50 protein-coding genes, 1 tRNA gene and 4 pseudogenes (1 of these 55 running past the window's edge) are annotated in these 53,950 nt (G+C 52.8%); 21 read left to right on the top strand and 34 right to left on the bottom strand.

Features of this window, described 5'->3' with window-relative positions:
• Window positions 1-992 (bottom strand): methylornithine synthase PylB (pylB, locus tag FWG96_02875; GenBank protein ID MCL2032194.1); only part of this gene is annotated, 992 nt, incomplete at its 3' end.
• Window positions 993-1,003: 11 nt separating this feature from the next.
• Window positions 1,004-1,852 carry a pyrrolysine--tRNA(Pyl) ligase large subunit gene (pylSc, locus tag FWG96_02870; GenBank protein MCL2032193.1) on the bottom strand — a complete coding sequence of 283 codons (849 nt, stop codon included), beginning with the start codon at window positions 1,850-1,852 and terminating at the stop codon, window positions 1,004-1,006.
• A gap of 578 nt (window positions 1,853-2,430) precedes the next feature.
• Here pylSc and FWG96_02865 point away from each other — a divergent pair.
• Together FWG96_02865 and FWG96_02860 are read left to right on the top strand one after the other, a co-directional pair.
• The gene (locus FWG96_02865) at window positions 2,431-2,688 is read left to right on the top strand and encodes a multidrug efflux SMR transporter (protein MCL2032192.1); all 258 of its coding nucleotides are present in this window, start codon (window positions 2,431-2,433) and stop codon (window positions 2,686-2,688) included.
• A 1-nt stretch (window position 2,689) separates the two neighbouring features.
• Complete coding sequence (locus tag FWG96_02860) at window positions 2,690-3,070, top strand: SMR family transporter (protein MCL2032191.1); 381 nt, start codon at window positions 2,690-2,692, stop codon at window positions 3,068-3,070.
• Here FWG96_02860 and FWG96_02855 read toward each other — a convergent pair.
• From FWG96_02855 to FWG96_02785, 15 genes and pseudogenes are all read right to left on the bottom strand, one after another.
• Window positions 3,067-4,704, bottom strand: coding sequence for a methylamine methyltransferase corrinoid protein reductive activase (locus tag FWG96_02855; protein ID MCL2032190.1), 1,638 nt, complete (start codon window positions 4,702-4,704; stop codon window positions 3,067-3,069). The two genes, FWG96_02860 and FWG96_02855, sit on opposite strands and share 4 nt — an antisense overlap.
• An 8-nt stretch (window positions 4,705-4,712) precedes the next feature.
• Window positions 4,713-6,092 (bottom strand): annotated as a pseudogene (locus FWG96_02850) (monomethylamine:corrinoid methyltransferase).
• A 167-nt stretch (window positions 6,093-6,259) separates the two neighbouring features.
• A pseudogene (locus tag FWG96_02845) lies at window positions 6,260-7,645 on the bottom strand (monomethylamine:corrinoid methyltransferase).
• 5 nt (window positions 7,646-7,650) lie between these two features.
• Complete coding sequence (locus FWG96_02840) at window positions 7,651-8,286, bottom strand: cobalamin-dependent protein (protein ID MCL2032189.1); 636 nt, start codon at window positions 8,284-8,286, stop codon at window positions 7,651-7,653.
• A 246-nt stretch (window positions 8,287-8,532) separates the two neighbouring features.
• A complete protein-coding gene (locus tag FWG96_02835) occupies window positions 8,533-8,670 on the bottom strand; it encodes a hypothetical protein (GenBank protein ID MCL2032188.1) in 138 nt (45 codons plus the stop codon).
• 1 nt (window position 8,671) lies between these two features.
• Window positions 8,672-8,983, bottom strand: a complete 312-nt coding sequence (locus tag FWG96_02830) for a hypothetical protein (GenBank protein ID MCL2032187.1) — start codon at window positions 8,981-8,983, stop codon at window positions 8,672-8,674.
• Window positions 8,980-10,092, bottom strand: coding sequence for a hypothetical protein (locus FWG96_02825; protein ID MCL2032186.1), 1,113 nt, complete (start codon window positions 10,090-10,092; stop codon window positions 8,980-8,982). The genes FWG96_02830 and FWG96_02825 overlap by 4 nt, the downstream gene beginning before the upstream one ends.
• 25 nt (window positions 10,093-10,117) lie before the next feature.
• Window positions 10,118-10,771 carry a methyltransferase cognate corrinoid protein gene (locus FWG96_02820; GenBank protein MCL2032185.1) on the bottom strand — a complete coding sequence of 218 codons (654 nt, stop codon included), beginning with the start codon at window positions 10,769-10,771 and terminating at the stop codon, window positions 10,118-10,120.
• A 2-nt stretch (window positions 10,772-10,773) separates the two neighbouring features.
• Window positions 10,774-12,234: pseudogene (gene mttB, locus FWG96_02815) on the bottom strand ([trimethylamine--corrinoid protein] Co-methyltransferase).
• Between the two features lie 324 nt (window positions 12,235-12,558).
• On the bottom strand, window positions 12,559-14,055 hold the full coding sequence (locus FWG96_02810; protein MCL2032184.1) for an APC family permease: 1,497 nt from the start codon (window positions 14,053-14,055) through the stop codon (window positions 12,559-12,561).
• 71 nt (window positions 14,056-14,126) lie between these two features.
• Window positions 14,127-15,485, bottom strand: a pseudogene (gene mtbB, locus FWG96_02805) ([dimethylamine--corrinoid protein] Co-methyltransferase).
• Between the two features lie 55 nt (window positions 15,486-15,540).
• Complete coding sequence (locus tag FWG96_02800) at window positions 15,541-16,176, bottom strand: B12-binding domain-containing protein (GenBank protein ID MCL2032183.1); 636 nt, start codon at window positions 16,174-16,176, stop codon at window positions 15,541-15,543.
• Window positions 16,177-16,673: 497 nt separating this feature from the next.
• Entirely contained in the window at window positions 16,674-18,488 is a 1,815-nt protein-coding gene (locus tag FWG96_02795) for a sel1 repeat family protein (GenBank protein MCL2032182.1), read from the bottom strand.
• Between the two features lie 26 nt (window positions 18,489-18,514).
• Window positions 18,515-19,957, bottom strand: a complete 1,443-nt coding sequence (locus FWG96_02790; protein ID MCL2032181.1) for an MFS transporter — start codon at window positions 19,955-19,957, stop codon at window positions 18,515-18,517.
• A 313-nt stretch (window positions 19,958-20,270) separates the two neighbouring features.
• A complete protein-coding gene (locus FWG96_02785) occupies window positions 20,271-21,374 on the bottom strand; it encodes a DUF362 domain-containing protein (protein ID MCL2032180.1) in 1,104 nt (367 codons plus the stop codon).
• A 311-nt stretch (window positions 21,375-21,685) separates the two neighbouring features.
• Here FWG96_02785 and FWG96_02780 point away from each other — a divergent pair, with 311 nt between their 5' ends.
• The 6 genes from FWG96_02780 to FWG96_02755 all read left to right on the top strand — a co-directional run bounded on the left by FWG96_02780 (window position 21,686) and on the right by FWG96_02755 (window position 25,796).
• Window positions 21,686-22,954 carry a DUF4143 domain-containing protein gene (locus tag FWG96_02780; GenBank protein ID MCL2032179.1) on the top strand — a complete coding sequence of 423 codons (1,269 nt, stop codon included), beginning with the start codon at window positions 21,686-21,688 and terminating at the stop codon, window positions 22,952-22,954.
• A 483-nt stretch (window positions 22,955-23,437) separates the two neighbouring features.
• Window positions 23,438-23,830, top strand: coding sequence for an S-adenosylmethionine decarboxylase (locus tag FWG96_02775; protein MCL2032178.1), 393 nt, complete (start codon window positions 23,438-23,440; stop codon window positions 23,828-23,830).
• A gap of 90 nt (window positions 23,831-23,920) precedes the next feature.
• A complete protein-coding gene (locus FWG96_02770; GenBank protein MCL2032177.1) occupies window positions 23,921-24,487 on the top strand; it encodes a hypothetical protein in 567 nt (188 codons plus the stop codon).
• 70 nt (window positions 24,488-24,557) lie between these two features.
• Window positions 24,558-25,022, top strand: a complete 465-nt coding sequence (locus FWG96_02765; GenBank protein ID MCL2032176.1) for a hypothetical protein — start codon at window positions 24,558-24,560, stop codon at window positions 25,020-25,022.
• A 2-nt stretch (window positions 25,023-25,024) separates the two neighbouring features.
• Window positions 25,025-25,456, top strand: a complete 432-nt coding sequence (locus tag FWG96_02760) for a hypothetical protein (GenBank protein MCL2032175.1) — start codon at window positions 25,025-25,027, stop codon at window positions 25,454-25,456.
• Complete coding sequence (locus FWG96_02755; protein MCL2032174.1) at window positions 25,449-25,796, top strand: hypothetical protein; 348 nt, start codon at window positions 25,449-25,451, stop codon at window positions 25,794-25,796. The genes FWG96_02760 and FWG96_02755 overlap by 8 nt, the downstream gene beginning before the upstream one ends.
• Window positions 25,797-25,799: 3 nt before the next feature.
• On the opposite strand, the gene FWG96_02750 is transcribed toward FWG96_02755, so the two are convergent.
• A complete protein-coding gene (locus FWG96_02750) occupies window positions 25,800-27,008 on the bottom strand; it encodes a cysteine desulfurase (protein MCL2032173.1) in 1,209 nt (402 codons plus the stop codon).
• 58 nt (window positions 27,009-27,066) lie between these two features.
• Here FWG96_02750 and FWG96_02745 point away from each other — a divergent pair, with 58 nt between their 5' ends.
• From FWG96_02745 to FWG96_02735, 3 genes are read left to right on the top strand one after another with little or no spacing between them, the layout of a single operon-like run.
• Window positions 27,067-27,966 (top strand): dihydroorotate dehydrogenase, encoded by a 900-nt coding sequence (locus FWG96_02745; GenBank protein ID MCL2032172.1) that lies wholly within the window; start codon window positions 27,067-27,069, stop codon window positions 27,964-27,966.
• Entirely contained in the window at window positions 27,959-28,723 is a 765-nt protein-coding gene (locus FWG96_02740) for a dihydroorotate dehydrogenase electron transfer subunit (protein MCL2032171.1), read from the top strand. The genes FWG96_02745 and FWG96_02740 overlap by 8 nt, the downstream gene beginning before the upstream one ends.
• A gap of 31 nt (window positions 28,724-28,754) precedes the next feature.
• On the top strand, window positions 28,755-29,141 hold the full coding sequence (locus FWG96_02735; GenBank protein ID MCL2032170.1) for a tetratricopeptide repeat protein: 387 nt from the start codon (window positions 28,755-28,757) through the stop codon (window positions 29,139-29,141).
• Here the strand turns inward: FWG96_02735 and FWG96_02730 are convergent.
• On the bottom strand, window positions 29,133-29,930 hold the full coding sequence (locus FWG96_02730) for a hypothetical protein (protein MCL2032169.1): 798 nt from the start codon (window positions 29,928-29,930) through the stop codon (window positions 29,133-29,135). The two genes, FWG96_02735 and FWG96_02730, sit on opposite strands and share 9 nt — an antisense overlap.
• A 152-nt stretch (window positions 29,931-30,082) precedes the next feature.
• On the opposite strand from FWG96_02730, the gene FWG96_02725 reads away from it, so the two are divergent.
• From FWG96_02725 to FWG96_02715, 3 genes are all read left to right on the top strand, one after another.
• A tRNA-Cys gene (locus FWG96_02725) sits at window positions 30,083-30,156 on the top strand.
• 137 nt (window positions 30,157-30,293) lie between these two features.
• Complete coding sequence (locus tag FWG96_02720; GenBank protein ID MCL2032168.1) at window positions 30,294-30,842, top strand: TATA-box-binding protein; 549 nt, start codon at window positions 30,294-30,296, stop codon at window positions 30,840-30,842.
• Window positions 30,843-30,971: 129 nt separating this feature from the next.
• Window positions 30,972-32,249, top strand: a complete 1,278-nt coding sequence (locus FWG96_02715; protein MCL2032167.1) for a zinc ribbon domain-containing protein — start codon at window positions 30,972-30,974, stop codon at window positions 32,247-32,249.
• A 1-nt stretch (window position 32,250) separates the two neighbouring features.
• Here the strand turns inward: FWG96_02715 and FWG96_02710 are convergent, their stop codons facing one another.
• The 3 genes from FWG96_02710 to FWG96_02700 are packed head-to-tail and all read right to left on the bottom strand — an operon-like array spanning window position 32,251 to window position 36,581.
• The gene (locus FWG96_02710; protein ID MCL2032166.1) at window positions 32,251-32,907 is read right to left on the bottom strand and encodes a CehA/McbA family metallohydrolase; all 657 of its coding nucleotides are present in this window, start codon (window positions 32,905-32,907) and stop codon (window positions 32,251-32,253) included.
• On the bottom strand, window positions 32,904-35,150 hold the full coding sequence (metG, locus tag FWG96_02705) for a methionine--tRNA ligase (GenBank protein MCL2032165.1): 2,247 nt from the start codon (window positions 35,148-35,150) through the stop codon (window positions 32,904-32,906). Before metG ends, FWG96_02710 begins: the two co-directional genes overlap by 4 nt.
• Window positions 35,151-35,198: 48 nt before the next feature.
• Window positions 35,199-36,581, bottom strand: coding sequence for an MATE family efflux transporter (locus tag FWG96_02700; protein ID MCL2032164.1), 1,383 nt, complete (start codon window positions 36,579-36,581; stop codon window positions 35,199-35,201).
• Between the two features lie 126 nt (window positions 36,582-36,707).
• Between FWG96_02700 and FWG96_02695 the strand changes: the two genes are divergently transcribed.
• Window positions 36,708-38,474, top strand: a complete 1,767-nt coding sequence (locus FWG96_02695; protein ID MCL2032163.1) for a ribosome biogenesis/translation initiation ATPase RLI — start codon at window positions 36,708-36,710, stop codon at window positions 38,472-38,474.
• Between the two features lies 1 nt (window position 38,475).
• Here FWG96_02695 and FWG96_02690 read toward each other — a convergent pair whose 3' ends face one another.
• Window positions 38,476-39,423, bottom strand: coding sequence for a calcium/sodium antiporter (locus FWG96_02690; GenBank protein MCL2032162.1), 948 nt, complete (start codon window positions 39,421-39,423; stop codon window positions 38,476-38,478).
• 281 nt (window positions 39,424-39,704) lie between these two features.
• Here FWG96_02690 and FWG96_02685 point away from each other — a divergent pair, with 281 nt between their 5' ends.
• A complete protein-coding gene (locus FWG96_02685; protein MCL2032161.1) occupies window positions 39,705-40,967 on the top strand; it encodes a DUF4143 domain-containing protein in 1,263 nt (420 codons plus the stop codon).
• Between the two features lie 132 nt (window positions 40,968-41,099).
• Here FWG96_02685 and FWG96_02680 read toward each other — a convergent pair whose 3' ends face one another.
• Window positions 41,100-42,068: a calcium/sodium antiporter gene (locus tag FWG96_02680; protein MCL2032160.1), complete on the bottom strand. Its 969-nt coding sequence runs from the start codon at window positions 42,066-42,068 to the stop codon at window positions 41,100-41,102.
• 248 nt (window positions 42,069-42,316) lie between these two features.
• Here FWG96_02680 and FWG96_02675 point away from each other — a divergent pair, with 248 nt between their 5' ends.
• The gene (locus FWG96_02675; protein MCL2032159.1) at window positions 42,317-43,285 is read left to right on the top strand and encodes a PHP domain-containing protein; all 969 of its coding nucleotides are present in this window, start codon (window positions 42,317-42,319) and stop codon (window positions 43,283-43,285) included.
• A 4-nt stretch (window positions 43,286-43,289) separates the two neighbouring features.
• A complete protein-coding gene (locus FWG96_02670; GenBank protein MCL2032158.1) occupies window positions 43,290-43,631 on the top strand; it encodes a hypothetical protein in 342 nt (113 codons plus the stop codon).
• Here FWG96_02670 and FWG96_02665 read toward each other — a convergent pair.
• From FWG96_02665 to FWG96_02655, 3 genes are all read right to left on the bottom strand, one after another.
• Entirely contained in the window at window positions 43,618-44,211 is a 594-nt protein-coding gene (locus tag FWG96_02665) for a hypothetical protein (protein ID MCL2032157.1), read from the bottom strand. The two genes, FWG96_02670 and FWG96_02665, sit on opposite strands and share 14 nt — an antisense overlap.
• A gap of 33 nt (window positions 44,212-44,244) precedes the next feature.
• Window positions 44,245-45,273: a cation diffusion facilitator family transporter gene (locus FWG96_02660; GenBank protein ID MCL2032156.1), complete on the bottom strand. Its 1,029-nt coding sequence runs from the start codon at window positions 45,271-45,273 to the stop codon at window positions 44,245-44,247.
• A 76-nt stretch (window positions 45,274-45,349) separates the two neighbouring features.
• Window positions 45,350-46,753, bottom strand: a complete 1,404-nt coding sequence (locus tag FWG96_02655; protein ID MCL2032155.1) for an MFS transporter — start codon at window positions 46,751-46,753, stop codon at window positions 45,350-45,352.
• A gap of 72 nt (window positions 46,754-46,825) precedes the next feature.
• On the opposite strand from FWG96_02655, the gene cobO reads away from it, so the two are divergent.
• Window positions 46,826-47,371 (top strand): cob(I)yrinic acid a,c-diamide adenosyltransferase, encoded by a 546-nt coding sequence (gene cobO / locus FWG96_02650; protein ID MCL2032154.1) that lies wholly within the window; start codon window positions 46,826-46,828, stop codon window positions 47,369-47,371.
• Between the two features lie 88 nt (window positions 47,372-47,459).
• Complete coding sequence (gene metA, locus FWG96_02645) at window positions 47,460-48,407, top strand: homoserine O-succinyltransferase (protein ID MCL2032153.1); 948 nt, start codon at window positions 47,460-47,462, stop codon at window positions 48,405-48,407.
• 63 nt (window positions 48,408-48,470) lie between these two features.
• Here metA and FWG96_02640 read toward each other — a convergent pair whose 3' ends face one another.
• The 4 genes from FWG96_02640 to FWG96_02625 form a co-directional block, all read right to left on the bottom strand.
• The gene (locus tag FWG96_02640) at window positions 48,471-49,613 is read right to left on the bottom strand and encodes a radical SAM protein (protein MCL2032152.1); all 1,143 of its coding nucleotides are present in this window, start codon (window positions 49,611-49,613) and stop codon (window positions 48,471-48,473) included.
• Window positions 49,614-49,620: 7 nt separating this feature from the next.
• The gene (locus FWG96_02635; protein MCL2032151.1) at window positions 49,621-49,917 is read right to left on the bottom strand and encodes a hypothetical protein; all 297 of its coding nucleotides are present in this window, start codon (window positions 49,915-49,917) and stop codon (window positions 49,621-49,623) included.
• Between the two features lie 254 nt (window positions 49,918-50,171).
• Window positions 50,172-51,218 (bottom strand): PDDEXK nuclease domain-containing protein, encoded by a 1,047-nt coding sequence (locus tag FWG96_02630; GenBank protein ID MCL2032150.1) that lies wholly within the window; start codon window positions 51,216-51,218, stop codon window positions 50,172-50,174.
• Between the two features lie 39 nt (window positions 51,219-51,257).
• Window positions 51,258-51,560 (bottom strand): DUF1016 N-terminal domain-containing protein, encoded by a 303-nt coding sequence (locus FWG96_02625; protein ID MCL2032149.1) that lies wholly within the window; start codon window positions 51,558-51,560, stop codon window positions 51,258-51,260.
• 233 nt (window positions 51,561-51,793) lie between these two features.
• On the opposite strand from FWG96_02625, the gene FWG96_02620 reads away from it, so the two are divergent.
• Entirely contained in the window at window positions 51,794-52,708 is a 915-nt protein-coding gene (locus tag FWG96_02620; GenBank protein MCL2032148.1) for a DUF5685 family protein, read from the top strand.
• Here FWG96_02620 and FWG96_02615 read toward each other — a convergent pair.
• The 3 genes in view from FWG96_02615 to FWG96_02605 are tightly spaced (at most 5 nt apart) and all read right to left on the bottom strand, a layout consistent with a single transcriptional unit that may run on beyond the window.
• Window positions 52,700-52,954 carry a hypothetical protein gene (locus FWG96_02615; protein ID MCL2032147.1) on the bottom strand — a complete coding sequence of 85 codons (255 nt, stop codon included), beginning with the start codon at window positions 52,952-52,954 and terminating at the stop codon, window positions 52,700-52,702. The genes FWG96_02620 and FWG96_02615 overlap by 9 nt on opposite strands.
• Window positions 52,955-52,959: 5 nt before the next feature.
• Window positions 52,960-53,511, bottom strand: coding sequence for a GNAT family N-acetyltransferase (locus FWG96_02610; protein MCL2032146.1), 552 nt, complete (start codon window positions 53,509-53,511; stop codon window positions 52,960-52,962).
• A gap of 4 nt (window positions 53,512-53,515) precedes the next feature.
• A protein-coding gene (locus tag FWG96_02605) for a cysteine hydrolase (protein ID MCL2032145.1) crosses the window boundary here: on the bottom strand, window positions 53,516-53,950 show its 3' portion. 81 nt of this gene lie beyond the right edge of the window; the window shows 435 of its 516 coding nt (coding positions 82-516); the start codon falls outside the window, past its right edge; its stop codon occupies window positions 53,516-53,518.

The following is a 53,950-nucleotide window of genomic DNA, read 5'->3' as shown; positions in this document are numbered from 1 at the left end:
TTTCTTCCCATTTCATCAAGGAGACGGAGCACATGCGCAACGGACCTGTGGCCGTTCTCGATGTCCAGCTCATGCTGCGCAACCCCCGCCAGGTCCTCGTTGGGAGGAACGATCGATGTTATCACATTAGCGCCGGCGTCCAGTCTCGTCTTCAGCCCGGCTATGCCTTCCACGTCCAAGGAGGCGGGTATGAGCCTATCGGGGTACAAGAGCCGCATCACCGCGATCGAGACCAGCTCGTCAATCGGTTCGGTCGGCCTTACGTTCTCCATCGGCGTCCCCTTCTGCGGAACGAATGTCATTGCGCGCATCTGCTGGCACCCGATGGCGCCCATTTTGACTATGGAATCGGCCCTGTCCCTGAGCGTCTCTCCGAGGCCGACCATTATGCCGTCCTCGGCGAGCAGCCCCGCTTTCTTCGCCCATATCTTCTGGTTAAGCCTATGATCGAAATCCTGTTCAAGCCTTAGCTTGGAGAATAGCTCCTTGTTGTAAGTTTCCTGATAACATGCGAACCAGTCCGCTCCGGCGTCTTTGAATTTTGAGAATATGCGTTCGGGGACCGCTCCGGGCGACACCATTATCGAGATGTCCACTTCGTCCCTGACCCTTCTGACGATCCCCAGCAATTCGTTGTAATCGTCGGCGCACATGAGGGGATCTTCTCCCATGGTAAGGTCCACCAGATTTATCCCCGCGTCTTTTAGGCTTCCGGACAACGAAAGGACCTCGTCAGCAGTCTTCCTGTAACGGGGCAGACGGTTCATCCTTCTGTAATAACAGAATGCGCAGTTGTTCCTGCAATGAGTGGAAAAATAGACGAACCCGTATACGAACACCTTGTTTCCGAATACCCTGTCCCTTACGGAGCCTGCCGCCGAGAACAGCGCGGAGATCTCGTCCTCCTCTCTGACGGAAAGGAGTTCCGCTATCTCCTCCGGAGATATTTTCCCGTTCCTCTTTGTTTTATCTATTATGTCTGTGACGCTCAACTGTATCCCTGTCAGTTTATCTTCGCACCGTTCAGATAGCTTAGGCTTCTGCCTGTCTTTTTAACGCTGCCTTTGTTGTTCATGAGCATGAGCAGTCTCTCAAGACCGAATCCCACTCCCGACCACGGCTCGTGGACATCGTGGGCGGCGTCGAGCACATGCGGACCCACCGCCCCGGACGATACTTCAATGTCGCCGATCATCACATCAAGTGTTTCTTTGTAAACATCCGATTCCTCTACCGATAAAGTATATTCCAGCCCCGTTACGCCCATGATGTCGCCTATATACTCCTTCAGGGCCTCCGTGGCATCTTTCTCCGGTCCCATCTCCACCAGGTTCAGCATCGTGAACTCTTCGAGATGCGCGCCGCTGTGCGACTCTTTTCTGAAACATGAGCCTATCTCGAATATCCTTACCGGACCGTCGGTGTGGTCCCTGAGTTTTCTCATAACATAGTACAGATTCGGCGCCAGCATCGGGCGCAGACATCTTTTTTTATCTATGAAGAACACCTGCTTGTAAAGGGGGTGTTCGGGTGTGATCGTCATTTTCTCGAGCGATGCGGCCGAGATGATCGCAGGCGTCCTGACCTCCATGAAGCCTTTTGATATCAATATCTCCGATATGTCCGATTCAAGCTGTGCCAGATGGTGCCTTGACGGTGACCTTATCATCTCTGTCAGCGATCTTTCGTTCAAAGACACAAGATCGGACATGAGCTTTGAAAATGCTTTATCCCTTTCATCGGCGCTGCTAAAAGTGGAAGAATCCTTGGGATCGTCCCCATACTCCCGCAGCCTCTGTATTTGTGAGTCAGTGAAACCTACATTGATGTCATCACCACCGATTGCCGTCATGGCGAGAGACCGGGGAATCGAACCCCGCTGGTTGGGCTTTAGAGGCTTACCGGTCCCAGACCGTCCCCCGTTCCATCATTGATACACCTTGATACTGCCCGCACACATAAAGATTCTTGCGGCGTCTGGGTAATGAAACAGACGACCGTTCGGAACCGTATGTGTTACGGTAAGTTCCTGTCCGCCTCATCTATTTGTAAGGAGGAGGAGTAGAATGCCCGCAGGCGGACAGGTTCCCCGGATGAATGTCAAACGAGGGTGATCCTGTACGGGAAGGATCGTCTCTGCGGTACGCTGCCTACCTGTTACACTGGTACCGCATTATTTAATACGTTTTACTCGTATATAAACATGTCCATTATAATATTTCATTTGTAGATATAACTATTTAAAACTAACTATAATAATAAGATTTAAGATGAAATAATATTAATACTGATACACACTGCTGCATTTACAGCCGGCGTACGCTGCCGGCAAGCACATCGTTCAATTCCGGAGATATTGGAATGTTCAGTCTTATGGCTTATACATGGCTCATCATAGGGGGGCTTCTGGAGCCGGCATGGGTCCTTGCCATGAAGAAATACAATGTGCATAAAAATATAAAATGGGCAGTTATAACCGGAATTTTGATTTTGACAAGTCCGTTCTTTTTGTCTTTGGCCATGAGAGAGATACCGGTGGGGACGGCTTACGCCGTATGGACGGGGATAGGCACGATCGGCACGACCGTGCTGGGTGTCATTCTGTATAAGGAAATGATCGAAAGGAAACGGCTGTTCTTCATATTCCTGATATTGGTCGGCGTTGTCGGTCTGGGATTGGAGGTCTGAGATGAAACAATGGATATGGGCGATCGTGCTGATGGGCGGCGTTTTTGAAGCCGTGTGGGCTTTGTGTATGGATAAGTCCCACGGATTCACGAACATCTTATGGACCATTGCCACTATCGGGTTCATTTTCACAAGCGTAAGCCTCCTGAACATAGGCTTGAAAAGAGGGGTGCCCGTCGGCGGAGGTTACGCCGTGTGGGTCGGCGTCGGAACGATCTGCAGCATAGTCTTGGGCATCATCATCGCCAACGACCCGTTCCTTCTGTCAAGACTGCTGTTCGCGGCGATCATTATCGTCGGCATTGTCGGAGTGGAACTCTCATGCGGCAGTAATGAGGTCAAAGCTGCACCTGATCCCGATGCGGGGGACGGCTCCGATTAAGAACGGCCGATCATCGTGAAAGGCGTTATCTTAAGCACGCTTTCGGGACATGCCCTCTCGCATCTTCTGCATGCGGTGCCGGCGCAGCGGTCGGACAATATCCTCCCAAATATCTCTTCGCCCTCTTTGACGACCGTTATCGCGTCCTCCGGACATTCTTCGACACATGCTCCGCACATAGTGCAGCCTTCGATCGCGCCCGCCAGCACCGTGCCTGCGTTCTCCAGGATCTTGACTGTCCTTCCTTCCGTGTCGGGAAGATCCGTCGCCGACATTCTTTTCACTTCCGGATCCGGTACCGGATCGGGTATATGCGGCAGGTCGTAGACGTCCATCATGTTGTTATATTCTGACGCCGGCATTCCTTGGGACCAGAGAGAATACTCTATGGAATAGATATCCTTGAACGCTTTCGCGGTAGCGAACATGCAGTGCGTTGCTCTGAGGCGCTTTGCGAATTCTCTGAGGCTTTCGAGGCTTACCTTTCCCGTCGCCAGCCTTCTTGCCAGCTCTATCGAGGTGTTGCCGAATTGGACTATCCTTTCCGCTCCGGGCACCACCATGCCTATCCTTAGGGCCTTTCTCGCATCCACATATAACCCCGAAGCTCCGGACATGTATGCCAATTTGACGTCGCCGGTCCAGACGCCGGCCTCAAGCAGCAACGTAAGGAACCCTGCTCTGAGCGCCCCTATCGCTTTGCCGGCCTCGTCGATGTCCTTGGAACAGATGTTGATGCCGTCCTGGAGATGAAGCGCTCCGTCGGGGGTGTGTATGTTCGGCGGCGTTATCATTCCCGTTTCGATGCCGCAGTATATCGATGCGACCACCCCAGTCCCGGTTATTCCTTTCGCCTCGCCGTGCATCACTCCTTTTTCTGCGACCTTTCCCGTCAGAGGATCGACCACATCGCCGCGGCTGTCCTTCATCGAGCCGTCGAGGACCGTGCATTCCCACCCGTTCCCCTTGATATTGACGTCGGCCACCGCACCGGGGGATGCAAGCATCCCTCTCTCTATCTGCTGGCCCTCCAGCGCCGGCCCCGCCGCCGCGGATCCGGTGTAAACATTCCCGTCCACTATCAGGGCCATCTCCGCATTGGTACCGTAATCCACGACTATGCAGGGTTCCTTTGAATCGAGAACATTTGTTATCAGAAGCATAGCGATCGCGTCGGCCCCTATCTCGTGAGTGACGGCGGGAGGTATCATGACAACGGCTTCGGGCATCCCTTTTATTCCCAGGTCCGTCGCTTTGACAATGTCCCCGTCCCTCGGCGGGGAGACCACTCCCAATGACTCCAGCATGTTCTTTCCCGCGTACGCGAGGTCCCTGATCTCTATGTTCTGAAAAAGGGACAGCTGGAACGGATTGCCGCACACCGCGACCACTTTGACTTTCGACAGATCGACGCCGAAAGATGAGAATAAAGAGTTGACAGCCGTTATTATCAGTCCGTTCGCAACATCGCTGCCGGAGGTCATCGCATAATTTACATGGTCGATGACATTCATTCCGGGTATCGGATGGCGTGCGGTTATGGAAGTGGCCAGCGTTTTACCGCTCTCCATGTCCAACAGCTGCGACCTGAGTCCGCTTGTGCCGATATCCAGTGCGATGCAGTAGTCCGCCATTGCCTACCTCAGATCTGGATCCCGCATCTGTTGAGCGTCTTAAGCGCTCTGTCATATACGTCCAGATACTCATCCGTAGGCCTTATCTCCTTCACGTCATAGCATTCTTGGAACCTTTTTCCGGGAGGAGGCTTTGGGTAATTATCTTTGTACGACGCGACGATATTATCCAATATGTCATTCGCCGCCGATATCTCCATTCCCGCCGCGGCCGCCGCCGCTTCGCCCATCATACGGGCCTCCATGCCAGTGGTCTTGTCCTTGACGACCCCTTTCGACGATGCGGAACCCGATATGAGCTCCCTTCCTGAGGCTGTGTCGGCTATCGCCTGCGCCGCCACTTCCAGAAGGCACATCTCAGTGCAGGGCCCTGCCAGGGTGTAATACTGGTTGGCCAGGAGGAGGTCTGTGTTCCTGTCCAGTGCCACCGCCGCATGCGCTGCTATCTGCAATGTCTCTCTCGTGGTGGTCGTACCCCATCTTATGTGGATCGGACCGTCCAGGTGTATGTCGCAGTCGAAAAGCGCAAAGGATGCCAGCATTGTTGCCACGTCACAGATGGCTGTCTCCTCGACGCCTCCCGAGTATCCGCCGAATATGGGCATCTGCTCCATCATGATTATGCTGGCCGCTGTCGCCCATCCCGCTATCATCGTCATGCCGGCGTTGTCTATCTTCAGTTCGTTGAGTTGGGACACCTCGTGCGCATCATAGTATCTGAGACCGTACTCCGTGAGGTCCGACGACAGTCTTCCCGCCGCGGACAACGGGGTCTCCGGACCCTATATCCCCATGCCCGGCCTTCCGGCCATGCTGCATGCCTCTCTGACGTACCTTATCTCTGCCAGCGTTGCCTTTATCTCCCAAGGCGTGTTGGTCGTCGAAGGCCTTCCGCTGACTGTGTTGAGAATGCCGCTCACAAGCGTGTCAACGGCGGCTTCCTGAGCATAGCTCTGCATCATGTTGGGGAATATCTCTTCGGACACGGGTGCGCCGGTGGGGCCTCCCTGGATTATGGGTTTTCTTTTTGAGTTCCCCTTTCTTGCTTTGCAGGTTATCCTCTCATTGCCTCTGCCCATTTTGATCTTCTTCGGGGCCTTCTTAAGACCTTCGTATATCTCCTCCTCGGAGATCGACAGCGCCCTTCCGAGGTTGGTGTTGTAGAAACCGGTGCAGGCAAGCATTTCGACGCCTGCGTGGAACAGCCTGTCTGCCAGATCCTCATCCTCCGGGATTATTTTGTTATCAAAATTGATGTTGTATTTTTCCTTCATGGCCAAAGCGTTCGTCGGAACGGTAACGTAGTCCCAAGTATCCTCTCTGACCTTCTTCCCTGAAGCGAATCTATCAAACGATTCATAGATGTCCAGCGCCCTCGGTGCAACCATATAACTATTACATGGACGTACGGTATTAAAAGCTTTACATCATGTAACCATCGTATTAATATACTATCACTTAAAACAGAGTAAAAATGCGATCATCGGTGGCGGCACCCAGATATGAGCCAGCATAAAAATGGATGACCGCGGCATCCGCCGCGGTCTGTTTGTTCTTAGTGTTTGATGTCGAGACCGCAGTCCCTGAGCGTCTTGAGAGCGCCGCTGTATACCTCGAGATACTCTGCCGTGGGCTTGACGGTCTTTACATCATAGCACTCGCGGAAGGTCTTGCCCAAGGGCGGGCTGACGAATCCTTTCTCGTATATGGAAAGGACCTTTCCTATGATCTCATTGAGGTCGGAGACCTTCATCCCGGCCGCCGTTCTTGCGGCCTCTCCCATTATCCTTGCCTCCATCCCGGTGGTCTTGTCCTGGGCGACGCCTTTCGCCGCAGCGGAACCTGAGAGCATCTCCCTTCCGGACCCGGTGTCGGTAATGGCCTGCGTCGCTGTCTCAAGGAGACACATCTCCGTGCAGGGCCCGGCTCCGGGGTAGTACTGGTTCGCAAGCAGAAGGTCTGTGTTGGCGTCGATCGCCGCCGCGACGTGTCCCGCCACCTGGAGGGTTTCTTTTGCCGTCGTCACGTTCCACCTTATGTGGATCGGTCCGTCCAGGTGGAAGTTCCCGCTGAACAGTACGAAGGATCCGAGCGTTGTCGCGACGTCGCAGATGGCTGTCTCCTCGAGGCCGCCGGTGTACCCGCCGAATATCGGCATCTGCTCTATCATTATCGTGTCCCCGTTGGTTGTCCAGCCGGCGAGCATGTTGAGGCCCACCATATCGATCTTGAGCTCATTGAGCTGGGAGCACTCATGCGCGTCCGTTACCCTGAGACCTGCGTTGGTCATATCGGCTGCGAGACGTCCCGCTGCGGACAGCGGCGTCTCCGGTCCCTATATTCCCATCCCGGGCCTTCCGGCCCTTATGCGCGCCTCTTTTACGGCGCGGAGCTCTGCCATCATAGCATAGATCTCATACGGCGTGTTGGTCTTTGCGGGGTGCCCCTCTATCGTGGTCATAACGCCGTTGACAAGAGTGTCAACTGTCGCCTCTTGCGCATACGACTGCATGACCTGAACGAATATGTCCTCTGATACCGGGGATCCCGTCGGCCCTCCCTGAACGATGGGCTTCACGGGGCTGTTCCCGCGCCTGGGGTAGAAGCGGGCTATGTCCCTGCCCTCTCCGAGTATGAGCTTGGTAGGGGTCTTCTTGATCCCTTCCCACACCTCTTCCTCCGTGACCTTCATGACACGGCCGAGGTCAGCGCAATAGTATCCTGTTTCCACCAGCATCTCGATGCCGGCGTAGAAAAGGTCGTTCATCGTCTGTTTGTCCTCCGGTATGAATTTGTTCCCGAAGTTAAGTTTGTATTTTTCTTTTAGTTCGGTGAGTTTGGTAGGGAGGATATTGTAGTCCCATTCACTCTCCGGAACCTTCTTACCCTTTACGAACCTGTCGTAAACGTCGCCTATACTGAGTGGTCTTGTCGCTGCCATTTTTATCACTTCATCAGTTCATTCACGAGTTCGATAATCTCGGCTGCCGTCGCGGAGTATCCGTCCGCGCCGATCTCGTCGCACCATGCTTTTGTGCAGGGTGCGCCGCCGAAGATGCACTTGTACGGCGCATCAACCTCTTTCTTGGCCTCTACCAGCTCCCTCTGCGACTCAAGCGTCGTGGTCATCAGTGCGGAGCCGCCGATTATCTTTGCGTTGTTCTCCTCCGCTGCGTCAAGGAAAGCCTGCGACGATGTGTCCGGCCCGAGGTCGATCACATTGTACCCTGCTCCCCTGAGCATCGCACAGCACACGTTCTTTCCGATCTCATGGATGTCCCCCTCTACAGTACCCATTATCACGGTTCCCCTGAGCGCCCCCGCGCCTGACGTCATCAGCGGCTCAAGGATCTTTATGGCGGCCTCCATCGTTTTGGATGCTGCCACCACCTGAGGCAGATATATCTCTGCCTTGTCGAATCTTTCTCCTATGGTCTCCATTCCTTTTCCGAGGCCTTTTTCTATTATTTCTTTTACTTTTATACCCTCTTTGATGGCGGCATTCGTCGAGTCCTGGGCAAGTTTTACGTTCCAGGTCTCGACCGCCGTTCTGAGGTCTGCCAAGATCTGCTCTATGCTCATGTTCTTCCTCCATAGTGCGCGCTTGCTGTCATCCGTTATTAAATGACATCAGCATTTCGAACCTGTTTTACTATTACTATAAAAGTATTTAAAAATTATTATTGTACTATTGGACGACCCTTGTTTCAATATTTAAAATTAACTATTCAATTTTGAAGGAGAACGTTCTTATATTAAATGATTTCTCATAGAAATTGTTTTAAAAAAATTAAAGGGTTTTGCGGCCTTTCGGCCGTTTAAGGACTTTCAGATATCAGAGACCATCTTGCGGGCTCTCCAAAGGGCAAGTACGCACACTCCCAATATGAGGGCCATGAACACATATTCGCCTTTTGGAATTATACCGTTCGAGAAGTACGATTCAGCTATCTCTTCCCACATCATTTTACTCACCTTTCCTTGGCTTTACCTTAGATCTGAGTTCGTTCAGGAAGTCCAATCCCAAGGGAGTAATGTGATACTGTATCAGGAGGCGGCCTTTTCTGAAAGTACCTTCCTCATCGATCAGCGTCTCCCCCTCGGCGACCATGCCGGATGCCGCCACTTCGATCAGATCGAAGTTCAGGCAGTCCCTGTAATAATCCGAGGGCATATTGTACTCCATTTGGAGCTGTTTCACGAGATCCCTGTTCCATGTGGGTCCTTCGGCGTCTAGTATCTCCAGTATCCGGAATTTATAGGGGCGCCCTTCCATCATGGTTGTTCCTCCGTATTTTCTCCTGTTTCTCTCAGGGATTCGACGTTCTCTGTCTTTTCTGTGAACATTATCAGAGTTCCTACCGTACAGAGTATGGCGCCAGCCACCAGTGAGATCTGACGATCCAGACCGTCACCTATAGCTGCAGTCACACCGAAGAAAAGGATCAGGAATATTACGGAAAAGATACCGTAAAGACTTCCGATACCTTGGCCTCTTCCTACCCCTATCAGGGGGAACGCTTTGTACCACGCTACGTAACAGAATCCGAAGGTCAGTCCCAGCATCACGAGCGTGAGCAGTATCACCGGGTCGGAGATCATTTTCCATGCATATTCCCAAACAGGGAAGGACATCAGAGCAAGCACAGGCAGCGCTATGGCCCACCAGATGATGTTCTCCATAGCGAATCTCATCGTTATCGCAACATCCGGCTCCGATACGTCGATACCCTTTGCCGCGATAGCTCCCTCGATACCCCAGCCGCACAATGCCATTATCCCGCCAATATAGCCGATCATGACACTGTCGGGCACAAGGGGATCTCTGATATCGGCTATCATGCCTATTCCAAAGATGGTAATGCTCCCTATCAGGATAATCAGTATGCCGGCGATCGCCCTGTGGGAGACCTTCTGACCCAGCCATACTCTAGACAGCAGCGTGCCTATGACCGGATAGGCAAGCGCCGCGACTGCCGCAAATGCGCCGCCCACATATCCCATCGCAAGGAATGACCCAAGGATGGCAACCGGCCCTCCGCAGATAGCTCCGAGGAAATAGTACTTCGTACAAGCTCTCATTTCTCTTATGCTTCTCTTCATCTCGGCGAACTTTGCCGTTCCGAGGAAGAAATTCCATATCAAGTACGAGAGAATAACGAATGCGGCGTTCAGCGCGGTGATCAGCATCGCCGCGACGATCGTCCCCGCGTCGTCGCCGACTTTACCGCCGGCGATCGCAAGGAAATCTCCGATGACGTCGAAGTCCCATATGTATGTCCCTGGGATGTACCATATTGCCCAGAGGATCGCGCAGAATAAGGCCATCATATAGCCGTATTTTACTCTTTTTTTGTGGGCTTCTGTTATCTTTTCATCTAAATCCATTTCGCTCCTCCTCCGAAAATTACCGTCACCCAGCGATCTTTGTCATTTTCGCGACCGCATCGGACGCGTTCTCGGAGTATACGTCGGCGCCGATCTCGTCAGCCCACTGCTGCGTCACCGGTGCGCCGCCGACGTTCGTGATCAGTTTCTCCCTGATCCCCTCTTTTTTGAGGAGTTCTTCGAAGGTCTTCTGATTCACCATCGTGGATGTCATGAGCGCCGATGTCCCCACATATTTCGCGTTGTTGTCCTTGCATGCTTTGACTATGTCCTTGAGCGGCACGTCCCTTCCTATGTTCATGACGCTGAACCCCGCCACCTTCAGCATTATCGCAACGATGTCCTTACCTATCGAATGGATGTCCCCTTCGATTGAACATATCACAAATTTGCCGAGGCCTTCGTCGACCTTGCCTCCGCGCTTCTCGAGCTCGGGGGTAAGTACGTTCAACGCCGCGTTCATCGCCGACGCAGCCGCCATTATATGGGGCAGGAACAGCTTTTTGGCCTCAAAAAGCGCTCCTATCTCCGTCATCCCTTTGGTGAATCCGTCTTGGATGATGGCCACTATGTCCGCTCCTTCCGCAATGACCCTGTTGGCCACGTCGACCGTCTTTTTGGCGTCATATGCCATGACCGCCTGCTTCGCTTCTTCCGCTAATGATTGTACTGACAACAAAATCACTCCCTGCTTTTCTTGAACTCATCGTCCGCTTTCTTGACGATGGCCTTCATCGCTTTCAGCGCATCCTCCGGAATGGGCTTGACGACGTGGTTTTTCAAAACGTTTTGAACGATATCATGCGCAACATCTACAGCGTTCTTGCTTCCCGCCGCCTTCCAGTCTCCGATCATATAACGGTCGAATATCTGCGGGTCGGAAGCGAGTTCGATGTTGTTCATCGTCGAGGGGTGAGCAAGGAAATCATTGCCCACGCCGATCTCTTTTATGGCGCTGACGGCGAGCGTTTCTTCGCACAGCGGAACGCCCTCCATGGCCTTCTTTTCCATAGCGATTATGTCATTGTCTATTACCAGCTGTTCCATCGAGAACGTCACGCCGAGCTCCAGCATACCAGATCCGTATATTGTGTTGGCTCCGGCCATCGCGGGGAGGAGAGAGGTTATAGTCTTCTCATGCGACGCCTGGGGATCAGGTACCTTGGAGTCAGTCTACATGCCGGCGACATAAACGGGCAGCCCGTAGTACTGTCCGAGTTTTGCTACGGCCGCGCTTATCACGGCGAGTTCCGGTGAACCGACCGGTGCGGTCCCGCGTTTGAGATCGAAGGTCGTTGTGGAGCTTCCGTACCATACCTTTGCGCCCGGGCACGCTATCTGGCTCAGGACGATCCCCGAAAGGACCTCCGCATTGTGCGTAACCAGGGTTCCGGCAAGGTATACCGGGGATGATCCTCCCGCCATCGCCATGCTCAGAACGTTTACGGGTATCCCGTACCTCGCTCCCTTTATTATGACCTGGGCGGCGTTGTGGCTCAGTTCGAGGGGGCTTGTCGGGCACACCAGCATGGACATTATCGGTTTCTCGCGGGCGAGTTTCTTGTCCCCGCCATAATACGCTTCAACGATATCTCTGTAGAATTCAACATGCTCTCCGACCGGATCTATGTGGTGGAAGTGCTTTGTGGTGTTCTCAATGGAAGTCATCATCTCATGGACGTCTTCCGCTCCCACACCTGCCCAATCCCTTGCCGATACCGGCAGGGAGAAGTAGCTGATATTCTCCGCCCAGTCGCAGAGCTTCGCACAGTTTGCGAGGTCCGCATCCGTCGAATCACGCGTTTCGAATTTTCCGTTCCCCAGATAGTTGCACACCTGGATGCCTGTTCCGAAGCAGGTGTAGTGCACGCGCCCGTTGTGTTCCTGTTCGACGATCCTGTTCTCCTCTCTTCCGTGCAGATAGAATGTCTTCGGTGCTGACGAAAGAGCCTTGCGGACAAGTCCGATCGGTATCTTCACCATTTTCGTTTTGTGGTCGACCTCGCACCCGGCTTTCTCAAAGAGTTCCAATCCCTCTTTGTCGGATACTTGGACGCCGTAATTCGACAGGATGTCCAATGTTGCCCTGTCGATAGCTTCGATGCCGTCCTGAGTAAAAATATCTAACTTCAGGCCCTGCATCATTTGTTTTCCTGGATACTGGTTTGGTTTCATTTCCTTCTCCATGATACGCGCTTGGCGTTATCAGTATAGAATGGCGCCAGCATTTCGAACCGATTTTGCAATAACTATATTTATATTTAAAAACTACTTCTTTAACTAATATGTTTTATGTTTATGTATATAAATATTACCAATTTTATCAAATATCTGGAGTTTTTATATTAAATAATTTTTTGTATAAATGATTGAATTTGTACCGCTTCTAGTATAAAAAACAATCAGATCGATCTGAAATAAAAATAATGTAAGGAGACGGCGTTGCCGCCGTCAGTTTGGTTAATGTTATGCTTCTTCGGCCTCGGACGCTTTCGCATTTGAGTTCTGGGTATAGTACCATATGGGGAAGAACATCCCGAATACAGCTATTGCCAGAGCAAACGGCAGCATCGAATGGTCAAACAGATCGTACATCCAATACATCAGACATGGTATCAGGACACAAAGCTCATAGAATACCATCCCCGCCGCAACGTACTTCCACCCTTTCGGAGCGGAGAACGGCCTCTCCAGATGCTTGAACCGAGCGTTCGTTCTGGATTTGACGTATGCGGAAAGCGCCACTACGTGCGCTAGACAATATCCTATGCCGGACGCCGCGAGTATCATCACAGGGCCTCCGCCTTCTATGTCTCCTATCTTTATCGTTGCTGTGACAATCAGGATCAGATTGAAGATGCTTACGACTATCATCGCATTGAGAGGCATTCCGTGCTTATTCTGCTTCTTCATGAACTTCGGCATGTTTCCTTCTTCCGCCATGTAATACAGCGTCCTTGAGGATCCCAAGAACCCGGTCTGTATGATCAGGATCATCGCCGCCACAAGCAAAGTGAGCGCTATCGGACCTCCTATGTCACCGAACACCGCTTCAGCGATCGGACCCAGCGTTGCATAACCTGCATCGTCGATGCCGACCATTCCGAGCGATCCGAAGACCGCCATGGACACAAAGAAGTAAAGGATCAGACAGATGAAGCCGCATGCGAACAAAGCTTTCGGAACGTCCTTATTGGGTTCCTTATACTCCGGTCCGTAAAGGGCGGCTGTCTCCCATGCGCAGCCGCTCCATTGTGCCAGCGCGAAGCAGCCGAACAGTAACACTATATCATTGGATGATCCCCATCCGTCTGGCAAGAATTCGCCGGTGATCCTGCCGAAATCGAACAGCGCGCCGCCGCCTGCTCCTCCGGTCACGAATGACGCCGCGAGGATAACGACCATCGGCACTATGGCGATGATGGCCAATATGAGTCCGAACTTCGACCCGCCGGTCAATCCGCGGGAACCGATCAGCAGCATTACCGAAACGATCACGATGCCGAGCGCCACGTTGAGCAATGTTTCGTTCATTGCGCTTTCAGCGGCAAAGTCGGCTAATGCGGGAACGAAGAAGGTAAGATACAGACCTGTCATCACCGTGAATATCGCGACAACAGGCGTCCATGCGAACCAGTAACACCACGCGCAGAATGCGCCGATCAGTTTTCCTGTGTCGTATTTTTTAGTTTGGTTTTCAGGCGTAAACACTACCTGCGCACAGCCCGGCAGCCCTGCCGCTCTGGGGAAGGTTGTAACCATTTCTCCATACGCCGTGTTCTGGAGAAATCCCTGGAGAACACAGATGGTCCACATCACTATCGAGAATGCCCATATGTATCCCGCGACGTCATACAATGACGGGAGGATCAATATCGGCACACCGAGCGCAACGAAGAGTCCTTGTTTCCAAGTAATAGACCTGACAAGCATGCCGGTCTCTTCTGCTACATTATCAGACATAAATATATACCTCTTTTTCGAAAAGGAATTAATGTGCAGTGACCTGGGTCATTGCACAATTTCGAAAGTGTTTATCTCTTGGTCATCTCCCTGAAGATCTCACAGCTGTTGATCTTGGTGTCAATGAGCCTTTCGATGTTCATCTTGGCCGCTATGCCTCTCGGCGCGCCAGGTACACCGGTCACAACTCCGATCTTCAGTTCCTCTCTGAGGTCCCTCATTATGTGTTCGTCTGCGATCTCAAGCGTGGATAGTCCAAGCTTCTTGGCGACATATTCCTTGGCCTTGCCGATCTTCATGTTCTTGGAGAACTGCATTCTCGCAACAAGGTCACCTGCGGATCTGATGCCGCCCATTCCTGATGCCATAAAGTGGGAGACGCCCATTCCGGCTGTGTCTCCCACCCCGATCTATACACCGTCGACTTTGGCGATCTCTACCATCGCCTTGTTAGCTCTGGTGACGGCGTCGATAGGCGCCGTCTCCCACATGGGTATACCGCCGACGCCCATTCCCATGTTCACATGGCATGAGATGTTCGCTACCTTTACGCACTCTTTCACGAAGGTGACCGAACGTGCCATGTTCCATGCCAGACTCTTGCTGGTGTTGGTGTTGACCACCGGACCGAACACGTTCGCTCCGGCCTTCTCCGCCAGCTTAACCTGCTGGTGCGGGTATTTTCCCGCCACTGCCTCCCCTTTATAATCGATGGAACCGTGGATCCCCATTACGGATTCTCCCGCCATCCCTATCATGATATATGTGTCGGGGCAGGCCTTCCTCAGAGCCTCTGCTCCGTACAGCGTGCCGACGAAATCGGCGTCCCCTGCCGATGCAGTGGTGTCGAAGTTGAATCCGTCCGCGCCGGCTGCAACCAGCTTCGGCGCTACGTATTCGATATCCTTTGCAAGGTGCTCGGCCGTGAGCTCCGCAGCCTGCATGGCCTCCTCGATCTTGAACTCCCTCATCAGGTCCGCCGGGTTCCCGTACGGGCCGTCGGGCGCATAGTACAGCCCGGAGTTCGGCATCGCTCCGTAGAAGAACGGAATCACGATCTCGTTCTGGATCTCCTCCATCGTCTGCATCTCATTCGCTATCACAGGTTTTACCGGTTTTATGCTGTAGTCGGCGTGCGCAAGCTCGAACGTGTCCGCGGCGAGCGCCCTCTCGTGCAGCAAAGCCGATTCCAGTCTTCCGACGTCCACGCCGTTGCCGCTGTTACCGTTGTCGCCGGTGAAGTCCAGCTGTCCGATGTCATAGGATACTACGACCTCATTTCCGGGTTCTACGCCTACGATCCTGTTCTTGTTCGAGATTATCTCGAACATCATCTCGATGTCGTTTGCCGTAAGGTCGGGTACCCCTCCCATATCGGCGGCGTCGGCCATACCTGCCTGGATGTCGTTTATGATCTGCTCCTTGGTCATTAAGACCCTCTTTCCGTCACCCATTCTTGTATAAAACTGAGTCATTGTCATCGCCTCACTTGCTGATCGCCTTTGCCTTGCCTGTCGTCTCGCTTGCGGTCTCTCCGTAGATGTCCGCTCCGATCTTGTCTGCGTATGCCTGTGTCACAGGCGCGCCTCCGACCATCACGATCACCTTGTCACGGATACCTTCCGTCTTCAGGATATCTATGACATCCCTCTGGACGGTCATGGTCGTTGTCATAAGAGCGGACATGCCGCACATTGTGCATCCTCCCTTGATCTCCTTTATGAACGCGGACTTGGCGACATCCCTTCCAAGGTCATGGACATCGAATCCGGCGCACTGAAGCATCGTCGAACAGATGGATTTCCCGATATCGTGGACATCGCCCTCCACCGTTCCCATGACGACCGACGCCCTCCTAGTGCTGGCGTCTCCGCTTTGCAGAAGTTCTGGGCCGAGTACCTCCATAGCACTCTTCATTCCCTGAGCCGCGCTAAGAACGTGCGGCAGGAACAATTTTCCTCTTTCAAAAAGTATGCCGACCTCGGTCATCCCTTCCCCCATGGCGTCGATGATCTCTCCGGCGGAAAGCCCCGCTTTCCTTGCGTTTTCCACAGCCTCCTGTATGCCGGGTACCTTATAGGCTATCACTGCATCGTGGAGTGCTTTCTTGTTGTCTACCATCTTCTTCCTCCTTTAAACAGTTTAATAGAACGTTCCGTTTGATCGGAAACTCTCTGTAAGTTAAAAACGCATGAACAATATTTAACGTTAACTGAAATTGAATAGAAATATTTATATATGAATTGAATGAAATTGTTTGAACTGTTTCTATTTCTACATTATCATATTTAAAATTACCTATTATCTTAATCCAAGGTACAAATAAAAAAATGAATCATACATATATAATTTTCTATTTTTACAAACAACCCTTAAAAATCTGTATATAAAAATATCCCTTGTCAAAAAAACTTCCACAGTGGTTATAACCTAACATCCACCAAATGAAAATGGTCCGAGTAATACCGAACTTTTGAAAAGGAGGCGCTATTTTCTATAACTGCGGAACACGAATCCGCAGGAGATCAGGGACAAACGCAGCTGATGTCCGGGGGAACGGACGGGCTATAGGGTAGGTGTCCGGGAATGACAACATTCCTCTCTGACCGGGGAAGCGCTCATTGGGCTCTCTTGTTTCTGAAGCGGAGGATGGCTTTCTTTGCCCCGAAGTGCCCCAGTGCGGCGGATTTGTTGTACCACTTCTTCGCTTCTTCTATGTTAACCTCGACCCCGATCCCTTCTTCAAAATACCTTGCGATGATGAACATCGATTCGGGGTCGCCGTTCTCTGCCGAGTACATATAAGATTCAAAGGGAGATGCCTCGCCTTTGACCACCACTGAGCTGCCCGTATATTCTTCGACAAGTTTCTTCGAGACCGTATGGCCCCGCTCAGCGGCTCGAGTGTACCAAAGAAGTGCTTTCTTCTCATCCTGTTTCACGCCGATACCGTTCGCAAAGCAATGTCCCAGGAAATACTGGCATACCGGGTTTGCGCTTTCGGCTCCTTTGGTGAAACATTCGAACGCCTTCTTCTCATTTGCTTTCACGATCTTGCCCTCGAGGTAGCAGGTTCCCACGTATAACTGAGATTTGCCGTACCCTTTCTCCCCCAGATATGTGTGGAGCTCGAAAGCTTTCAGGGGGTCTTTCTTCACCCCTCTTCCTCTGGCATAGCTTTCCGCCAGTATGAATTGAGATTTTAGGAATCCGTCCTCGGCCGCTCTTGAGCACCATTCGAAACCTTTCTTCTCATCCTTCTCCACTCCGTTGCCGGACATATACGCACTGCCGATCATATGACATCCGAGAGTGTACCCGTGCTGGGCCGATCTCTCGAAATAGTACGCCGCCTTCTTCGGGTTTTTCCTGAACCCGTTCCCTTCGAAGTAGTTCATACCGGTGGTGTATTCTGCATACGGGTCCCCCAGATCGGCGGCCTTCTTGAACCATTCAGCGGAAAGGGATGCGTTCTTGTTGACGATGCTTCCCTTGGCGTACATCTGGCCGAGCATTACCATGGCATCGGTTTGGCCTCTCTCAGCCGAATCGGTCATTCTCTTGATGCCTTCGTCTTTGTTCTTATCCACGCCCACGCCGCCCACCAGGCACCTTGCCAATCCGAACTCGGCGTCAAGGCAGCCGGACTTTGCGGATACTGTATACCAGCTGTGCGCAAAAGTGGGATCTTTCTCGGTCCCGATCCCGTCCATATAGCATCTGCCCAGGTGGTACTGACCTACCGATGAGCCTGTGTCCGACATCTGCGAATAGATATCGAAGGCTGTCTCGGGGCTCTTTGGCACGCCTGTTCCGTGCTCATAACATCTGCCAAGCTCACATTTCGCCCTTTCGGACCCTTTCTCTGCGCAGGTTTTCAGCAGCGATGCGCCCCCTTCGCGGTCGCGGGCGGTGCCCGTGCCTCTTGTCATGCAGACAGCTTTCGAGCATTCCCCGTCGATATTCCCTTTCTCTGCGGACGCCGAGAACATCTCGAACGCTTTTTCGGCGTTCGAGTCGGTGCCGACGCCGATGTCGTAGAACACGCCCAGCATGTACATCGAGCTGGGCGATCCCTCCGATGCCTTATTCGCGTGATATTCGAACAGCTTCTTATCTCTGGGGACATCGGTCTCCTCAAAGATGGAATTCAGTTCTTTTACCGCTTCGGGATATCCTTTCAAGGCGGCCTTTGAAAACCACATTATAGCTTCATCGACATCCTTCTGAACAGCTATGCCTTCGGCGTAGCATTTGCCTACTACAAACTCAGAGTGCATATGGCCCAGGGTGGCCGCCTTCACGTACCAGTTGAAAGCTTCCGCTTCATTGACGTCCACGCCATCTCCCAGGGCATACACCTGTCCCAACCTGAAACAGGAATTAACGTCGTCGGCTTCTGCTTTGGAAATCAGCTCCTCCAAAACTTCCATCAGAAACCTTAATGGCCTACAATATATTAAACTCCCCTGTTCTCCGTACCTACAAAGGGATCGCTTTCCTTCTTCTCGATGGAAAGAACCACCATAAGTAATGCGAATACGGACATGGCGAACATCAGCGCCCATACGAAGGCGAAGTTCTCAAGGGAGTATGTTGTGCCTATTATCGGAGCGGTTATCGTGGTGCAGACCGATGCCCCCAGGAAAAGGAAGACGTTCATCGCCGACACGGACGTACCGGATATCGCCGTGGGATACCACTCCTTGACCTGAGTGAAAGACAGCGTCATGAACCCTCCTGAGAATCCGAAAACGAAACATATGGTCATCCAGAACCAGTAGCTGTCGAGGTGGCCTGCGAACGCCCATATTATGCCCCAGGTTGCTGTGTAAAGCAGCGTGCCCCAGAACATGGCAGTGCGTTTTGACCTTATTACCCCTCTTCCATTCATCACGCCTATCACGGCGGTGCTCAGTATCTTGCCTATGCCGAGTATGGTGATGAGCAGCGCCGCGCTAGTACCGAAGCCATATATCTCTTTGAAATATATGTTCGCCCAGGTGCCTTGGAAGACCATTATGGAACCGTACACAAGAAAGTATGCGATCGCCAATGTCCAGAACTTCCGCCCCCCGGACGCGACCATGATCAGGCCTTTTATCATAGGCAGTTTCGAGTCGGTCGCGTCGGAGATGGGGGTTCCCTTTTCCCGATTCTCTATCTCTTCTATCGCCGGGAAGCCTTTTTTGTGCGGGTGGTCCCTTACGAACGCCAGGCATAGCAGCGCCAGTACAAGAGTCACCACTCCGAGCACCAGGAACACGTCCCTCCAGCCCAGAGCTTCCGCCATCATCTCCAGCGGCGCCGACGCCGCTATCGCGCCGACATTCCCGACGGCGATCACGATGCCGGTGAGCTGAGGGAAGTCAGCCTTTCCGTACCAGACGGATATTATCTTCATCAGCGGGATGTAGATGACCGCCATCCCCGCCGCGATCAGTATCTTCCCGAGGACAATCTCCCAGAATTCGGTCCCCATGAACGTCAGGAAGGAACCGGCGGCGGCAATTATGAGGAAAATGAACGTTGCCTTCCTCGGACCGAGGTGGTCCGCAAGCAGGCCGCTCGGTATCTGCATCGCGGCATATGTCCAAAAGTATACGGAACTGAGCAGCCCGACCGTGCCGCCCACGTCATCGATGATATCTCTGCCGACGATGCCGACAGACATCCTGTGGAAATAAACGAAGAAATATGCGGAGGTAAGAATTATGAATATTGCCCACCGGTACCTGTAAAGGGCCTTTTTGAGATCCTTTGATATCGTCTTAGGTTCCATTCCGCTGTTGTTGTCCGTATCGGCGTCGGGTCTGGCGTCTTCGAATCTTTTCAGCTCTTTTGCCTCTGTGTCTTTGATTTTGTGAGCGGCAATGGATATGCCGTTCACCGGACCGGCCATTGACACATTTTGGACCCTGTTCGTTCAAGTCTTACCACGATCTGAACAAACAGCACTTCCAAGCACCGATTAAACACGCATAATATTAAAATTTATCATTTCAGTGTCATAAATGATCTCCGAAGTGGGTCTGGCAATATCGGGCTATACGGTGCTGGTCCTTTTGATCATGATGGGGTCCTGCTTATGCCGGTTGGCATTGTGAACCAGCACATAATGCCGGCCCACGAATGGGTGGCCTACTTCGTTGTCCGCTTTGTCCTTGCGGGGGTACTGATGCTGGCCTGCCCCGCAGGGCGGCGCCCCGACCGCATCAGTCGATCTTTATCAGCTCATATCGGGATGAGCCCATCTTCATCTTTTCAGCATGCTCGAACGTTGCCTGCCACCTTGTGCTCGGGTGCGTGCATTTGAAGATGTCGTCCGGTTTTATCCCGTTCGAGTTCGCGTGCAGCCTGCTCCCCGCGATCATCGGCTGTTCCTGGGCGAGGTCTACGCAGGCCTTATCCAGCGCGACCGGGTCGAAGGACGCCAGCATTCCCACGTTCGGTATGATCGGGACGTCGTTCTCTTTATGACAGTCACAGAACGGAGAGACATCGGCGATCACCGAAACGTGGAAGTTCGGCTTGTCCGCCAATAAGGCGGCGGCGTACTCCACTATCTTGAAGCATACTATCTCATTCGCCTCATCCATTTCTACCGATATGACGTCGAATGGGCACATCCCTATGCATTTTCCGCATCCTACGCAGAGGCTGTGGTCGATGGACGCTTTCTCCTTGACGGTTATCGCCGAATGGGCGCATGCTTCGAGGCATTTCCTGCAGGCTCTGCATCTTTTCTCGGAGACCTGCGGCTTTCCGGAGCTGTGAAGCTCCATCTTCCCCCTCTTAGATGCGCAGCCCATTCCTATGTTCTTCACTGCTCCGCCGAAACCTGTCAGCTCATGACATTTGAAATGGTTCAGCGATATGATGACGTCGGCATCGTACGCAACGCGTCCGATCTTCGCCGTTTTTACGTAATCCCCGGCGATGGGCATCTCGATATCATCGGTACCTTTCAGCCCGTCCCCTATTATTATCTGGCAGCCTGCCGATATGGTGTTGAAGCCGTTGATGTTCGCCGTATTCAGATGCTCGACGGCGTTCTTCCTTTTCCCGGGATACAGCGTGCTGCAGTCGGTCAGGAAGGGGATGCCGCCCATTTTGGAGATCCTGTCTGCTATTACCTTCGAATAGTTCGGTCTCAGAAAGGCCAGGTTCCCCAATTCGCCAAAGTGCGTCTTTATGGCCACGAACTTGCGGTCCGCATCGATGCTCCCGATCCCGGCGGCGTCGATGAGCCTTTCGAATTTGTCAAGAAGGCTGTCCTGCAGCTCGGTGTGCATGTTTGTGTAATATACTTTGGACATTCCCATATGCGCCCCACAGAGTAGCTGATTATGATATTAAAATAAACTCGGAGCGGCGGTCACGTCGGGTAAAAGTTTGCTTCCTTTTCATACGGCAGGAATGCTCCTTTGTGTTACGCAGTTCCATTCCATTTGCGCCTAAGTGTGGTTGCCGACGCGCGGACAGGCCTGAGCCTCATCATTCCTTCCGCTTCGGTTCGAATCAGAACACGGAATGAAAGTGAATCAGAACACGGAATGAAAGTGAATCAGAACACGGAATTAATAAAGAATCCAGTAAGTTAATATAACCATTATAACATTTCACATCAATGGATAAAGAATATATGAGCAGAGTCGTGGACAAAGAATTGGACATGCTCATGTCTCTGTTCAGCGCAGTGCTCATAGAGGGTCCCAAATGGTGCGGTAAGACATGGACTGCCGAAAAACACTCCGCAAGTGCGGTCTATCTGCAAGACACCAAGAAAAGGGAACAATATCTGGAATGGGCAAAGTTCTCGCCCGGCGCCTTGTTGGAAGGAGACGTCCCCCTCTTGATAGACGAATGGCAGACCATACCGATCGTATGGGACGGCATCCGTTTTGAAGCGGATCAGCGTAAAAAGAAGGGGCAGTTCATACTTACCGGTTCGGCAGCGCCGGCGGACGGCGTAACGATGCATACAGGAACAGGGCGCATTGCCCGGATGTTCATGAGACCGATGTCATTATTCGAATCGCTGGAATCCAACGGCAGCGTCTCGCTCAGGTCCATTTTCGATGGTATGGAGATAAAGGGGAGATCACCGCTTGCTCGGGAAGATCTCGCTTTCGCACTGGTAAGGGGAGGATGGCCGGAATCCGTCACAAGCAAGGGCGAGGGCGCCCTGCAGTATGCACGTCAGTATGTGAGGTCCATCGAGAGATCCGACGCATCGCGCGTTGATGGTGTAGAAAGGGATCCGAAACGGGTTCGGAAACTCATGCTGTCCTTGGCAAGGAACGTGTCCACAATGGTAAAGAATAAAACGATCATGGATGACATTGCGGGTAAGGGGGGCGAAGATGCAATATCCGACAAAACACTGACATCGTACCTGAATGCGCTGAGACGTATATTCGCAACGGAGGACCTGCCGGCCTGGAGTCCCGATATACGGTCAAGGACGGCATTGCGAACGTCTCCCAAATGCCATTTTGTCGACCCGTCCATAGCCGCCGTCCTCCTCCGTCTCTCGCCGCAGGGCCTTATGAAAGATTTCAGGACATTCGGTCTTTTGTTCGAATCACTGTGTATCCGCGACCTAAGGGTATACGCACAGTCGATGGAGGGCGAGGTGTTCCATTATCACGACGGCAGCGACCTGGAAGTGGATGCGGTCATACATCTGTACGATGGGCGGTGGGGCGCGGTCGAGATAAAGATGTCTTCGCATGATATAGATAAAGCCGTCGAGAGCCTGATGAAACTAAGGGATAAAGTGGACAGTGAGAAGATGGGAGAGCCGTCATTTCTCATGGTGCTTACGGCCGCTGATATCGCATACCGCCGCGATGACGGAGTATATGTCGTACCTATAGGATGTCTGAGAGACTGAGCGGCAGAAGAACGGGGCCCGCGTAAAGGCGCCGGCCCCCGAAGATAGCGACGCTGTCGAGATAACCGCCAGAACTGCGGAGGCGCTATAAGACAGCACCCGGAGGGATGAGGTGTCCCTGCTTGATGCGAACGCCTGATGCCATGCGCGCGCTGGTCGGCAACATAAAAGAGGATCGGCAAAAGGCATGCCGGAAGAGTCCGACATCGAGAAAGTGACCGTTCTGGTAATGGGCCGCGGATACTTCTTGATGGAGGTCAATAGGGCTCGCGCCCTTTGGTTACGCGGCCGGGGATGTCTTCGAGGTGTCGAAAAAGTCTTTCGAAAATCGTATTTTCGACACATCGCCCGCATGAATGTCCCCTGGGAGATAATCGTTATCGTGTGAGTGCAAATACTTAAAATACTGAAAGCGAGCTTGCATTTCAAATTATCAAAGGTGGGAATCCGATGTATATAATGAGTCCATACACAGGCAGCCTCATGTCAGATGAGGAGATCATAAAAAAATACAACAGCGAGAAAAGATGGGGTCTTGCCGTTTGCATCGACCTCGGAGAGTGCGACCATGAGAAGATCTCGTCCAAAGAGCACATCTCAAAGTTCGCCGTCGACCTTGCCAATTACATTGATATGAAAAGGTACGGTGAGCCGATAGTGGTATTCTTCGGCGACGAACCGAAGGTGCAGGGTTTCTCCCTTGTGCAGCTGATAGAGACCTCCCAGATCTCCGGGCACTTCGCAGAGGACACGGACAGAGCGTTCATCGACGTTTTCTCATGCAAGGAGTTCCCCCCGAAAAAGACCGCAGAGTTCGTCCAGAAGTACTTCGGCGCCAAGAAGATGGAGTACGCGGTCTGCTTCAGGGACGTCTGATCCTATATTTCCGGCATCCGCCGGATTTATTTTTCTTTCAGGCTTGACAGCAGCCGATCTTTTTTTCTACTATACCATAAGAATATTATCATGCGTATCGTATCGGCCGCCATGGGTTTGGACGATGTTCTCGCAAAGCTCCTCGCGGAAAAGAGCATAAGGGCCGCTTTCCCTCTTGAAGGGGATTTCTTTGACGAAGTTGTCGAAGAAGAGGGCGGAATAACTGAATCCACTCTTGGAATGCCGTTGGTGAACCGGGCCTTGGAGGAGGTCCTCAAAAGGAGCGTTACGGTCTGCGTGTTCTGCGAAAGCTCTTTCGAGCCCAGCACCGATCACATCATGATAATGGAGGACGGCTGCGGGAACATGGTCGGGCATGACGTCCCTCCCTGCATGATCGACGACTTCAAAGATGATCCGAATATCTTTTGGTTATGCGACGACTTCGCGATCCACCCCGAAAAGGCGGGAACGCATGAGATGATGATAGTGATACTTCCTCAAAGGCTCAGGATCATCGGAGCAGACGAAGGCGCGAAGGACCCCGTCCTGCTGTACCCCGCGACAACAACGGACATCATGTTAAGGAAACATTTCGGAATGTCCGTGAACGACCCCAAGATAGCGTCCGCGATAATCGCGTTCGATCTCATTTGAGCCCAAAGTGCAAAACGTATACTAACTGTATTTTCTTCGTTATATATGCTGACGTTGACGTGTTTCAAATATGAGGAACATACAACATCTCATGAAGAAACTGAACAAGAACAAGAAGGGGAGCATCGAAGGGCTGCCTCTCCAGCTGATGATAATGATCATCATCGCAACGATGGGGACTGCCATACTCATCGGCTGGATGGGCAACATCGAGACGCCGAAGCATATAGGCGGCGTAGACGTGCTTTCAGGGGACATCATCCTTAACGGGAACAGCACCTCCGACGGTTACGTCGAGGTGTACGTCACGGACCAGAACGGTAATCCGCTCAGCGGCGCCACCGTGGTCCTGTCAGGCCTCGGGGTGACCGATAAGAACGGAAAGACCGCATATGCGAACACCGAAGGAGGATATGCGAAATTCGACGGCCTGAGGATAACGCTGAGAGGCTCCGAAATAGGCTTCATCACAATCAACGTATCGATGCCCGAATACGGGGAGAACAACAACACAAGGGTGGCGGTAATATCGTAAAATTGAACAGAAAGGGGGTGACCGGCCTTCCCATAACGTTGGCCGTGACCTTTTTAATTTTGGCCTTGTTCGTTCCGATTGCGATTGGCATGGTCTCTGATTTTGAGAAGGACACCTCCGCCGCTGTCGCAAAAGCGGAGGCCGGCAAGATCGAAGATGCGGCGGGAAGAGCATACTATTCCGGCGCCGGCAGCACCAGCAGGGTCAGTGTGTCGTTGTCCGGCGGGTCCTGCCTGATGCTGGGCGGAGAAGGATCCGATTCATACAGCATATCGATACTTCTTGACGATACGGTCGTCGATAAGATATACCTTCAGAGGCCCCCCGTGAAATTCCTTGGGGACCCTCTTTACCTTATGGGCGACAGGACGGTCTCGATGGAATGCGTCTTCGAGAACGGAGTATATGGAATAAGGGTGAGCGTAATTGATTGAATTCACAATGTCTCGGGTTGCCATGATAGTATGCGGTGCGGCTCTCCTCGCGGCGGTGATAATGCCTGTCCAATCGTTCTACGACGGAAGATATGACGCTTCCATGGAGGAAGCGGCGGACCGGCTTTCACTGGTGATCGAGGAGTTCTGGGTCTCCGAAGCGGATACGCTGATCCTCAGAGGGTGGGAGGTCCTCCCCTCCGCCGACTGTTCCGTTGTGATCGAAGGGCACAGTCTTACTTTGTACTCGAAAGACAAGTCCTACCGGTCAACAGTATCGAAAAGTGTGGAACGAGTGGTGATCGGCCACAGCGACGAGGTGACGATGACAAAAACGTGAGCATCACTTGCCGCAGAACGTTTCCGCCGCTTTGTTCAATGCGGCAGCAAACCTTTCTATGTCTTCTTCATTATTGTACAGATAGACCGAGGCTCTGGCGCTACCCTCTATACCTCTTGATCCGAAGAACGGATGGGCGCAATGCATTCCTGACCTTATCATGATGCTGTCCATTTTGTCAAGCATCATGGCGACATCATGGGGGGACAATCCATCTATGTTGAAGGAGAACACACCGCACCTTCTGCCCGGGTCATCCGGTCCCACCACGCTCAGGCCTTTTATTTCCTCTGTCAATTTGAAGATCATCTCCATCAGATGCCTGTCGTGTTCGTATATCTTATCCATCCCTATGAATGTGAGATAATCAAGCGCAGCTTTCGTTCCGGCTATTCCCGCATAGTTCTGCAGTCCCGCTTCGAATTTGTCCGGGATCGGTGCAAAACTGGCGCAGCCATAGGTCGCCACACCCACCGCGCCTCCGCCTGTTGTCAGCGGTTTCAGATCTTCTAAGCATTCTCTTTTCCCGTACAGAATCCCCATCCCTGACGGCCCGAGCATTTTGTGCACCGATAACGCATAGAAGTCGACGTCCGTCTTCTTAAGATCGACCTTCATGTGCGGCGCCGCCTGGGACCCGTCAATGAGGATCTTCGCTCCGCGGTCATGCGCTATCTCCGCCGCCTCTTTGATGGGGACCACGCATCCCGTCACATTGCTTGCGTGGTAGACGGAGACCAGCTTCACGTCTTTACTCATGGACTCTTTGAACCTCTCTATGTCGAACTCTCCGTCGTTCTTAGAGGGAGAATATCTTCTTCTCACTCCGGCCTCCTCCGCCAGTATGACCCAAGGCACATGGTTGGAGTTGTGTTCCGTATCGGTGGTGACCACCGCATCGCCTTCTCTTAATCCGATCCCTCTTGCGACGGTGTTTATGCCCTCCGTACAATTCTTTGTGAAGATGTAGCAGTCCGGATCGTCCGTGCCGAAGAACCTCGCCGCTGTCTCCCTCGCTTCATCGATGACCATGGAGACCTTTGAGGACATCCTGTACACGCTGCGCCCTCCGCATGAGGGGAATTCCTCATAGTAATCCAGGATCGACCTTATCACCTGATCCGGTCTCAGCGACTGGCATGCGCTGTCCAAGTAGACGCCTTTTTTCCCTCTTATCGTCGGGAAATCGTTTCTGGCAGCGGATATTTCCATGCTGCGGTTCTATCACTTATGATTATTTAACTGGTTACGTGTATCTGGGTTCGATATAATGCTTGTGACCTCTGTCGGAAAACTAAGGCTTGAGAAGCCCGGAATGGTCGCATCGGGGATAATGGATGAGACCGGACCCTCGATGATGAGAATGCTGAGATCGGGGGCCGGAGCGGTTGTGACTAAATCTATCGGGTCCGAACCGAATCCCGGACATCCCAACCCCTCCTTCACAGAATTAAAGGGAGGATACATCAACGCGATGGGTCTCCCAAACCCGGGGATAGAGCTTTTCGGGAAAGAGATGGAGGATGCGGCGAAAAGCGGCAACATCATCGGATCGATATTCGGCTCATCCCCGGAAGAGTTCGTGAGGTTGGCGGGAAAGATGGAGGAGTACGGCGCCGCGGCGGTGGAACTGAACCTTTCCTGCCCCCATGCGGCAGGCTACGGGATGGAGGTCGGGACCGACCCCAAAGTGGTCGAGGCGATAGTCACCGCGGTAAAAGGCTCGGTGAAGATACCGGTCTGGACCAAGCTCACTCCGAACACCCACATGATCAAAGACCTTGCGGCCGCCGTTCAGGACGGCGGGGGCGACGCCGTCGTCGCCATCAATACGGTCAAAGCGATGGTCATATCGCCGCAGCTGGGGAAGCCTATACTGAGCAACAAGTTCGGAGGGCTGTCCGGGCCCGCCATCCGCTCGATAGGGGTCAGGGCGGTGTTCGACATCAGGACCGCCGTGGACATACCGATCGTGGGGGTCGGCGGGATATCCGACTGGAAGGATGCGGCGCAGTACATAATGGCGGGAGCCTGTGCCTTCCAGATAGGCAGCGCGATAGGAACGAAAGGGATAGAGGTGTTCGGAACCGTGAATTCCGATCTGGAAAGGTTCATGAAGGATTACGGATACGGTTCGATCTCAGACATGGTAGGTGTTGCCCATGAGTGATACTGTAAGGATAATAGGCATAATAGAGGACTCCCATGACACAAAGACCCTGGAGTTCCAGTGGGATGAGAAAGCTTCCCCCGGCCAGTTCATAATGGTCTGGGTACCCGGCATGGAGGAGGTCCCCATGTCACTTTCGAAGACCGACCGCATAAAGAGCATCACGGTGAAGCAGATAGGAAAGGACACACAGGCGCTCCACGGATTAAGCCTGGGAGACCCGATCAGGATCAGGGGCCCCTACGGAAGGGGATTCGACATCAAAAAGAACAAAAAGATGCTTATGGTCGGGGGCGGGGTCGGGACGGCCGCCATAATACCTGCGGTCAAAGAGACCGGCGCGGATACGATAATTGCCGCGAGGACCGACAAGGACGTCATAATGGACGATATCGCCAGTAAATACACTAAGAACCTGTGGATAGCCACCGACGACGGCAGCAGAGGGTTCCACGGGAATGCCGTGCAGCTTATGAGGGAAAAGGTCCAGGAGAACGTTTACGACACGGTATTGGCATGCGGCCCCGAGATCATGCTGTACCACATTTACAACACATGCGTCGAACTCGGCCTCGACTGCCAGCTGTCGCTGGAAAGGCACATGAAGTGCGGCGTCGGTGTTTGCGGAAGCTGCGTCATGGACGGCATGCGGGCATGCAGGGACGGCCCGGTGTTCACAAAGGATCAGCTGTCAGCGATCAGGGACTTCGGAACCTCCAAACGCGACGAATGCGGCCGCCCGGTAAAGCTGGGGTGATATTGTCGGGGTACCTGCGGACCACATCACTGTGACGCACGGCAGCCTCACGGTCAACGTTCCCCGGGACATTTTCAAAGGCGACGGAGCGGAGATAGACCACCGGAAAGCTGCGCCTTTCAGAAACACACTGAAGGGCAGATACCCTTGGCTTACCGACAATTCCCTTAATGTTCTGATGGAGAACGCAAGAAAGGTCATGATCGGCACCCTTGACGAAGAAACGAACGGCCGTTCGCTAGCCAGGGTGCTCGAATCACAGGGAAGGGTCGAAGAAGCCGTCAGGCATCTGGAAGAACATCTGGAGAAGAACCCCGGTGACGCCGACACGTGGTATGCTTTGGGGGAATTGCTTTGCAGATCCGGCAAGGCTGAAGAAGGCTACAAGGCGTTCGCCAGAGGAAGGGGATCATTCTGAACCTTCAAGGAGCGCGTTTATCGCACCGATGACCTCCGGAACGGTCGCTCCCCACGGGACCTTTGCGGTGTTCCCTTCTATAACATGCCCTTCCTTGACGGCGCAGCACCTTACGATCGTTTTCATTCCGTCATTCGGGACGGCGTCGGCGGGACAGACGTTGATGAAGGGCGGGTCTTTATCGTAAATAGAGCGGTATATTCTGCGGGAAAGGTCGCAGCCGATGATTGTAACATCATGCTTAACATCGGGCGCGGCGTCGATGAAGTAAAAAGGCATATCCGCAGCCATGCCCGATACTCTGCATGGGAACATCACTGCCTCCGTCCTCACATCCATTATCTTGTCCGTCAGATCTATGTTATTATATTCGGGAACGACAGGATGCTCTATGAAACCGGACGACAGGGCCGTCTCTACAAGAAAACGCAGCCTTGACGGTCCTGGGGGGATGTTGTCGATGACTCTCAGCTTCACAGTGTTCGGTTCGCAAACGAAACTGATATGGGAGAACATCCCCTCTATTACGACCGTTTTCCCTTGATATCTTTCCTGGACCGAAGCGAGGGCGGGAACATTCAGAACATCTATCCCGTCATCCTTAACAAAAACCGTATCCTCCGGCAAGGACACGGCCCCGGCGTCCGCGACCTTTCTGAAGAGACCCTCCGATCCCTCTTTGCGGACCCATACGACAGCGATCTCCTTTCCGTTCCTCAGTACGAGGTACTCGGTCCGGACATACACCTCCCAGCCCGATACGGCCTTCGATATGTCTTTTTCCGTCAAAGGAAAGTCTACATCGCGTAAGGAGATGTCCTTGCAGTGCATACTAATGTATTCATCGCATTCCGTATAATCCTGCCGTCGGACCCCGTGCGGACAGCCAGTATGGTGTATGCGAAACGTTTATTATATCGCTGATGTTGGGGTTATCCTGTGTCGGGGTAACACAGTGGCTATGTGGCGGACTGCAGATCCGCATACGGGGGTTCAATTCCCTCCCCCGACCCCACGGCTTTTTTGACCGGCGGAACATCGGCGCATTATGGTTTTTACTTGATCCGCGGGTGCTTCTCTATATCAACCTAAAAGGGATTAGATTACACAATCTTTATAAACACCTTATAAATAGCCCTCTCAAGTGAAAAGATGGCGAAGATGAATATAGAGAATGTTGTTGCTTCCACTTCCCTTGGGCAGGAGCTTAACTTGAATGCGATCGAGGACGCGCTTGAGGGTGCGGATTACAACCCTCAGCAGTTCCCGGGACTTGTTTACCGTATCAAAGAGCCCAAGACAGCCACCCTTCTTTTCAGGAGCGGAAAGGTAGTCTGTACCGGTGCAAAGAGCTTAGGCGACGTGAAGATCGCCATCAGCAAGGTTGCGAAGGACCTTGAGAAAGCAAACATAAAGATCACCATTGAACCGAAGATCGAGGTTCAGAACATCGTCGCATCTTCGGATCTGGAGCAGGAGATCAACCTGAACACGGTGGCGATCACCCTGGGTCTCGAAAAGGTCGAATACGAGCCCGAGCAGTTCCCCGGCCTGGTATACAGATTGGACGACCCCAAAGTGGTTGTGCTTCTGTTCGGGTCCGGGAAGATGGTGTGCACCGGCGCCAAGGTCCCCGAGGACGTTGTGCGTGCTGTCGAGAAGATCGCGGCGGAGCTGAGAGCGGCAAGCCTGATGGCATGACCTTACGGCTCCAAAATTAAATTTTTTCCCATTTATCTTCTTTATAGAACGATATATCCAATCGCCACATGACAATAGATTCGTCTTGTATTACATAAAAATATAATCTCCGACAGATATGTTTATTTCGTGTACTGTCCGCGGTGCGGTTCCTCTGTAGGCGACGGTTCCGTCAATTTCTGTCCCAGTTGCGGCTATTATGTGGGGTACGTGCCATACACATACACATACGCTGCTCCGGCCGCCGTCGGGAGCGGGGCGAAGAAACAAAGCAAGGCCGCAACCGCCGCATTATTCGCCGTGCTGATATTGGCCCTTGCCGCGGCGGTCAGTTTGATAGCGGACGTGGAAGATGACCTGAAATACAATAAGGTTGACATTCAGACCGTGACGGAGGATACATACTTCGAACTCAGCGGCGATTTTTTGATAGAGAGGGAGGTGTTCACTGTGAGCCTGACCAACGACGGCAAGATCGCGTTCGCCCTGAATGACGACATATCATCCAAATATGACTATTATTCATGGACATTCTTTGATAACGATCATGTGTCATCAGCCGACACGCGCTTTTACGTGGCATATTCGGGAGAAACGGTGAATAAAGAGGAACCCGTTCTTTACTATCTGAGCCAGAACGTCGGAGAATACAGCATCTCCGTGAAGTGCTACGCCGGGCCGGAAGAAGAACGCGAACTTTTGAAAACATATTCCGGTACGGTGCGCTATTCGGGAACGATAACAAAAGAATACACCTGGATATACCAAGGCGAACTGTATTCCGCCAAGACCTCATTCAGCTTTGACGAGTATCGTCATTATAAAGAAATGAATGATAAGGGCAGAAGGGTCGTCGACTATGGAAGGGTCGTTTCTTTCGTCACGTACGAGGATCCAGCCATTGTTGCGCTGGCGGAATCCATTAAAGAAGCGTACGGCGACCGAAGCACATCGGATCAAAAATTTGCCGCATTTGTGCTGGGGTTCGTTCAGATATGTTTTGATTACCCCCCTTATTCAACCCTCATGGGCGCCGACAGGTACCAATACGGGCAGGAAGAGTATTTCGCGTATCCTATGGAAACTATATTCTACGGGATGGGGGACTGCGAGGATACGTCCATACTTGCTGCGGCGCTTTTCAAAGCCTTGGGTTATGAGGCGGGGGTGGTCATGATCCCCCAGCATGCTGTCGCCGCTGTCGGATTGGATTCATATGCTCCGGGATCCTATTCCTCCCGTTCATACGAAATAATAAGTCAGACAATAGACGGCGTCACATATTATGCGTGTGAGACCACTGTCAATTCCCCCCAGGGGATCGGCCTGATCAGCTTATCTGGAGACGAGGGTACCCCATACAGCGAGTACATCGGAAAAAGCCGGTACGGATTCTACATAGTGTGAATCACATTTTCTTGAATCCTCTCATTATCCACTCGGTGATGGACTTTGTTCCGTATCTGAGAGTGCTTCCCGGGCCCCTGTCGCTGCTTGCGGGCCTTGCCTTCCCTTCCATCACCGCATTCAGCGCTTCCTGCCAGGTGGCAACGCCGTCGGGAAGTTCCACGGTCCCTTCCCCTATGTGTTCCGGAGTGTGGGCGTCACTCCCCGCCGAAACGGGTTTCCCTGTGCGGACTGCGAGCGCCTCCGATCTCCTGTTGCTTGAAGGCGTGGATCTGGCATTCCTTGCCTCAATGCCGTCGAAGTCATTGAGGAGGACGTTCTCTTCCCCGAGACCGGACCACCACCTGTACGGATGCGCCGCGAACGCGACCCCTCCCGCATCGTGAATGGCGTCTATAGTCTCTTTTATAGTCATCCCTCTCGGTATATCCCTGTTGACGCCGTATGCGAGTATGTGCCCCTTCTCGGAGGATACCTCTATCCCGGGTATGACTATGACCTTCCCGTTGTCTTTCACCAGATCGTACGCTTCAAAGGAATTGTGGTCTGTGATCGCTATGCATCCGAGCCCTCTCTCGACCGACGCCGAGATTATCTCTTCGACGGTGGATTTCCCGTCGTTGGAGAAGTTCGAATGTATGTGGAGATCGGCCTTCATCTGATGCCTGCTCCGTCCGTGATCTCGGAATCGACCGTTGCGGTGCAGCCGCTGCCGTCGCTTAATCCCACGATATTTTCGCCGTCAATCACTAATGCGACGCGTTCCGGGGCCCCGGCCGGAAGATCGACCGCCATCGAGTTGCATGACGCTTTTCCCCCGGAGACCCTGGAGACTATCATCCTGACCTTCTGGAAATCCTTGTATTCGATCATTGAGGAGGAATTGTCCAATCCGGAATTCATTTTGGTCCCGGGGGGGACGTCCTTTGAAGGCGTTACCAGAAGGACCGACGTTCCGCCCAGGGATTCGTCGTCAGCGGCGAGCAGCATCCCCTCGGACATGAACCCTCTCAGCTTAGCCGGCTTGAGGTTGGACACCAATATTACGTTCCTCCCTGTCAGCTGCTCTTTTGAATAATATGCTCTCAGGCCGGCGACGATCTGTCTCGGCTCCTTTTCGCCTATATCGACCTTCATGAGGAACAACTTTTCCGCATCCGGGTGATCTTCCGCGCTCAATATCCTGCCCACGCGCAGATCCAGTTTCCTGAAGTCCGCATACCGGCCTGTGTCCGCGGCTTCCTTCTTTCCGCCGTCTTCCTCTTCCGCTGCGTCCTCGATCTCCACTTTCTTGTAAACGGGTACCGGCTCCGCAAGAGCCCTCCCGGCCGGAAGCTCGGACAGGGCGGCGTCCATTCCGCTTTCCTCTATGCTCTTTTCCAGCCCAAGGTATCCCCATATCTTCTCGGACGAACCGGGCATGAACGGCCAGGCCATCACGGCCAGGGCCTTCGCTATCATGAGGTTGTTGTTCAATTCCCTGCCGCATTTCTCCTTGTCTGTCTTTATCAGCGCCCACGGTTTCACCGAGTCGAAATACCTGTTGCCGAATCTTGCGAGCTCCATTACCGCCCTGATGCCTTTTTTGAAGTCGCACTTCGAAAGGCACTCCTCATACTCTTTCAGTGTGGACGATATGGCGTCGAGGACCTCTTTCGCGCCCTCTTTTGTGTCGGCTCCCGGTATCTCTCCGAAATTCTTATGGGTGAAGCTCAGACACCTGTGGTAATAGTTGCCGAGGGCGGACACGAGCTCGTTGTTGACCTTGGTCTGGAAATCGCTCCAGGTGAAATCCGCGTCATGGGTGTCCGGCATGTTGACGGAAAGATAGTACCTCACGGCGTCCACATCGTACTTTGACAGCACAGAGGGGATATCGATGGCGCCCCCGCGGCTCTTTGAAAGCTTGCCTCCCTTGAACATCAAGTATTCGTTCGCGGGTATGTCGTACGGGAGATTCAGGTCGCCCGCGCCCATAAGTATGGCCGGCCAGATTATAGAATGGAAAGGTATGTTGTCCTTCCCGATGAAATAGTAATGTTTTGTTTCCGGATCCTTCCAGAATTCTTTCCAATATTCCGGCCGCCCTGTGATCTTGGAGTATTCCACCGACGCGCTGAGGTATCCTATCACGGCCTCGAACCATACATAGATCACCTTATCTTCCCATCCGGGTACCGGCACCGGCACTCCCCAGGACATGTCCCTTGTGACCGCCCTGTCCTTGAGCCCTTCTTCCAGCCAGTTCATCGTGAAGGTGTTGACGTTCGACCTCCAGTGATCCATTCCTCCGACATATTTCATCAGCTGGCTGCTGAACGCGCTCAGTTTAAGGAAGAAATGGTTCGATGGCCTTACTTCAGGCTGGTTGCCGCAGTGTATGCATCTGGCACCGATAAGGTCCCCCGGTTCGAAGGTCTTACCGCAGGAATCACACTGGTCGCTCCTGACGTCCTCCGCCCCGCAGCTGGGGCATGTCCCTTCCACATATCTGTCGGGAAGGAATTTCATGCATTTAGAACAGTAATATTGGCTTGTCTCCCCTTCGTACAGGTATCCTTTTTTCAGAAGGTCTGTGAATAGCCAGTGGACAACATCGATATGGTTGGCTCCGTGCGTCTTGCTGAATAGCGAGTATTCTATGCCCAGATCCTCTATCGCTTTCTTGTTTATGTGGTGGTATCTGTCCGCCACGACGGCCGGCGTGGACCCTTCTTTCTCGGCGGTGACCGTGATGGGCGTTCCGTGCTGATCGGACCCCCCTACCATCAGCACCTCGTTCCCCTTAAGACGGTTGTATCTGCTGAATATATCGGGCGGCAGGAGAGAGCCCGCCACGTGTCCGAGGTGTATGGGGCCGTTCGCATACGGCCAGGCGATATTGATACATATCTTTGACATTTGAACCTAGAAGCCGATTGCTGATGACGATAATAAAGGTGTTGGGCATTATGTGTCAGACTTCCAAGGCCTGCCGTCCCTTTTCGCCACATCCCTCAGTACTATGTATGCCCAATATCCCATCAAAAAGCCCCCGAATATCTCGACGATGGTCATCGTCCACCACAGCGACGTGAGCGTTCCGATTGTGTAAGTGACGATGATGAACCCTGCCGCAAGAACTATATTCCTTATGAAAGACGATGCCAGAGCTATTTTCGACCGCTTGACCGCCTGCAGCAGGGACGACCCGACGAATATGAGCGACATGAAAGGAACGAATATCGCAAATATGTACAGGAGCACCTTCATGTCTTCGTGCAGATACTGCATATCCGGAGAGTGGGTGAAGACCGATGCGATGGGATCTGCCAGCAGAACCATTATCGCCGACAGCGCAGACAGCAGGACAAGCGATGTTTTCACCGAGAAGCCGTATGCTTTCCTTATCATGTCATACCTCTTCATACCGAACTCCGCCGAACACGCCGATACGATGGCGCCTCCCATGGCCATTGCGGGTATCATCAGCAGATACACTATCCTCCATGCTACGGTATATATGGCCATTGCGTCGGTCGTGCCGACCATGATTATGCAGAAGTTGAACGTTGCGTTGAATATGTTCATAACGGAGAATTCAAGGGATTGAGGGAGACCGACGGAGAGTATCTCTTTTAACAAAACGGCGTTGGGCCTCAGATAATTCAGCCTGAACTTGATGAACATGTCCTTCTTCACAAGGTACCAGTAGAGTCCGGCGACGATCGATATGCCGAATGCTACCACGGTCGCCCATGCGGCGCCCGCCACACCCATGTCCAATGTGTAAATGAAAATCGGGTCCAGGATCAGATTCATCGCCGCTCCCAGAACTTGTATGTACATTGACCTCCTGACCGCCCCCTCGCCTCTCAATATCCCGGACATCACTCCGCTAAGCAGTATCAGTACTGTGGAGAGATACAGCGGGACCGCGAAGTCCATCGAGGCTTCGATGGTGGGTCCGGCGCCTATCGCCATCAGCACCGGTTCGGCAGTGAGGATAAGGATCGGCGTCGCGATCATCGCCACGATCACGCAAAGGATCAGCGACTGAACTGCGATCCCGCTGGCGTCCTTTATCCTGCCCATTCCGATGTTCCTTGCTATCGCGGCGGATGTGCCTATGCCGAGGCCGTTGCCGATACCGATGATCACCGCATACACCGGGAACACCAGCCCCAAAGCGGCCATGGCCTCCGCTCCGAGTCCCGTGACCCAAAAACTGTCGACAAGATTGTTGCCCTGCTGCGCCAGAAGCGCTATCGCGATGGGTATCGAAAAAGCTGCTATAGCTTTCCTCGGGTCGCCCAGCATGACCTCGACACCTTTCGTCACAGACGCTTCCATGCTATGGAATCCATCTCCGCCATTATGAATTATTCTTTGCGACCGCTGGGCGCGGGGGGCGCGAACGCCGTCAGCGGCGCCTCTTTCGGCCTAAAGGTTAAATCAGACATCATAAATAGGCGGGTCATGCGAATAGCCGCCGTGCTGCACGACAGATGTCAGAGCCGCAAGTGCAACAAAGAATGTGTGAAGTTCTGTCCCCTCGTGAGGACGGGGGCAGAATGCGTCACATTCAACGAGAAGGGCAAACCCATCATCTCCGAGGTGCTGTGCCAGGGGTGCGGCATATGCGTGAACAAATGCCAGTTCGACGCGATAAAGATCATCGGCCTTGCCGATGAGCTCAAAGGAGAGACGGTCCACCAGTACGGCGAGAATTCATTCCGCCTTTACAGACTTCCCATCCCTAAGAAGGGGCTGATAACAGGCATACTGGGACCCAACGGCATAGGTAAGACCACGGCGATAAAGATGCTGTCCGGAACAGAGGTCCCGAACCTCGGAAGGTTTGACGATCCGCCCTCGAAAGAGGAGGTGCTGGAACATTTCGCCGGCACCGAGCTGTACGATCACCTTAAGAACGTGTATTCAGGAAATATCAAGGTCGCCATGAAACCCCAATATGTGGACAAACTGCCGCAGAGCGTCAGCGGGGTTGTGAGGGACCTTTTAGGCAGAGTGCAGGAGAGGATGTCCGTGGAAGAGGCGGCGGAACTCTTCGACCTTAAAGAGGTGCTCGACCGGGAATTGACGAAACTCTCCGGAGGAGAGCTCCAGCGGCTGGCGATGGCCGCCACCATGATGCGGGACGCCGACGTATACTTCTTCGACGAGCCCACCTCGTATCTGGATATCTACCAGAGAGTGAAGATGGCAAGGATCATCAAAGGTCTGAGCGCGGATAAGCAGGTGGTCGTCATAGAGCACGACCTTGCGATACTCGATTACCTTGCGGATAACGTGAATGTCGTCTACGGCTCCGAGGGCGCATACGGCGTCTTCACGCTGGCGAGACAGGTCAGGACCGCAATAAACGTCTATCTCGACGGCTACCTTCCGGAGGAGAACATAAGGTTCAGGGACAGGCCCATAGAGTTCGTATCATCTCCGCCGAGAGCGGAGTGGAACACCCCGGACCTCGTTGAGTTCGACAGCGTGGAGAAGGACCTCGGAGGGTTCAGTCTCACGATAGGGAAAGGGGCGGTGAAGATCGGGGAGTCGGTAGGCGTCGTGGGGCCGAACGCCACCGGGAAGACCACCTTTGTGAAGATGCTTGCCGGCATAATCAAGCCGGACAAAGGGAGCCTGGACACTGCCGTGAAAGTGTCATATAAACCTCAGTACATCTCGGCGGAGACGGAGGGCACGGTCAGAGATCTTCTTTTTGCCAAAGCCTACGACACTGTGAACTCCGGGTTCTTCGAGGGGGAGGTCCTCGAGCCGCTGGGGATCAAACACCTGATGGATAAGGATGCCAAGACCCTGTCCGGAGGCGAACTCCAGAGGGTCGCGATCACCATGTGTCTTGCCGCCGAGGCCGACATGTACCTGTTCGATGAGCCGTCCGCATACCTGGACTCGAACCAGAGGATGAATGCCGCCAGGACTATAAGGAGGATGATGGAGAAGAGAGGCAGGAGCGGGATGATCGTGGACCATGACATCTACTTCCTCGATATGGTGTCCGATTCCATGATGGTCTTCGGCGGCGAACCCGGACACCGCGGCACCGGAGAGGGGCCCCTTGACATGAGGGTCGGGATGAACAAGTTCCTGAGTGCCGTGGACATAACTTTCAGGCGCGACGCGGACACCAACCGCCCGAGGATCAACAAACCTGATTCCAGGCTCGACAGGGAACAGAAGACAAAGGGCGAGTACTACTATTCCTGATTCAGATCAGACCCTGCGTCAGCTCCGGGAAAATGAGCATGAGCGCGATGTATACTGAGTATATGCAGACAAGCATCGCTCCTCCCCATCTTGTTATCCCGTTCCTGTTTTTGATAAGAAGCGCCAATATGGCCGCCATCAGGACCATGACCGGCAAATGGAACACCAGCGTATAGTATGTGACCTCCACGGCCGTAAAGATCACTCCGGCGCCGAGCGCGAAGAAGCAGTTGAAAATTATGCTCCCTATGATGTTGCTTACCATGATCTCATTCTCTCCGCGGTAGGCGGCCACTATGCATATGCACAGCTCCGGGAGGGACACCCCCACCGCAACGACGACCAGACCCACCATGAGGTGTGACATGCCCAGAGCCTTGGCCAGCTCGGAGGCGCCCTCGATGAACGCCATCGCGCCCAGATACAGGAAAAGGATGCCGAGGGCTACCAGCAAGGCGCTTCTCCGAAGGCAGGGCGCTTTGCATTCTACTGCCTCGATGTACCCGGCCTCGCCCGCACGCGGCGGAGTGTTCCTTTTTATCCTGTAAGTGAAATAGATGAAAACGAACAGCGCAATGAGAAGTATCGCGCCTTCAATGTGTCCAAAGGTCCCCGTAAGGGCCATGAGGGAAACGATGAGAACAGCCGCCAGCATGGAGAAGATCTCAAACTTTGTACCGGCATACCTGCAGACAACCGGGGATATCACAGCGGCGAGTCCTATCGCAAGGCCTACGTTCGCTATGTTGCTTCCCACGATGTTGCCGATGATCATCTGCGGGTTGTGGCCGCTCGCGAGGGCCGTCGCCACCTCCGGCACCGACAGCCCCAACGCAACTACGGTAAGTCCCACTAAGAACGGCGTGACCCCAAGCCTTATCGCCAGCCTCTTGGCGCCTTCCACCAACCACCCCGAACCTAAGTAGAGAAGGACTGCGCCGATCGGCATCCCAATAAGAATCCACGACACATACACTTGATGATTACTGCGCCATATAACCGTTTTCTTTTGTATGGCGGGCGGAAGCCGCAGAGACTCGGGCGGCGGGCATGTACGCACACCCTTTTTTAAGACGCAACTCGGCCTGATTTTTGCTTTTGATGATGAGAAACATGGCCAAAATCAACAATGAAACACGGCCAAAATCAACAATGAAACACGGCCAAAATCAACAATGAAACGTGGTTGGAGTGCAAAGAATAATATAGTTTCGAAAAGAATCCGCAGTGGTGAAACAACAGTATCTGGATAGGATCGTGGACCGTGAGCTGGAAGCCAGTCTGAAGGCTTTCGGCGCAGTTTTGTTGGAAGGTCCAAAATGGTGCGGCAAAACTAGAACCGCTATGGAGCATGCCGCAAGCGTAATCTATCTGCAAGATATCAACAAAAGAAAAGACTATCTGAAAATAGCGGACATAATGCCGTCTGCCCTGCTGGAAGGAGATACGCCGCGTCTGATCGACGAGTGGCAGACAATACAGGTCCTCTGGGACGGAGTCCGTTTTGAGGTGGATAAGCGTGGAGAGACGGGGCAGTTCATACTCACCGGTTCCGCCGTGCCGAAGGATGACAGCACTATGCACACGGGAACAGGTCGCATCTCCAGATTATTTATGAGACCAATGACGTTGTTCGAATCGCTTGAGTCGAACGGTTCCGTTTCACTCGGAACACTTTTTGACGGAGAGGACATCACAGGTACGTCACAGCTCACGATAGAGAAGCTTGCGTTCGCACTGGTCAGAGGCGGGTGGCCCGCTTCTATTGGAGTGCAGGAATCGGTCGCTCTTAGGAGGGTGCGCGAATATATCAAGGCCGTAATCAATACCGATATCTCAAGGGTGGACAACGTTGAAAGGAATCCCGAGCGCGTCCGCAGATTGTTGCGGTCTCTGGCACGAAACACGTCAACAATGGCCAAACTGACAACCATAAACAGCGATATGGCCGCTGGGGACGAAACGATCTCTGACGGCACAATTGCATCATATATGAATGCTTTGAGGCGCATCTTCGTGATAGAGGATCTGCCGGCATGGAGTCCGGACATGCGTTCCAAGACCGCTTTGCGGACGTCGGCCAAACGACATTTCGTCGATCCGTCTATAGCTGCTGCCGTTCTTCGTATCTCGCCTAAAGGCATATTGAAGGATTTTAACACGTTTGGTCTGCTGTTCGAGTCGCTCTGCATCCGCGACCTGAGGGTGTACGCACAGGCGCTGGACGGAGAGGTATCCCATTATCACGACAAGAACGATCTGGAGGCGGATGCCGTCATCGAGCTCTATGACGGACGGTGGGGCGCGGTCGAAGTGAAGATGGGGGGAGACGATATAGAGGAAGCCGCCAAGAACCTGATGAAACTAAGGGGAAAGATAGACACCGACAGCATGGGCGAACCGTCCTTCCTGATGGTTATCACGGCCGGCGAATACGCATACCGCCGCAAGGACGGAGTATATATCGTTCCAATCGGTTGTCTGAAAGACTGACGAGAGGTTTACGTTATCTCGTGCTGTGAACATTTCGGCGGTTCCGACGGGTGAACCGAAGGTTATGCTATGGGCCCGTACAATATGCCGGAGGTTCCGCAAAGAGACTATGTATATGCCGCCGGATTATATTCAGATCAGACCCTGCGTCAGCTCCGGGAATATGCCCATGAGCATGATGTATGATGAATAGACGCATATCAGCGCCGCCCCTTCCCATCTCGTTATCCTGCTCCCGGCTTTGATCATCAGAGCCAGCAGGGCCGCCATTAGGATCATGACCGGCAGGTGGAATACCATTGTGTAATGCGTTACCTCCACCGTAGTATAGATCACTCCTACGCCCAGCGCGAAGAAGCAGTTGAACACCACGCTCCCCACAATGTTGCTAACGACGATCTCGTTCTCTTTACGATAGGCTGCCACGACGCAGATGCACAGCTCCGGAAGCGAAACCCCTACTGCCACGACGATCAGTCCTATCATGAGGTCCGAAACGCCGAATATCCCCGCCAGTTCGACGGCTCCTTCTATGAACGCCCTCGCTCCGAAATACAGGAAGATCATGCCGGCGGCGACCAGCGCAGCGCATTTCCACAAGGGGGTCTTTGCGCTTTCCTCCTTCTCAGATGGTTCCTCTCCGCTGTCACCGGCGGCGGCGCCTCTTTTGAGCTTGTACGTCAAATAAATGAAAATGAACAAGGCTGTGACAAGTACCGCGCCTTCGACGTATCCCAGGGTCCCCGTGAGCGCTAAAAGAGAAACAATGAGGACGGCGGCCAGCATGGAGGCTATCTCAAATCTTATGCCAGCGAACCTGCAGACGATCGGCGATATAACTGCCGCGAGCCCTATCGCAAGGCCCACATTCGCTATGTTGCTCCCGACGATATTCCCTACGATTATCTGCGGATTATTGCTGCTTACCAACGATGTGATGACCTCCGGAGAGGATGACCCCAACGCAACCACGGTGAGACCGACCATGAATGGGGTGACCCCCAGTCTTATCGCCATCTTCTTGGCGCCGTCCACCATCCATTCCGAACCGAGATAGAGAAGGACGATACCGACGGGTATCCCCAGAAGGATCCATGACACGCCCGGTTGATGATGGCGGAGCCATATAATCGTTTCTTTTTCCGGCTGGCGGATACTGCGGTGAAAAACTGAGGAAGACCGTCAGCGAAAACGGCGGGAACAGGTTCTGTTTCGCGGCGCTGTTACTGTCCAAAACTGAAGGAGGGTGCCTTCTCGACAGGCATCCTCATCTGACTTCATACGAAACAGCAATCACGGAACGTGGCCATGACCTGCAATTATTAAATAATGCAATCCGCTCTTAGTTCATGGACCGTGCGGGAAAGGCGGATATGCACATCCATACAGAATACTCAGGGTTCGGAAAGTTAGGATTCCTCGGGTTTCCGGAATCCATGACAAGGCCCTGGTCTCTGGTGGAACGTGCCAGAAAGAGGGGGTTCGACGTCATCTGCATCACTGATCATGACGAGACGGCCGGCGCGTTCATTGCTCAGGAATACGCAAAACAGTTCGACGACATAGAAGTGGTTATAGGCGAAGAGGTCATGACCTCCGACGGAGAGATAATCGGCCTTTTCCTTACGGAAAAGATAGAGCCGGGCCTGACCATAGAGGAGACCGTCGACATCATAAGGGAGCAGGGCGGCCTGACCATCGCCCCCCACCCGTTCAGTTTCCATGTGCCCGGCCTGAAGGAGAGGATCCTCGACATAGATCTTGACGGTTTTGAGGTGCTCAACGGCGGACACCCCGACAGATATTCCAACGCCTTTGCGCAGGCCGTCATGGATCGGTATCCGGGAAGATGGGCGCCGATCTCCGCCAGTGACGCCCACTCAAAATTCACGTTCGGATACTCTTGGACGGAGTTCGAAGGCAGCACCGCGGAAGACCTCAGGAAAGCGATACTCGCCAAGAAAACGATCCCCAAAGGAAGGACGGCCCCCGTTCTGGGCGAAGTGCAATGGAGCATGGAAGTGGTCCTGGGCGGCCAGAGGCTGATGTACAGGTCCCTCAGAGGAAAACTTCCCGACAAAGAGGACCATGCCCTGATAGAAAAGGTCAACAGCCTGAGCGATCTGAAAAAAGCCACCGCCATAGTCGGCGGTTTCATGTACCTGTTCCCTCCGGTGTCATTCCTTGCCACGCTGGCAAGCACCACCTATCTCAAAAGGGGCGCAAAACGTTTGCGCCGCGATCTCGAGCAGAGGCTGGAAGAGATGGATGATCTGATCGGGAACCTCGACCGCCGCCGCACTTCTTCGGAATCTTGATAGAATGGAGCCGACCGCTTACAAGATATCCGTGGCGATACCCGCCGGATACAAGGATGAGCTGATGGATGCGGTCAACGACTCCATGCAGCAGATGTACCCCGGTTATGACAGGGCCTTCTCCGTGACCAAGACCGAAGGGACATGGAGGTCTTTGGAAGGTTCAGACCCCTTCATAGGGAGGACGGGAGAGATAAGCGTCGAGGAAGAACTGCGCATCGACTTTGCGATCAAGGCCGAGGACCTGAGAAAAGTGGTGCTTGCTATCAGAAAGGTGCATCCTTACGAAGAGCCCGCCATCGACATCCTGCCGATGGTTGTGTGGAAGGACGTCATTGATCCTTGAGCTTCAACGAGAATATGCCGTCGAACGTCCTCTGAAGTCTGTGTATCTTGTGACTTTGTTTTCTGTATGCGACATCCTCTTCCGAGATCAGGCCCATCTCGAAGAATCTGTCCAAGGCCTCGTCGCCGGCGTCGTAGTCCCCGTACGCTCCGACAAGGACGTTTATCGTATAACTGCGGCATTGTATCCTCTCCGGAAGGCTGCCGCCGTTCCTGCTCTTCATTTTATCCATTATGCCGGGTATCATCGCGACGCCTTCTTCACAGCATCTCAGACAGTCGTCGTACCTTTTGACGCCGAAATATGCCGGTATCATCTCCTCCAACAGATCGAACTTATCCATCCCCGTTATGCCGCTCCCCAGTATGTTCTCTCCGACGAGCACCGCTACTGAATAGTTCTCCTCAAAGACCGCCGCATTCATGACCGACAGACAGAATTTCAAAGGGGAGGATGTGTCGGACCCTTTGAGATACCTCCCCACCTTTACTTTGTTCTGATCGCTCAGTTCGGAATACCATTCGCTGAGCTTTACTTTCGAGATCTCCTCCGGGATGTCCTTTTGTTTGCTGAAGATCATGAGAAGGTGATTTCGTCGAATATAGTTAAACCCTCACTTGATGTCTTTGATGATGACATGGTTCCCATATGCGTGCTGGCGCTCCTGTGCCAGCAGGTTGACGCTCCAGTTTATCCTTTCCAGGAACTCTGCGCGCCTGGCGCCGCAATCCCTCTTGCAGTGGATGCAGGAGAATTCTTTGCAGGGTTCCGGCATCATGATGAGGTCCACCGACCCTCCGAAAGTCGATGCGACGGATTCGTGCAGACGGCGGTTCTCTTTCTCCATCTCGGATATCGTCATATCGAACGGCATCGTCACATGCATCTCTATATGGAGTCTGCTCCCGTACTTTATCGCCCTGAGGTTATGTATGTCGATCCACGTCTCGGACCTGTGATCGTTCAGGCATTCGACCGTCTTTTTCAGGATGTCCGCATCGGCCTTGTCCATGATCCCGTCCATGGCCTTCTTTATCACGCCCGCCCCCGTCACTATGATGAGCGCTCCGAAGAACAGTGCCATTATCGGATCAAGTATGTAGATGTCGTATCCCAGGTTAGCTCCCACAAACACCACGGTAAGGCCTATTATTATGCCGACGGATGAGACCGTGTCCGTGATGAGATGTTTTCCGCTGGCCTCCAGAGCCAGCGAACGATTTTTCCTGCCTTTTCTGACCGCTACCGAACCTACTGTAAAGTTGACCGCGGCGGCGAATATGATCAGCAGAAGGCCGATGTCCAGCGCCGATATCTCTTTCGGATGCAGTATGTTGTTCACCGCCTCGAATATGATCAGCACGCCGGCGGTCGATATCATGGCACCCTCGACCGACGCCGAGATGAGTTCGACCCGGCCGTGCCCGAAAGGGTGCGATTTATCCGCCGGCTTTGCCGATAGGAACAGAGCGTATAACCCGATAACTCCGGCGACAACGTTCACGATGCTCTCGACCGCATCCGTGAATATCGCAACGGAGTTCGTTATGAAATATGCCGTGAATTTGATTATAAGGAGCAAAGCCCCGACTGCAACGACTATCCTTTGGAATTTATAATTCTCGAGAGAGGCGTCCGTCACGTGTTTGTGATGCCCTTGAGAGGTATTTACACTTTTCTGGAAGGGCGGAAAAGTTAGGAATGACTAAACCGCTGGGTCATTGGGATGCGGCAGCATTCTTCCGGGCCTCTCCTCTGAACCAGGAGAGGAATGTGCCCACTATGCACATGGCCAAACATATCGCGAACGCGACCTCGATCACATTTACGAATTGGTCGTACGGGGGGACGATGTTGTCCGCCGATCCCATTATCAAAGCGATGCAGCACATCGCGATGCTCATGCTCGTCATCATCCCTATCTGTCTTACCACGGCGATCATGCCGGACGCCTCCCCCCGGTGTTTTGGCGGAACGGATGACATTATGGCATTCGTGTTGGGCGCGGAGAACATCCCGTATCCCACGCCGAGAAGTATCAGTATCATCGCGATGTAAAGATAGTTGGCCGATGTCCCCATGAATATTATCATGAATACGGCGACGCAGGTCAGCACCATGCCCGACGTGGGCAACAGGCGCTTATCCGCTATCCTGTCGGAATAGCTCCCGAACTTTGCGGTGAGGAGGACCTGAACGACCGGCTGTATCAGAAGTATGAGTCCGGCGTTGAAAGCCGTGAGCATGCCAACGCTTTGAAGATACAGTGCCAGGAAGAAAGAGACGGAGTAGGAGGACGCATAGTTCGTGTAAGCCGCGATGCATGCCCTGGAGAACACCCTGTACCTGAATACCCCGATATCCAGGACCGGGGATCCCGTTCTCTTCATCGTGCGTATGAAAACGAACAGCATGACCAGGCCCACCGCGATAAGGGGCAAAGCCCAGATCTCCGGGAGGCTTATCACGCCGTACATAGTGAGCATGATCGTCACCCCGTACAGGAGCGCGCCGCGGTAATCCATACTTGTCCCCGCGCTGGATATTGCCTCCCTCTTGAACCTGAGCACATATACCAGCGCTATCAATACGAAGGGGATCATGAAGAAGAACAGTTCCCTCCAGCCGATGAAGTCGCATATGAACCCTCCGAGCGCCGGGCCGACCGCGATGCCGAGATAGATGAACGTGGACTGTATGCCGATGGCCCATCCTCTCCTTTCAACGGGGAACACCTCCGTGAGCATCGCGATGCTCGAAACGGACAGTGCGGCCGAGCCGGCCCCCATGATGAACCTCATAACGAGCAGGACCTCAAAGTTGGGGGAGAAACCGCCGACCAAGGCCGATGCGAGAGTGATCAGCAGGCCTGCGATGAATACTTTCTTCCTGCCGATGATATCGGATACCCTTGCCAAGGGCACCATAACAATGACCGAAGCAAGAAGAAATGTCGTATTGACCATGGCCAAAGATTTTGAGCCTACATCGAACTCAGCGCCTATCAGCACAAGAGCCAGATTCATCATCGTACTCATGAGCGGCATAATGAAGACGCCCGCACAGCTGGCAATGAGCACTGTTCTCATCTCAGCAGAAGAATAGGTTATGGACGGCTCCATGGACTCGAAATTATTATCCCATTATTAATAACATAGGTTTAATTCTGAGAACCGGATTCATGTGGGATAAAGATGAGCAGCATACCTCCTGAGATAAAGAAAGAACTCGGCTTGGTGCAGATCTATACGGGGAACGGAAAGGGGAAGACCACCGCCTCGCTGGGTCTCGCTTTCAGGGCGGCGGGGCGCGGACTTGAGGTCCTCATGATACAATTCCTTAAACCTCCCGAGAACTACGGTGAGCACATATCCGCCGGAAGGTTCCCGAACTTCACAATACTCCCCCTCGGCCTAAACCACATGTCGTCAAAGGTCCCCAGGGAGACGGACATCAGGATCGCCCGCGAAACGCTTCAGAGGGCCAAAGACGAGATCTATTCCGGAAGATACGATCTTGTGATACTAGACGAGATAAACAACGCCATGAGCTGGAAGCTACTGAGTCCGGAAGAGGTCATCGGAATGCTGAGCGGGAGGCCGGATAACGTCGAGATCGTGCTTACAGGAAGGGGCGCACCCAAGGAGATAGTGGACTATGCCGACCTCGTGACCGAAATGACACTGATCAAACACCCCTTCGATAAGGGTGTACACGCCAGAAAAGGCATTGAATATTGATCCGGTTCAACGTATAGCCAACAGGGGTTCCGCTAAGAATAGATAAATAAACGTAAGTATTCTTCACCCGCAAGGGGGAGCATAACTTATGCCGATAAACATACCCGATGACCTGCCTGCCGGAGCGGCTCTCGAATCAGAGAACATATTCGTTATGAGGGAGGGACGTGCGGCAGCTCAGGACATACGTCCGATGAAGATACTGCTCCTGAACCTCATGCCTACCAAAATAGACACAGAGATACAGCTCCTCAGACTTCTGGGCAACACCCCTCTGCAGACCGACATATTCTTCCTGCAGATGGTTACCCATGAATCGAAGAACATTTCGCAGGAATACTTGGATAAGTTCTACTATACCTTCGACGAGATCAAGGACAGGAAGTTCGACGGCATGATAATAACCGGCGCTCCCGTGGAGAACATAGACTTCAAGGAGGTGGACTACTGGGACGAACTGTGCGAGATCATGGAATGGTCCCTTAAGAACGTGAGTTCGACGCTCCATATCTGCTGGGGCGCCCAGGCGGGAATGTATTACCACTATCATGTGCCGAAATACCCCCTCAACGAGAAGATGTCCGGTATATTCTGCCATACGATCAACGTAAAGGACGAGCCTCTCATCAGAGGATTCGACGATGAGTTCAACATGCCGCATTCCAGGCACACAGAGGTCCGCGCGGTCGACATAAACCGCAACCCGCGTCTCCACATAATCGCCGAATCCAAAGCGGCAGGGGTCGGCATAGTGACCTCGGAAAGAGCGGGACAGGTGTTCGTCACCGGCCACTCCGAATACGACGTGGGGACTCTGGCATATGAGTATGACAGAGATATGAAAAAAGGTCTTTCCCCCCGTATTCCCGCCAACTATTTCCCAAAAGACGACCCTGATAGGAACCCCCCTATGAACTGGAGGGCACATGCGACCCTGCTTTTCAGCAACTGGCTGAACTACTATGTCTACCAGCGCACGCCGTACGACATAGACGCCATCGGCGCGGACGAACCCAACGGCAACGGTCGGAACTGAGGATGCTTCGCCGTCTGCCGAAGACCGCACAAAGAACACCGGCGGCCTTCGCCTGAACAGACGTCACGGGATGATCGTCTTGGGATTTACCAGCCTGCCCAGGACCGCATCCTTGACGAACTTGTTGTACTGAGACAGGTCGGGGCGCGTCTCGATGATCTCTTCCACCGAAGAAAGGACGTGTCCGAACACAGCTTTGAAGATCCTGCAGGAATCCCCTCCGTTCTTACTGATGCCCGCTTCGTAATATGCGTCGATGCTGCACCCTCCGTTGCAGTATCCGTAAAGATCGCACTCCGCCATGCAGGAGTTCCTTCTCTCGACGGTGCCTCTCAGGATCCTTTCGAACCCTTCCGTCAAAAATGCGTCCGATATCCTGTCGATCCCCGACAGATTGCCGAGTTTGAATTCGGGAGGGCAGCCTTTGCCGCACGGATAAAGGTCTCCGTTGGGATAGACGCATATCCATTTGGTCAGGCAGGAGGCGTGTGCGCAATCGGATTCCGCCGGCTCTCCCAGAGCATTCATGATGTATAGGTAGTGGGGGATGAGCGGTATCTCCGCATCCTTGTCAAAAAGCCATTCATCGAAACATTCGATGCTTGATCTTATGTACTCTTCGGCATCCGGGACCACGCCTCCGCATGCGGCGCATCCCGCGGGTATGACCGGCGAAAGGGACACCGCGGTCTTGTCCGACCTGAAGCTTTCGTATATCTCCTTTTGTTTGGAGGCCGTTTCCGAGGAAATGGTGGAACTGACCGAGAACACCCGTTCCTTTCGGCTGAGGTAATCCAATCTCTCCCTTACCGACTCTGTTTTCTCCCGAAGAACATCGTTGTAAGGGCCTTCGAAAGATACCCCTATGTTTATCATCTTGTCTTTGCAGAAGCTGATCATCTTTCTATCCAGCAGCGTCCCGTTCGTCTGTATCGTGTTCCCCACTCTGTGGGAACGTTTGCCGAAATACCTTTCCTGAAGGTCCAGCGCCTCTTTGTAGAATCCCGGCGGCATGAGCAGAGGCTCCCCGCCGTGCCATATGAACCACACGGACTCGTACTCCTCGGACAGCTTCCTGAAAAAATCGTCCAGAGTATCGATGCTCATCCTTTCGGAAGACCTCTCTTCCGACGCGTGATAGCAGTGCCTGCAGTCGATATTACAATCAAGCGTCGGCTTTATTATCACCGAAATGAACGGCCTCATATCCGGCTCAGAAGGGCCAGTACGGCCATGCGCCGTTGAACCCGTTCGTTATGTAGCAGCAGAACGCACAGCATACCACTACGCATCCTCCCAGCCCAAGATACCACCAGCCGGACGAGCAGCACCCTCTGTCATTACAGCAGGGATAATCGCAAGCGGGGGCGCCGCCGTGTTCCGCTTCGTCGACGCGCTTCGAATAATCGTTCGGCGCCTTGGCGTGCATGGCGATCGATGTGAATGCTGCGGGAGACTGGTCCATATATAATGCGGTCAGGCTTTCGATGGTCTTTGCATCGGGAGACATGTTTTCACCTACCTATCCTGCTGGATAGGTTCATCCCGCGTACCCCTTAAGAATATATTAAGTATTCTGCTGTGCGTTTCCTTATTCTCCATAGCAAAGGAGCCACCAGATACTGACGCCAAAGATATCAGAGGCAAGTCTTTTAGAAAGACCGCTCCGGAAAAGGCCCGAATAATGTGCATGCGCAGTTATTGGAATTTTTGACTGAACATGTCCATTTCAAGAAACATTGTCTGGGGATGACTGAGAGGAGATCATCGGGTTCTGAAATGATCCAATTTCTTAGCGATCGTCTCTCCGTCGGGCAGGAACCTCTGATATCTCTCCGGCAGTTCCGATGTTGTGGAGTATGTCGCGACGCCGATAGGCATGGTGCCTGTTTTCAGAGAGTATTCCACCACGGTGCGGTTCTTCTCTCTGCATATTATTATGCCGACAGCGTCGTTCTCATTGGGCAGTTTCACTTTATCGTTCAGAACAGACAGGTAGAACTCCATTTTCCCCTTGTATTCGGGGATGAACTCTCCTACCTTCAGTTCAATGGCCACGAGACACTGCAACTGGCGGTGGTATAGCAGCAGGTCAATGAAATACTCCTTATCATCAACATCTATCCTGAACTGATTCCCTATGAAGGCGAACTGAAGGTCCATTTCTAGCAAAAAGTTACGGATATTGTTGACAAGCGCCGTTTCAAGCTGGCTTTCTGAATAATCGTCACCGAGATCGAGGAAATCAAAAAGATACTCATCTTTTACTGCTAAAGCCGCCTGACCCCTTATGTTTTCAGGCAAAGTATGTTCAAAATTGGTCTGATTCAGCAGATGTCTCTCATAGCTCCTGCTGTCGATCTGATGGATCAGCACGGCTTTTGTCCATCCGAATTTCTTTGCGGACATTATATAGAATTGCCTTTCGAGGTTGTCCTTGCAACGGTTGAGAATGATGACATGGTTTGTCCAGCTAATTTCTCCAATCAATGACTGGAGTTTTTCAACACCGTGATATTCCACATATAGCTGCGCCATTTGCCAAAGGTTGGTCACTGAAAAACCCCTCACTCCTGGAAATTCCTTCTGTAATTCTTTAGACAGGGCCGGTACGACGGCCTTACCCCAGCCTTCTTGCTGTTTCTCCGCGATGGCCTTTCCAAGTTCCCAATAGAGGGCCACAAGCTGTGTGTTCACTGACCGCATCGCCTCATACTGCGCTTGGCGCACCTTCAGCTTGATGTCAGCTATAAAGTCCATATTCGCTTTTTCAAAGGATCCTATCTCTGTTTCTTTTGCTGGTTTGTTCATGCTCCTATACGTTCAACGTTCGGAGATAAAGCCCCTGTATTACATGTATATGGTTAGTCGAAGTGCGTTCGGTTTCACTGCTTCGAATGTCACAAATGCATTGTAAAAGCTCACGGAAATAACGGGTTGTTCAAAACTGGTCTGATTCAGCAGATGCCTCTCATAGCTCCTGCTGTCGATCTGATGGATCAGCACGGCTTTTGTCCATCCGAATTTCTTTGCGGACATGATATAGAATTGCCTTTCGAGGTTGTCCTTGCAGCGGTTGAGAATGACAACATGTTTTGCCCAGCTGATTTCTCCAACCAATGGCTGGAGTTTTTCAACATCATGATATTCCATATACAGCTGTGTCATTTGCCAAAGATTGGTCACTGAAAACCCCCTCATTCCCGGAGAAAGAAGAAAGAACCGGCGGGAATTGCTCCGGATCTGATCTCGTTGGCGGCAAAATTTAGCGGTTGCATTTCATCGGGCTGTTGTCATTGGGATCTAAAGATATGCTGTGATCAGGAATTGTAGCTTTACGGGACGCAGTATTAAATGTTCGAACCATTCATGTTCATGCAGAGAACATGTTCGGATATACTGTGCCTCTTTACAGCAGATTGTCCCCTTCGGACCTTTCAACTTACAGGAGATACTATTGTGAAACGTGCCATCAGCTGAGATCTGGGTACGGCATAATATCTACATCCGCCGTAAATTACGACATGACCTTCAACACGATCGTCATGAACTCCTTCTTGGGCGACACTCCCAGATTTGAGGGGACGAAAAATTCCATGCTGTGTGTTTTTAAGGATCCTTCGGCCGATTCTGACCTTTTCAGAAAAATGGCCGCATATACGGTCCTGCTGACAAAATGGGAACTCACCGATGATGCATTTGACAGACCAAGCATAAAGAGCAACGGCGCCTCCCTGGTACTGGGGCGCGCGATATCGAAAGCCGAGAGGGAATATCCGGAGTACGACGAGGCGGTAGGGCGGGGGTTCGAGGAACTCAGAAGAATGGAGGGCATGGGATGCGATGACGCCGTGCGGATGGGGGAGGCGTTCGGCAGATCCCTGGCATATGCCCTGAAGGACATTGCGGGAGAAAAAGCGGGAAGCGATCTGGAAGGATTGTTCACAAGCTTAGGTGCTTCGGTATATCTTATGGATGCGATAGACGATCTTGACGAGGATTTCATCAACGGAACCTACAATCCGCTGCTGGCCGGCCGCAGAGGGTTCAGGAACAAGATGCAGTTCATAGAGGAGAACCTCTACGACATTTCTGATTCCCTCAACAAGGTCATAGGCGGTCTCCAGACGTCATATTCTGCCTTAAGGGATCGGATGACGTTCGATCTGGGAATAGCGGACAACATTGTCTATTACGGCATACCGGATTCCGCGAAAAAGGTCATGTCCGGCTCTAGCGAAGCGAAGGCTTCCCTCAAGAATGTGTTCGACGGCCGAAGGAAAAGGAACGCCTCATATTGATCTCATTCCCGACGGGTCGTAATCGGAACAGACGCTGAGTATGTATGCTTCTTCTCCTGTGAACCCGCACCGCGCGTTCCCTCCGGACATGATCAAATGGTTGCAGTTCTCACAGGAGCCCGGTCTGTACCTTTCGCATGAACCGCCGCTGCTGGTGGGCATGCTTCTGAGCGAACATACCCAATCATCCCCAGAATGAATGCAGAACCTGCATGTGCGGCATTTTTGGTAGTTCTCGTTCGTCATTACGATCACATTCTGAACATGTCCCTGCGGTCTATCCTCATCATATGGTAAGTTCTTACCTCTCCTTTTCCTTTCGGGGACGGAAGCTCAAGGCTTGTCGCATGTTTGTAATTGCTTTTCTCAAGACACCTTCTCGATCCGTAGTTCTCGGAATCGCACCTGGCCTGTATCCATACATAGTCGGTGTTTTTGAATATGAATTCTGTGACCGCCCTCACCGCTTCGGTCATGTACCCTTTGCCCCAATGGTCCTTCGCGATGCAGTATCCCAGCTCGCAGTATCCTTTATCCGGGAAATCCTGTACCGCGGTTATGCTGCCTATGGGCTCCTGCTTCTGTTTGAGAGTGATGCACCAATCCATGAGTCCCGCTTCATATGCGCGTATCCAGCTCCATATCACCCCTTCGGATTCCTCCTGGGACCTGTGCGTCTCCCACGTGAGGAACTCGGTCACATCGTCATCGGACATCCAGTTATCATATGCTTTTTTCGCATCGCTCATCATGAACTGCCGGAGACAGAGGCGCGGGGTGTTTATGGGGAACGTTCTGATCATGGTCTCACTCAAGGATATCGATGGAAAGGGACCTCATCTCATCCAGTGCTTTCCTGTGGAGTTCCTCATCATAGCTTGCCACACATTTGGTATCGACAATTACCCTTGAATCGGGATATGCGGTCTTCAGAATGACCGCGTTGGCTATCACGCAGATATTGGTGGCCACGCCGCATACTTCTATCTCGTCGAAACCTGCCAGCGGTGCGACGATACCGAGACTTCCGAACGTCCCCTTCTCGATCGTCTTCCCTCTGCCCTGATATTCCGCCGCCTTCCCGTGGATCCGCCATCCGGCGGTCCCTTTGATACAGTGTTCGATCGGTATATGGACGCCTTCGTCCGTTCTCAGGTAATCCTGATCGTGGGTGTCCATGGTGAAGAAGACCTTGCCGCCGCTGCAGAGATACTCCTCGATCTTGGAAACTATGTTCTTCTC

It is taken from the genome of Candidatus Methanoplasma cognatum, from assembly GCA_009777615.1.
GTDB lineage: Archaea > Thermoplasmatota > Thermoplasmata > Methanomassiliicoccales > Methanomethylophilaceae > Methanoplasma > Methanoplasma cognatum.
Note: the sequence above shows the minus strand (reverse complement) of the source record. Positions and strands in the feature narration are given on the sequence as shown.

Coding starts and splice junctions, on each gene's coding strand:
- FWG96_02835 (MCL2032188.1), bottom strand. CDS start 8,670: ATGATGTGGGAAGAGATAGCTGAATCGTACTTCTCGAACGGTATAATT.
- FWG96_02690 (MCL2032162.1), bottom strand. CDS start 39,423: ATGCCGATCGGCGCAGTCCTTCTCTACTTAGGTTCGGGGTGGTTGGTG.
- FWG96_02615 (MCL2032147.1), bottom strand. CDS start 52,954: ATGACGAACGAGAACTACCAAAAATGCCGCACATGCAGGTTCTGCATT.
- FWG96_02720 (MCL2032168.1), top strand. CDS start 30,294: ATGGCGAAGATGAATATAGAGAATGTTGTTGCTTCCACTTCCCTTGGG.
- FWG96_02830 (MCL2032187.1), bottom strand. CDS start 8,983: ATGATGGAAGGGCGCCCCTATAAATTCCGGATACTGGAGATACTAGAC.
- FWG96_02790 (MCL2032181.1), bottom strand. CDS start 19,957: ATGGCCGGTCCGGTGAACGGCATATCCATTGCCGCTCACAAAATCAAA.
- metA (MCL2032153.1), top strand. CDS start 47,460: ATGCCGATAAACATACCCGATGACCTGCCTGCCGGAGCGGCTCTCGAA.
- FWG96_02630 (MCL2032150.1), bottom strand. CDS start 51,218: ATGAACAAACCAGCAAAAGAAACAGAGATAGGATCCTTTGAAAAAGCG.
- FWG96_02740 (MCL2032171.1), top strand. CDS start 27,959: ATGAGTGATACTGTAAGGATAATAGGCATAATAGAGGACTCCCATGAC.
- FWG96_02750 (MCL2032173.1), bottom strand. CDS start 27,008: ATGGAAATATCCGCTGCCAGAAACGATTTCCCGACGATAAGAGGGAAA.
- metG (MCL2032165.1), bottom strand. CDS start 35,150: ATGTCAAAGATATGTATCAATATCGCCTGGCCGTATGCGAACGGCCCC.
- FWG96_02810 (MCL2032184.1), bottom strand. CDS start 14,055: ATGTCTGATAATGTAGCAGAAGAGACCGGCATGCTTGTCAGGTCTATT.
- FWG96_02860 (MCL2032191.1), top strand. CDS start 2,690: ATGAAACAATGGATATGGGCGATCGTGCTGATGGGCGGCGTTTTTGAA.
- FWG96_02610 (MCL2032146.1), bottom strand. CDS start 53,511: ATGATCAGAACGTTCCCCATAAACACCCCGCGCCTCTGTCTCCGGCAG.
- FWG96_02780 (MCL2032179.1), top strand. CDS start 21,686: ATGGATAAAGAATATATGAGCAGAGTCGTGGACAAAGAATTGGACATG.
- FWG96_02710 (MCL2032166.1), bottom strand. CDS start 32,907: ATGAAGGCCGATCTCCACATACATTCGAACTTCTCCAACGACGGGAAA.
- FWG96_02795 (MCL2032182.1), bottom strand. CDS start 18,488: ATGGAAGTTTTGGAGGAGCTGATTTCCAAAGCAGAAGCCGACGACGTT.
- FWG96_02840 (MCL2032189.1), bottom strand. CDS start 8,286: ATGAGCATAGAGCAGATCTTGGCAGACCTCAGAACGGCGGTCGAGACC.
- FWG96_02665 (MCL2032157.1), bottom strand. CDS start 44,211: ATGATCTTCAGCAAACAAAAGGACATCCCGGAGGAGATCTCGAAAGTA.
- pylSc (MCL2032193.1), bottom strand. CDS start 1,852: ATGACGGCAATCGGTGGTGATGACATCAATGTAGGTTTCACTGACTCA.
- FWG96_02625 (MCL2032149.1), bottom strand. CDS start 51,560: ATGGAATATCATGATGTTGAAAAACTCCAGCCATTGGTTGGAGAAATC.
- FWG96_02825 (MCL2032186.1), bottom strand. CDS start 10,092: ATGGATTTAGATGAAAAGATAACAGAAGCCCACAAAAAAAGAGTAAAA.
- FWG96_02675 (MCL2032159.1), top strand. CDS start 42,317: ATGGACCGTGCGGGAAAGGCGGATATGCACATCCATACAGAATACTCA.
- FWG96_02635 (MCL2032151.1), bottom strand. CDS start 49,917: ATGTCTCCCGATGCAAAGACCATCGAAAGCCTGACCGCATTATATATG.
- FWG96_02800 (MCL2032183.1), bottom strand. CDS start 16,176: ATGGTAGACAACAAGAAAGCACTCCACGATGCAGTGATAGCCTATAAG.
- FWG96_02775 (MCL2032178.1), top strand. CDS start 23,438: ATGTCAGATGAGGAGATCATAAAAAAATACAACAGCGAGAAAAGATGG.
- FWG96_02700 (MCL2032164.1), bottom strand. CDS start 36,581: ATGGAAGCGTCTGTGACGAAAGGTGTCGAGGTCATGCTGGGCGACCCG.
- FWG96_02695 (MCL2032163.1), top strand. CDS start 36,708: ATGCGAATAGCCGCCGTGCTGCACGACAGATGTCAGAGCCGCAAGTGC.
- FWG96_02655 (MCL2032155.1), bottom strand. CDS start 46,753: ATGGAGCCGTCCATAACCTATTCTTCTGCTGAGATGAGAACAGTGCTC.
- FWG96_02765 (MCL2032176.1), top strand. CDS start 24,558: ATGAGGAACATACAACATCTCATGAAGAAACTGAACAAGAACAAGAAG.
- FWG96_02745 (MCL2032172.1), top strand. CDS start 27,067: ATGCTTGTGACCTCTGTCGGAAAACTAAGGCTTGAGAAGCCCGGAATG.
- FWG96_02640 (MCL2032152.1), bottom strand. CDS start 49,613: ATGAGGCCGTTCATTTCGGTGATAATAAAGCCGACGCTTGATTGTAAT.
- FWG96_02670 (MCL2032158.1), top strand. CDS start 43,290: ATGGAGCCGACCGCTTACAAGATATCCGTGGCGATACCCGCCGGATAC.
- FWG96_02785 (MCL2032180.1), bottom strand. CDS start 21,374: ATGTCCAAAGTATATTACACAAACATGCACACCGAGCTGCAGGACAGC.
- FWG96_02770 (MCL2032177.1), top strand. CDS start 23,921: ATGCGTATCGTATCGGCCGCCATGGGTTTGGACGATGTTCTCGCAAAG.
- FWG96_02620 (MCL2032148.1), top strand. CDS start 51,794: ATGTTCGGATATACTGTGCCTCTTTACAGCAGATTGTCCCCTTCGGAC.
- cobO (MCL2032154.1), top strand. CDS start 46,826: ATGAGCAGCATACCTCCTGAGATAAAGAAAGAACTCGGCTTGGTGCAG.
- FWG96_02855 (MCL2032190.1), bottom strand. CDS start 4,704: ATGGCGGACTACTGCATCGCACTGGATATCGGCACAAGCGGACTCAGG.
- FWG96_02865 (MCL2032192.1), top strand. CDS start 2,431: ATGAAGAAATACAATGTGCATAAAAATATAAAATGGGCAGTTATAACC.